At 38.7% G+C, this 57,671-nt stretch carries 55 protein-coding genes (2 of these 55 running past the window's edge); 41 read left to right on the top strand and 14 right to left on the bottom strand.

Annotated elements, in window-relative coordinates; translation table 11 throughout:
- Positions 1 to 377, bottom strand: the beginning of a protein-coding gene (gene fliB, locus E7K77_RS05015) for a flagellin lysine-N-methylase (RefSeq protein WP_077708034.1). 535 nt of this gene lie to the left of the window's left edge; the window shows 377 of its 912 coding nt (coding positions 1-377); its start codon is at positions 375 to 377; its stop codon lies off the left edge, out of view.
- A 160-nt stretch (positions 378 to 537) separates the two neighbouring features.
- On the opposite strand from fliB, the gene E7K77_RS05010 reads away from it, so the two are divergent.
- The 3 genes from E7K77_RS05010 to E7K77_RS05000 all read left to right on the top strand — a co-directional run bounded on the left by E7K77_RS05010 (position 538) and on the right by E7K77_RS05000 (position 2,674).
- Complete coding sequence (locus E7K77_RS05010) at positions 538 to 1,101, top strand: PepSY domain-containing protein (protein ID WP_012863831.1); 564 nt, start codon at positions 538 to 540, stop codon at positions 1,099 to 1,101.
- Positions 1,102 to 1,616: 515 nt separating this feature from the next.
- Complete coding sequence (locus E7K77_RS05005; RefSeq protein WP_004693968.1) at positions 1,617 to 2,237, top strand: hypothetical protein; 621 nt, start codon at positions 1,617 to 1,619, stop codon at positions 2,235 to 2,237.
- A gap of 158 nt (positions 2,238 to 2,395) precedes the next feature.
- Positions 2,396 to 2,674 carry a PepSY domain-containing protein gene (locus E7K77_RS05000; protein WP_325306370.1) on the top strand — a complete coding sequence of 93 codons (279 nt, stop codon included), beginning with the start codon at positions 2,396 to 2,398 and terminating at the stop codon, positions 2,672 to 2,674.
- Between the two features lie 403 nt (positions 2,675 to 3,077).
- On the opposite strand, the gene alr is transcribed toward E7K77_RS05000, so the two are convergent.
- On the bottom strand, positions 3,078 to 4,190 hold the full coding sequence (alr, locus tag E7K77_RS04995; RefSeq protein WP_325306369.1) for an alanine racemase: 1,113 nt from the start codon (positions 4,188 to 4,190) through the stop codon (positions 3,078 to 3,080).
- A gap of 385 nt (positions 4,191 to 4,575) precedes the next feature.
- Between alr and E7K77_RS04990 the strand changes: the two genes are divergently transcribed.
- The 6 genes from E7K77_RS04990 to E7K77_RS04965 all read left to right on the top strand — a co-directional run bounded on the left by E7K77_RS04990 (position 4,576) and on the right by E7K77_RS04965 (position 9,306).
- Complete coding sequence (locus tag E7K77_RS04990) at positions 4,576 to 5,526, top strand: 2-hydroxyacid dehydrogenase (RefSeq protein WP_325306368.1); 951 nt, start codon at positions 4,576 to 4,578, stop codon at positions 5,524 to 5,526.
- Between the two features lie 235 nt (positions 5,527 to 5,761).
- Positions 5,762 to 6,154 (top strand): Hg(II)-responsive transcriptional regulator, encoded by a 393-nt coding sequence (merR, locus tag E7K77_RS04985; RefSeq protein WP_001863748.1) that lies wholly within the window; start codon positions 5,762 to 5,764, stop codon positions 6,152 to 6,154.
- Between the two features lie 28 nt (positions 6,155 to 6,182).
- Positions 6,183 to 7,823, top strand: coding sequence for a mercury(II) reductase (gene merA, locus E7K77_RS04980; protein WP_325306367.1), 1,641 nt, complete (start codon positions 6,183 to 6,185; stop codon positions 7,821 to 7,823).
- A 225-nt stretch (positions 7,824 to 8,048) separates the two neighbouring features.
- Entirely contained in the window at positions 8,049 to 8,249 is a 201-nt protein-coding gene (locus E7K77_RS04975; RefSeq protein ID WP_252306436.1) for a transposase family protein, read from the top strand.
- Between the two features lie 53 nt (positions 8,250 to 8,302).
- Positions 8,303 to 8,713: a transposase gene (locus E7K77_RS04970; RefSeq protein WP_252306437.1), complete on the top strand. Its 411-nt coding sequence runs from the start codon at positions 8,303 to 8,305 to the stop codon at positions 8,711 to 8,713.
- A gap of 8 nt (positions 8,714 to 8,721) precedes the next feature.
- Complete coding sequence (locus E7K77_RS04965) at positions 8,722 to 9,306, top strand: transposase (RefSeq protein WP_252306438.1); 585 nt, start codon at positions 8,722 to 8,724, stop codon at positions 9,304 to 9,306.
- A gap of 33 nt (positions 9,307 to 9,339) precedes the next feature.
- Here E7K77_RS04965 and E7K77_RS04960 read toward each other — a convergent pair whose 3' ends face one another.
- Entirely contained in the window at positions 9,340 to 9,903 is a 564-nt protein-coding gene (locus tag E7K77_RS04960; protein ID WP_004697862.1) for a TetR/AcrR family transcriptional regulator, read from the bottom strand.
- Between the two features lie 200 nt (positions 9,904 to 10,103).
- On the opposite strand from E7K77_RS04960, the gene E7K77_RS04955 reads away from it, so the two are divergent.
- Positions 10,104 to 11,999 (top strand): heavy metal translocating P-type ATPase, encoded by a 1,896-nt coding sequence (locus tag E7K77_RS04955; protein ID WP_325306366.1) that lies wholly within the window; start codon positions 10,104 to 10,106, stop codon positions 11,997 to 11,999.
- A gap of 119 nt (positions 12,000 to 12,118) precedes the next feature.
- Here the strand turns inward: E7K77_RS04955 and pflA are convergent, their stop codons facing one another.
- The 3 genes from pflA to pflB form a co-directional block, all read right to left on the bottom strand.
- Positions 12,119 to 12,895, bottom strand: coding sequence for a pyruvate formate-lyase-activating protein (gene pflA / locus E7K77_RS04950; RefSeq protein ID WP_325306364.1), 777 nt, complete (start codon positions 12,893 to 12,895; stop codon positions 12,119 to 12,121).
- A gap of 12 nt (positions 12,896 to 12,907) precedes the next feature.
- On the bottom strand, positions 12,908 to 13,144 hold the full coding sequence (gene grcA3, locus E7K77_RS04945; protein ID WP_004693956.1) for an autonomous glycyl radical cofactor GrcA3: 237 nt from the start codon (positions 13,142 to 13,144) through the stop codon (positions 12,908 to 12,910).
- A 75-nt stretch (positions 13,145 to 13,219) separates the two neighbouring features.
- On the bottom strand, positions 13,220 to 15,337 hold the full coding sequence (gene pflB / locus E7K77_RS04940; RefSeq protein ID WP_325306363.1) for a formate C-acetyltransferase: 2,118 nt from the start codon (positions 15,335 to 15,337) through the stop codon (positions 13,220 to 13,222).
- Between the two features lie 517 nt (positions 15,338 to 15,854).
- On the opposite strand from pflB, the gene E7K77_RS04935 reads away from it, so the two are divergent.
- The 11 genes from E7K77_RS04935 (at position 15,855) to E7K77_RS04885 (ending at position 27,894) form a co-directional block, all read left to right on the top strand.
- Complete coding sequence (locus tag E7K77_RS04935; RefSeq protein WP_325306362.1) at positions 15,855 to 16,721, top strand: DMT family transporter; 867 nt, start codon at positions 15,855 to 15,857, stop codon at positions 16,719 to 16,721.
- A 264-nt stretch (positions 16,722 to 16,985) separates the two neighbouring features.
- Positions 16,986 to 18,008, top strand: coding sequence for a methionine ABC transporter ATP-binding protein (locus tag E7K77_RS04930; RefSeq protein WP_325306360.1), 1,023 nt, complete (start codon positions 16,986 to 16,988; stop codon positions 18,006 to 18,008).
- A complete protein-coding gene (locus tag E7K77_RS04925) occupies positions 18,008 to 18,679 on the top strand; it encodes a methionine ABC transporter permease (RefSeq protein WP_325306359.1) in 672 nt (223 codons plus the stop codon). The genes E7K77_RS04930 and E7K77_RS04925 overlap by 1 nt, the downstream gene beginning before the upstream one ends.
- Before the next feature lie 53 nt (positions 18,680 to 18,732).
- Positions 18,733 to 19,557 carry a MetQ/NlpA family ABC transporter substrate-binding protein gene (locus E7K77_RS04920; RefSeq protein ID WP_325306357.1) on the top strand — a complete coding sequence of 275 codons (825 nt, stop codon included), beginning with the start codon at positions 18,733 to 18,735 and terminating at the stop codon, positions 19,555 to 19,557.
- A 240-nt stretch (positions 19,558 to 19,797) separates the two neighbouring features.
- Entirely contained in the window at positions 19,798 to 21,264 is a 1,467-nt protein-coding gene (locus E7K77_RS04915; RefSeq protein WP_325306356.1) for a DASS family sodium-coupled anion symporter, read from the top strand.
- Between the two features lie 600 nt (positions 21,265 to 21,864).
- Positions 21,865 to 22,269, top strand: coding sequence for a PACE efflux transporter (locus tag E7K77_RS04910; protein WP_004697727.1), 405 nt, complete (start codon positions 21,865 to 21,867; stop codon positions 22,267 to 22,269).
- Positions 22,270 to 22,327: 58 nt separating this feature from the next.
- Positions 22,328 to 22,831, top strand: coding sequence for an ECF transporter S component (locus tag E7K77_RS04905; RefSeq protein ID WP_004697864.1), 504 nt, complete (start codon positions 22,328 to 22,330; stop codon positions 22,829 to 22,831).
- 152 nt (positions 22,832 to 22,983) lie between these two features.
- Positions 22,984 to 24,117 (top strand): trans-sulfuration enzyme family protein, encoded by a 1,134-nt coding sequence (locus tag E7K77_RS04900; RefSeq protein WP_004697921.1) that lies wholly within the window; start codon positions 22,984 to 22,986, stop codon positions 24,115 to 24,117.
- A 10-nt stretch (positions 24,118 to 24,127) separates the two neighbouring features.
- Positions 24,128 to 25,312, top strand: a complete 1,185-nt coding sequence (locus E7K77_RS04895) for a MalY/PatB family protein (protein ID WP_004697823.1) — start codon at positions 24,128 to 24,130, stop codon at positions 25,310 to 25,312.
- Between the two features lie 61 nt (positions 25,313 to 25,373).
- A complete protein-coding gene (gene metA, locus E7K77_RS04890) occupies positions 25,374 to 26,333 on the top strand; it encodes a homoserine O-acetyltransferase MetA (RefSeq protein ID WP_325306354.1) in 960 nt (319 codons plus the stop codon).
- Between the two features lie 289 nt (positions 26,334 to 26,622).
- Positions 26,623 to 27,894, top strand: a complete 1,272-nt coding sequence (locus E7K77_RS04885; protein WP_278604653.1) for an O-acetylhomoserine aminocarboxypropyltransferase/cysteine synthase family protein — start codon at positions 26,623 to 26,625, stop codon at positions 27,892 to 27,894.
- 481 nt (positions 27,895 to 28,375) lie between these two features.
- Here the strand turns inward: E7K77_RS04885 and E7K77_RS04880 are convergent, their stop codons facing one another.
- Positions 28,376 to 28,963: a PepSY domain-containing protein gene (locus tag E7K77_RS04880; RefSeq protein ID WP_004693923.1), complete on the bottom strand. Its 588-nt coding sequence runs from the start codon at positions 28,961 to 28,963 to the stop codon at positions 28,376 to 28,378.
- A 393-nt stretch (positions 28,964 to 29,356) separates the two neighbouring features.
- Here E7K77_RS04880 and E7K77_RS04875 point away from each other — a divergent pair, with 393 nt between their 5' ends.
- Complete coding sequence (locus E7K77_RS04875; protein ID WP_004693921.1) at positions 29,357 to 29,923, top strand: biotin transporter BioY; 567 nt, start codon at positions 29,357 to 29,359, stop codon at positions 29,921 to 29,923.
- A 180-nt stretch (positions 29,924 to 30,103) separates the two neighbouring features.
- Here E7K77_RS04875 and E7K77_RS04870 read toward each other — a convergent pair whose 3' ends face one another.
- The 4 genes from E7K77_RS04870 to E7K77_RS04855 all read right to left on the bottom strand — a co-directional run bounded on the left by E7K77_RS04870 (position 30,104) and on the right by E7K77_RS04855 (position 35,200).
- Entirely contained in the window at positions 30,104 to 30,868 is a 765-nt protein-coding gene (locus tag E7K77_RS04870) for a TIGR03943 family putative permease subunit (RefSeq protein WP_278466971.1), read from the bottom strand.
- Between the two features lie 58 nt (positions 30,869 to 30,926).
- A complete protein-coding gene (locus E7K77_RS04865) occupies positions 30,927 to 32,462 on the bottom strand; it encodes a permease (RefSeq protein WP_325306351.1) in 1,536 nt (511 codons plus the stop codon).
- A complete protein-coding gene (locus tag E7K77_RS04860) occupies positions 32,459 to 33,328 on the bottom strand; it encodes a CobW family GTP-binding protein (RefSeq protein WP_221741375.1) in 870 nt (289 codons plus the stop codon). Before E7K77_RS04860 ends, E7K77_RS04865 begins: the two co-directional genes overlap by 4 nt.
- Before the next feature lie 423 nt (positions 33,329 to 33,751).
- On the bottom strand, positions 33,752 to 35,200 hold the full coding sequence (locus E7K77_RS04855; protein WP_287531033.1) for an aminoacyl-histidine dipeptidase: 1,449 nt from the start codon (positions 35,198 to 35,200) through the stop codon (positions 33,752 to 33,754).
- Between the two features lie 301 nt (positions 35,201 to 35,501).
- On the opposite strand from E7K77_RS04855, the gene E7K77_RS04850 reads away from it, so the two are divergent.
- The 3 genes from E7K77_RS04850 to E7K77_RS04840 all read left to right on the top strand — a co-directional run bounded on the left by E7K77_RS04850 (position 35,502) and on the right by E7K77_RS04840 (position 38,893).
- Positions 35,502 to 36,953: a nicotinate phosphoribosyltransferase gene (locus tag E7K77_RS04850; protein ID WP_287531032.1), complete on the top strand. Its 1,452-nt coding sequence runs from the start codon at positions 35,502 to 35,504 to the stop codon at positions 36,951 to 36,953.
- Positions 36,954 to 36,961: 8 nt separating this feature from the next.
- Positions 36,962 to 37,729, top strand: a complete 768-nt coding sequence (gene nadE / locus E7K77_RS04845; protein WP_325306350.1) for an NAD(+) synthase — start codon at positions 36,962 to 36,964, stop codon at positions 37,727 to 37,729.
- A 186-nt stretch (positions 37,730 to 37,915) separates the two neighbouring features.
- The gene (locus E7K77_RS04840; protein ID WP_195394469.1) at positions 37,916 to 38,893 is read left to right on the top strand and encodes an asparaginase; all 978 of its coding nucleotides are present in this window, start codon (positions 37,916 to 37,918) and stop codon (positions 38,891 to 38,893) included.
- Between the two features lie 262 nt (positions 38,894 to 39,155).
- Here the strand turns inward: E7K77_RS04840 and E7K77_RS04835 are convergent, their stop codons facing one another.
- The gene (locus E7K77_RS04835) at positions 39,156 to 39,932 is read right to left on the bottom strand and encodes an adenosylcobinamide amidohydrolase (RefSeq protein WP_316105044.1); all 777 of its coding nucleotides are present in this window, start codon (positions 39,930 to 39,932) and stop codon (positions 39,156 to 39,158) included.
- 175 nt (positions 39,933 to 40,107) lie between these two features.
- Here E7K77_RS04835 and E7K77_RS04830 point away from each other — a divergent pair, with 175 nt between their 5' ends.
- From E7K77_RS04830 to yfbR, 3 genes are read left to right on the top strand one after another with little or no spacing between them, the layout of a single operon-like run.
- Positions 40,108 to 41,037, top strand: coding sequence for a mechanosensitive ion channel family protein (locus E7K77_RS04830; RefSeq protein ID WP_316105043.1), 930 nt, complete (start codon positions 40,108 to 40,110; stop codon positions 41,035 to 41,037).
- A gap of 25 nt (positions 41,038 to 41,062) precedes the next feature.
- Positions 41,063 to 41,920, top strand: a complete 858-nt coding sequence (locus E7K77_RS04825) for a D-alanyl-D-alanine carboxypeptidase family protein (RefSeq protein ID WP_315307426.1) — start codon at positions 41,063 to 41,065, stop codon at positions 41,918 to 41,920.
- Positions 41,921 to 41,945: 25 nt separating this feature from the next.
- Positions 41,946 to 42,536, top strand: coding sequence for a 5'-deoxynucleotidase (gene yfbR, locus E7K77_RS04820; protein WP_042466674.1), 591 nt, complete (start codon positions 41,946 to 41,948; stop codon positions 42,534 to 42,536).
- 195 nt (positions 42,537 to 42,731) lie between these two features.
- Here yfbR and E7K77_RS04815 read toward each other — a convergent pair whose 3' ends face one another.
- A complete protein-coding gene (locus E7K77_RS04815; RefSeq protein WP_325306349.1) occupies positions 42,732 to 43,616 on the bottom strand; it encodes an epoxyqueuosine reductase in 885 nt (294 codons plus the stop codon).
- A 155-nt stretch (positions 43,617 to 43,771) separates the two neighbouring features.
- On the opposite strand from E7K77_RS04815, the gene E7K77_RS04810 reads away from it, so the two are divergent.
- From E7K77_RS04810 to E7K77_RS04750, 13 genes are all read left to right on the top strand, one after another.
- Entirely contained in the window at positions 43,772 to 44,554 is a 783-nt protein-coding gene (locus E7K77_RS04810; RefSeq protein ID WP_325306348.1) for an FAD binding domain-containing protein, read from the top strand.
- Complete coding sequence (locus tag E7K77_RS04805) at positions 44,554 to 45,006, top strand: (2Fe-2S)-binding protein (RefSeq protein ID WP_004693892.1); 453 nt, start codon at positions 44,554 to 44,556, stop codon at positions 45,004 to 45,006. The genes E7K77_RS04810 and E7K77_RS04805 overlap by 1 nt, the downstream gene beginning before the upstream one ends.
- A complete protein-coding gene (locus E7K77_RS04800; protein WP_316584270.1) occupies positions 45,006 to 47,303 on the top strand; it encodes a xanthine dehydrogenase family protein molybdopterin-binding subunit in 2,298 nt (765 codons plus the stop codon). The genes E7K77_RS04805 and E7K77_RS04800 overlap by 1 nt, the downstream gene beginning before the upstream one ends.
- Before the next feature lie 41 nt (positions 47,304 to 47,344).
- Positions 47,345 to 48,103: a selenium cofactor biosynthesis protein YqeC gene (gene yqeC / locus E7K77_RS04795; protein ID WP_008715366.1), complete on the top strand. Its 759-nt coding sequence runs from the start codon at positions 47,345 to 47,347 to the stop codon at positions 48,101 to 48,103.
- Between the two features lie 6 nt (positions 48,104 to 48,109).
- Entirely contained in the window at positions 48,110 to 48,832 is a 723-nt protein-coding gene (locus E7K77_RS04790; RefSeq protein ID WP_278456671.1) for a nucleotidyltransferase family protein, read from the top strand.
- A complete protein-coding gene (gene yqeB / locus E7K77_RS04785; protein WP_008602932.1) occupies positions 48,829 to 49,641 on the top strand; it encodes a selenium-dependent molybdenum cofactor biosynthesis protein YqeB in 813 nt (270 codons plus the stop codon). Before E7K77_RS04790 ends, yqeB begins: the two co-directional genes overlap by 4 nt.
- Positions 49,625 to 50,353, top strand: coding sequence for an XdhC family protein (locus tag E7K77_RS04780; protein WP_325306341.1), 729 nt, complete (start codon positions 49,625 to 49,627; stop codon positions 50,351 to 50,353). The genes yqeB and E7K77_RS04780 overlap by 17 nt, the downstream gene beginning before the upstream one ends.
- The gene (locus E7K77_RS04775) at positions 50,343 to 50,657 is read left to right on the top strand and encodes an XdhC family protein (protein WP_004693881.1); all 315 of its coding nucleotides are present in this window, start codon (positions 50,343 to 50,345) and stop codon (positions 50,655 to 50,657) included. The genes E7K77_RS04780 and E7K77_RS04775 overlap by 11 nt, the downstream gene beginning before the upstream one ends.
- A gap of 117 nt (positions 50,658 to 50,774) precedes the next feature.
- Positions 50,775 to 51,587 (top strand): diadenylate cyclase CdaA, encoded by an 813-nt coding sequence (cdaA, locus tag E7K77_RS04770; protein ID WP_004697909.1) that lies wholly within the window; start codon positions 50,775 to 50,777, stop codon positions 51,585 to 51,587.
- Positions 51,584 to 52,510, top strand: coding sequence for a CdaR family protein (locus E7K77_RS04765; protein ID WP_325306339.1), 927 nt, complete (start codon positions 51,584 to 51,586; stop codon positions 52,508 to 52,510). Before cdaA ends, E7K77_RS04765 begins: the two co-directional genes overlap by 4 nt.
- A 216-nt stretch (positions 52,511 to 52,726) precedes the next feature.
- Positions 52,727 to 54,325: an NAD(P)/FAD-dependent oxidoreductase gene (locus tag E7K77_RS04760; RefSeq protein ID WP_325306338.1), complete on the top strand. Its 1,599-nt coding sequence runs from the start codon at positions 52,727 to 52,729 to the stop codon at positions 54,323 to 54,325.
- A gap of 185 nt (positions 54,326 to 54,510) precedes the next feature.
- Positions 54,511 to 55,863, top strand: coding sequence for a phosphoglucosamine mutase (glmM, locus tag E7K77_RS04755; protein WP_325306337.1), 1,353 nt, complete (start codon positions 54,511 to 54,513; stop codon positions 55,861 to 55,863).
- 366 nt (positions 55,864 to 56,229) lie between these two features.
- Positions 56,230 to 57,240, top strand: a complete 1,011-nt coding sequence (locus E7K77_RS04750) for a hypothetical protein (protein ID WP_325306335.1) — start codon at positions 56,230 to 56,232, stop codon at positions 57,238 to 57,240.
- Positions 57,241 to 57,359: 119 nt separating this feature from the next.
- Here E7K77_RS04750 and E7K77_RS04745 read toward each other — a convergent pair whose 3' ends face one another.
- Positions 57,360 to 57,671: the final stretch of a hypothetical protein gene (locus tag E7K77_RS04745; protein WP_325306334.1), read on the bottom strand. Its footprint extends 1,086 nt past the window's final position; 312 of the gene's 1,398 nt are visible here — the last part of the coding sequence; its start codon lies off the right edge, out of view — the gene reads right to left on this strand; its stop codon occupies positions 57,360 to 57,362.

The following is a 57,671-nucleotide window of genomic DNA, read 5'->3' as shown; positions in this document are numbered from 1 at the left end:
GCTAATAGTTCAACCGATGCTTCACAAGATAATCCAACGCCACATAGTTCTAAGTCTTCAATGTATTTATAAAAGCGTGGATGCATATGACAGGTGTCACAAAGTCCTTCTTCTCCTAATTCAAGAACTACTTTGCATAGACCTTTTTCATTGAGTAAGGGACACATAGGTTGTGCTTTAGAAAAGATAAAATGACTGCCTTCATCATCAACAGTGATGGCTTGGCGTAAGCTTTCACCAAGAGAGCCAGTCATAGCATGGTAACGTTTAGCAGTAGGCTCATCTATATCGATGGTCCACAGCTGACAACATGTATTTTCGCATTGATCGGCCTTGCATTGAAATGCGTGATATATAGTGGGGTAAATTGAAATCATAGTTAGCTCACATGTAGTTACAAAAATGAATCTATGTGCATTGTATCATAGGGCGTAGGTACATGCACTAATTATATAAATAAAGATTATAAACCGCGTTGATTTAGTGTATAATTGTATATATATTGTTATGATAACTGTTTGAGATATGGAGGAACCAATGAGATCATTTTTTGTAAAAGGTAGCCTTGTATTGGCCTTGGCAGCGGCATTTGGCATGCCAAATGCAAGTGCAGCCCCTTTAGTAGCTGTAGAGCCAACTGTGGCAGTTGTTGATGGCAACCATGCGGCAATTGTAGGCGCTAATGGTTTATTAAATGCCTTTATTCAAAATCATCCAAATGCTGGAATTACGGAAATCGCCTTTGATGCGGATGGAGGTCAAATTAAGTATGATGTAGAAGGTTTTGATGAAACTGGCAAATATGAGTTAACGTATATCTATGCTACTAATCAAATCTTTGAAAAACGCGAAGGGGACTTCCATAAATCGTTAAAGAAAAAATCGTTTGATCCACGAGAAATTTTACCTCCTGCAGCAGTGGTGAACTTTGCTTATGCCCAAACAAAAGGCAAAGCTGTGAGTCTCAACGAATGGGCTGTGCGCTATGATAAAGGTAAAATCGTGTACAAAGTTAGCTTTGGTACAGAAGATAATAAAGAGGTACATGTACGTATGGATGCAATGAACGGTAAATTGCTATCTGTTAAATTTGATGACTAATATATGATTGACTAGTTATTATATCTTAATAGTGCCTAGTTATTTTATTCTGAATATAATAATTAAATACATTAATACTGTTTTTCTTAAAAAAATAACTAGTATTGAAGTATTTTTTGTGAAAGTTTGCTCATGAATGTGAATTTTTAGATATCAACACGTGTATTTTGAAGCCGTTTATCCCTTATATATGGGGTAAACGGCTTTTGACATGTTATTCATGGAATTTTTAAGTATAAAGTAAATCCCATAGGATTTTATAGGAATTATATATAAATTCATTCTAAACTCACTATAAAATAAGCATTTAATGGTTCTTCTACATTTTGACTTCATAGACTATCGATAGTATGTGTACCAGTCGAAAGACAAACTCAACTATATCTGAAATTTCCAAACTATATATCTACAAGTCCATGCTAGATATATGTTTTGGAACTTACATGATGACATTGAGTTGACTGGAAATATACATGCGTAAAGTTGCATGTATATGAATTAATAAGGAGGACAATATGAAAAAATCTATTTTAAAAAGTAGTATTGCTTTAGCAGTGGCTGGTGTATTTGGTGCCACTGTAGCTGTAACAGCAGCTGAACCAGTAACTCCAATGCCTGTTACGCAAGAAACAGCGAGTACAGCGACTCCAGCACAACCAGTTACTGATCCAGTAGTTCCTACTGTAGCGGTGGCTCCAGATGTGGCTACTACTGCAGTTGCACCTAAAACTCCGGTAGCTCCTGTAGCAGAAGCTAATCAAGTAGGTACAGCAGTTCGTAATACTACACCAGTTCCAACAGCTACACAAGATGTTAAAACACCAGTAGCTCAAGAAACTGTAGTGCCTAGTACAGAAAATCCTGCAGCAGCGGTTCCTTCTATTGAAACTGCATCTGTAGCTAAAGCTCCTAGTGAACCAAGAGTAGTACGCAGTGGTGATAAAAAATCTGATTCTGTAGCGAAGCATGGTAAAGAAGTTAAAAATACTAAAAAAGCTGCAGTAGATAAAGCGCCTAAAGTAAAAGTTGTGAAAGACGAAAAAAAAGCTGATAAAGAAGAGCCTACTAAAGAGGAAAAAAAAACTCTAAAAGTAGAAAATCACAACCTAGCACAACCAACCAGCAAGAAGGCGTAGTAGACCAAAATAGTATTTTCGTAGTTGGTGCTAATTATTTAATTGACCAATTCGAAAGCAAATTTGGAAACTCCAAAATTACAAATGTATCTTTCAAAACTCAAGGTAAAACTGCCATCTATGAAGTAGCTGGTTTTAATACTAGTGGTGCTCATTCTATGACTCTAGATGTGGCTACTGGTAATGTAACGGATGGTACTCCTAAAGCATATGATACATCTATGGAAGCTAGTGCTATTGATGCCGGAACAGTAATACCTCCACATGTGGCAATTAATGCAGCTTTCGTACAGTCTGGCAAGGTAGCGACTGGTATTAATGCGTGGTCTCTTGCTAATCAAAATGGAAAATCACTATATACCATAGAGTTTCATGATGCACAAAATAAACCGATATCCGTTGTATTGGATGCTAAAACAGGGACGGTAGCAAAATAAGTTGATCTCCTATTCTATAGCGCTGTAAAGTAAACCCTTTCAAAAACGAACACTAAGCACTCAAAACTATACACACATAACATAAGTACACTTACACACACATACACAACACATAAAACACACAAAAACACACACAATAAACAACACACACAATAAACAATTACACACAGCCCTCTGGATTGGATAGATAAACATTGACTCTCTCCTATGCCGTCTATCATTCAGAGGGCCCCTTATGAATTGTGGTTCCCTCCGAATCATAAGATTATATACTTGGTATATATACTCTCTCTCACAATAAGAACGTAACTGCTTTACAGCACGCTGGGTATAGGAGAGCAAGAAATCCCGTATCATATGTAGAATTCTACATGTGATACGGGATTTCTTTATTTTACATAGGTTAGATATATTGTCGTGGTACGCGCTCTGAGAATCCACAAAAGATTTCATAAGGTATTGTAGAAGCAAGGGCTGCAATTTCTAGAGCAGAAATGCTTTCATGACCTTGAGACCCTAGAAGTACCACCTTATCGCCAGGCTTTACCGTGATTGTATCTGGAACAGAAACCATGAATTGATCCATACAAATACGACCTACTACGGGACAACGAGTGCCATGAATCAGTACGGTGCCCCGATTGGATAAACTACGAGGATAGCCATCCGCATAGCCTACAGGGATAGTAGCAATTGTCATTGGCTCAGCTGTGATATAAGTAGATCCATATCCAATGCCTTCGCCAGCAGGGATATGTTGTACATGAACAACTTCACTATGGAAAGATAAAACAGGTTTTAAGCCCAATCGATTTGGCACATCAAGAGATGGCATGATACCGTATTGAATAATACCAGGACGAGCATCTGTGAATAGACTATCTTTGACAGATAAAAGACCTGCACTGTTGGCGAGGGAGAAACGGTAATCTGCTTCTGGACGGAATGCCCGTATTTCATCTACCATGCGATGAAATTTTTGCGTTTGGCTATGGGCGTGTGATTGATCCGCCGCATCAGCATTGCTCATGTGGGAGAAGAATCCGTCTATTTCCAAATTTTCGTAGGACTCAATGCGTTTGATAAATTCAATGGCATCCTCAGGCTTGATACCGATGCGATGCATACCTGTATCAACGGCAACAGCAACGCGAATAATCATGTCGTGATTATCGGCTACTTTATCGAGTGCTTCCAAGTCTGTAGATTCACAAACAGCAGGAATGGAATTCGTATCTGCCACAAGCTCAAAAGATTGTGGCCTTGTGAGACCTAATAGATAAATAGGCACCATAATACCTGCGTTGCGAAGAGGTACAGACTCTTCCGGAATAGCAACGGCTAAGGATTCGTAACCTTCCTCCACTGCAATACGGCCCATCATAACGCTGCCGTGGCCGTAGCCATTGGCCTTGATAACAGCTGTAGATGTGCTCCACTCAGGCAAACTATCTTTAATTTTACGCAAATTCTCGCGAACGAGACTTGTATTTATGGTCAAATAGGTGGGTCTCATGGTATTCCTCAATTCTATATAACATTACTCTTATTTTATAACTTTTGGGGAATTACACAATACTTTTGTGAAAGTTTTATACAGAAAAATTAGTTATATTTTTATTTTTATAGCTCTTCTGCATATATTATATACAATAATTGTGAAAGTATACTAATTGATATGAATAGATATGTTACTTACAGTACTAATTCATAGTATTAAATTATATAAAAAATAGTATAATTTATATAGAAGTAGTATTAGATATATTTGAGGCTATTCAATTCATCTGCTATTTGCCTTTACTAGAAAGTAAGAAATAAATTTACAGGCAAAGGGCTGAGAGTTGTTGGCATGTATTAAACAAGACACATGGAATACAACATGTATGTAGGAGGTTCTCATGAGTGAACGTGTAGTAGTTGTAAACGCAAGTAAAATGAATTATGACCATGCATTAGATTTCTCCATATTATCTAATGATGTACAGGTTTATGATAACAGCACAAATACTGAGCTTATCAAACGCATTCAGGGTGCTCGCGTAGTAGTAACAAAAGAGATTTCTGTTACTGCTGAGTTACTTTCACAATTTCCAGATACAGTAAAGCTCATCGTAGAAGCCGGCACAGGCTATAATAATATCGACCTCAATGCAGCAAAGGCAAAGGGTATCACTGTGTGCAACATTCCAGCATACAGTACAGAGCGTGTAGCACATACGGTAATCATGATGATTCTTAATTTTGCGTCCACTATGCAACAACAAATTGGTATGCTTGCTAAAGGTGATCGTAGTAACTTTACAAAATATTTGCAAGTGAGTCATACAGAAGTGAATGGCAAAACATTAGGTGTTGTTGGTGCTGGTCACATCGGAATGGAAGTTATCAAAGTAGCAAAAGCACTTGGCATGAATATCTTGGTTCATACACGTACACCAAAAGCTGATGGGGATGGTATTCGTTATGTAAGTCTTGATGAATTACTTGAAAATAGTGATTATATTACATTGCATTGCCCATTGAATGACCAAACTAAACATCTTATTAATAAAGAAACAATTGGTAAGATGAAGCCTAATGCAGTTATCGTGAATACGGGGCGTGGTCCTCTTATTAATGAAGCAGACCTTTGTAAAGCATTAGCAGCCAAACGCATTGCAGGTGCAGGTCTCGATGTACAAGAGGTAGAACCACCAGTTGAGGATAGCCCTCTTTATACCCTAGATAATGTTATCATTACTCCACACATGGGTTGGAAAGGCCTTGAAACACGTCAACGCTTGGTAGGAATCATTCGTGACAATGTACAAGCCTTCTTTAAGGGTGAACCAATCAATGTTGTATCTTGATAGAATTTTAATAATTATAGGGTCTTCGGAATATATAGTGGAATTACTTTCTTAATAGTTTAAAAACAACTGGTGTTTAAATCGGATTTTCTGGTGGGATGTTAGGATAATCAATAGTATTATATAAAAGTATCAATCACATACGAGTGATACTTTGGGGAAAAAATAAAATAGTCCAATTTACTTGACCGTGTACTATGGTACATGGTTTATAATATTCAGGGGGTGAAATAAGATGATTTATCGCATTAGTGAGTTTGCAGATAAATGTGGAGTTAATAAAGAAACGATCAGATATTACGAGCGAAAAAATTTATTACAAGAACCTCACCGAACGGAAGCTGGTTATCGGATATATTCATATGATGACGTTAAGCGTGTTGGGTTTATTAAACGAATACAGGAACTTGGTTTCTCTTTAAGCGAGATTTATAAATTACTTGGTGTTGTAGATAAAGATGAAGTTCGTTGTCAAGATATGTTCGAATTTGTTTCTAAAAAACAAAAGGAAGTGCAAAAACAAATAGAGGATTTAAAACGAATTGAAACTATGTTAGACGACTTAAAACAACGATGTCCAGATGAAAAGCAATTACATTCGTGTCCAATAATAGAAACATTAACATGAGAGATTAATTAACGAAAGGAGCTTTTTTATGAATAAATTTAAGGTAAACATTTCAGGAATGACTTGTACGGGTTGTGAAAAACACGTAGAATCAGCACTTGAAAAGATAGGTGCTAAAAATATTGAGTCTAGTTATCGTCGTGGTGAAGCAGTATTTGAACTGCCCGATGATATTGAGGTTGAAAGTGCAATAAAGGCGATTGATGAAGCAAATTACCAAGCCGGAGAAATTGAAGAAGTATCATCACTAGAAAACGTGGCGTTAATTAATGAAGACAATTATGACCTTCTTATTATTGGTTCTGGTGCTGCTGCCTTTTCTTCGGCAATTAAAGCTATAGAATACGGTGCAAAAGTTGGAATGATTGAGCGTGGAACGGTTGGGGGAACCTGTGTGAATATTGGCTGTGTTCCGTCAAAAACTCTTCTTAGGGCAGGGGAAATCAATCATTTATCAAAAGACAATCCGTTTATAGGTTTACAAACATCCGCTGGAGAAGTGGATTTAGCTAGTTTAATCACGCAAAAGGATAAATTGGTGAGCGAACTTCGGAATCAAAAATATATGGATTTAATTGATGAATATAATTTTGATTTAATTAAAGGTGAAGCAAAATTCGTTGATGCTAGTACGGTTGAGGTCAATGGGGCAAAGTTATCTGCAAAACGCTTTTTAATTGCAACAGGTGCATCGCCTTCGTTGCCCCAAATTTCAGGACTTGAAAAAATGGACTATTTAACTAGTACAACACTTCTTGAGTTAAAGAAAATACCAAAACGATTAACTGTAATTGGTTCAGGATACATTGGAATGGAGCTTGGACAACTATTTCATCATTTAGGTTCAGAAATAACGCTTATGCAAAGAAGTGAGCGACTTTTAAAGGAGTATGATCCTGAGATTTCAGAGTCAGTTGAAAAAGCGTTAATTGAACAGGGTATAAACCTTGTCAAAGGGGCAACTTTTGAGCGTGTTGAACAAAGTGGAGAGATAAAAAGGGTTTACGCAACAGTAAATGGCAGTAGAGAAGTCATTGAATCAGATCAGTTACTTGTTGCCACTGGAAGAAAACCAAATACGGATTCTTTAAATTTAAGTGCAGCAGGTGTTGAAACTGGAAAAAATAATGAAATCCTGATCAATGATTTTGGTCAAACAAGTAATGAAAAGATTTATGCAGCAGGAGATGTGACTTTAGGACCACAATTTGTATATGTAGCAGCCTATGAAGGTGGAATTATTACTGATAATGCTATTGGTGGATTAAACAAAAAAATAGATTTATCGGTAGTTCCTGCTGTTACGTTTACGAATCCGACGGTTGCAACGGTTGGTTTAACAGAAGAACAAGCAAAAGAGAAAGGGTATGATGTGAAGACATCTGTATTACCTTTAGATGCTGTTCCAAGAGCAATTGTAAACCGTGAAACAACCGGTGTATTTAAACTAGTAGCAGATGCAGAAACACTAAAAGTATTAGGGGTTCATATTGTATCTGAAAATGCAGGAGATGTCATCTATGCAGCATCATTAGCTGTTAAATTTGGCTTAACGATAGAAGATTTAACAGAAACCCTAGCACCATATTTAACAATGGCTGAAGGGCTAAAATTAGTTGCACTTACGTTCGATAAAGATATTTCGAAATTATCTTGTTGTGCAGGCTAAGGGAACTTTTTTATAACTCCCTATTCAAGTGAACCAGCTAATGCTTTAAGGGATTTTCTAAGTGCATTTGTGGTCACAAAAATAATTTAACACTGATGATTTCGACATCAAATCTATAATTGATACCTTAACACCGCTGAGTAATAAAGGATGAATAATATGTCAGACTTATTATCCCTACCAGACATTAAAACAATAGAACCGCCACAAAAAAATGAAACCGATATGACGTTTAAAGTTGAAGCAGTCGGACCACCTGAACGTTGTCCTGAATGTGGTTTTGACAAGTTGTACAAACACAGTTCAAGAAATCAACTAATTATGGATTTGCCCATTCGTTTAAAGCGAGTGGGCTTACAATTGAACCGTAGACGATACAAGTGTCGTAAATGCGGATCTACCTTCTGGGAACGCCTATATCTGTAGATGAAAAGCGTAGTATGACCAAAAGGCTTTTAAAGTCCATTCAAGAGCAATCCATGTCTAAGACCTTTGTAGAAGTCGCAGAAAGCGTTGGTGTTGACGAGAAAACCATTAGGAACGTTTTTAAGGACTATGTGGCACTCAAAGAACGTGAATACCAGTTTGAAACTCCTAAGTGGCTTGGGATAGACGAGATACATATTATCCGTAGACCTCGGCTTGTATTGACTAATATTGAACGCAGGACTATTTATGACATCAAGCCTAACCGTAACAAGGAAACAGTCATCCAACGTCTTTCAGAAATCAGTGACAGGACTTACATTGAGTACGTCACAATGGATATGTGGAAGCCCTACAAAGACGCAGTGAACACTATCCTTCCACACGCTAAAGTTGTCGTAGATAAGTTTCATGTAGTTAGAATGGCTAATCAAGCCTTAGAGATAACGTCAGAAAGTCTTTGAAAGCCCATATGAGCCAAAAAGAAAGACGTACCCTTATGCGTGAAAGGTTTATCCTTCTAAAGCGTAAACACGATCTAAATGAACGTGAATCATTCCTCTTAGATACTTGGTTAGGTAATCTTCCTGCTTTAAAAGAAGCCTATGAACTCAAAGAAGAGTTTTACTGGATATGGGATACTCCTGATCCAGATGAAGGTCATCTTCGTTATAGTCAATGGAGACACCGTTGTATGTCCAGCAACTCTAAAGACGCATATAAAGACCTCGTGAGAGCCGTAGACAACTGGCATGTTGAAATATTCAACTACTTTGATAAAAGGCTCACTAATGCTTATACGGAGTCAATTAACAGCATTATTAGGCAGGTAGAGCGAATGGGTAGAGGTTACTCGTTTGATGCCTTACGAGCCAAAATCCTTTTCAATGAGAAGCTCCATAAAAAGCGTAAGCCACGATTTAATTCAAGTGCTTTCAATAAAGCTATGTTATACGATACTTTCAATTGGTATGAAGTGAATGATCACGACATTACAGACAACTTAGGTGTCGATTTTTCCACACTTATTAAGAATTTGGAGAAGGGTGATTTATAAGCCCTTTTCCACCATAAAATCCGAATACCCTAATTATATAATAGGTTCTATAACGGCATGAAAGTAATTGTCTAATTTTGTAGGTGATTCTTTCATGCCGTTTTTTACCCACCATAACACCATTTCGACAAAACTACCTGAAATATGATTGATAATAAAGTCATCCGGTAGATTTGTATTTGCTTTACGGTCTTGATTGATGAAATATCCTTGCACCAACTCATTTAGATGATCTCTAAAATAGCGCAAAAAGATTTCGTTATTATCACTAGCTAGTAGTTCGAGGATTTTATTTTCATTTTGCTGTAAATGTTGTAATAAATGACCAAATACTGAGACGGGGTAAACACTTTGTTGATAAAGACCATGAGCATGAGGTAAATGATTAATACTATCTTTTATATGTAAAAACAAGTCTTCGCAGAGGGCTTCTAGTAATGCCTCTTTTGTGTCGAAATGAGCATAAAATGTGGTGCGTCCAATATCTGCAGCACTAATGATTTCCTGAACGGTGATTTTGTCATATGCCTTATTAGATAATAAGTCGTTAAAAGCTATAAATATGGCTTTACGAGTCCTTTTCTGTCTACGATCCATATTAACTCCTGTCATACTTTTAGTACAAAACATCATATATGTTCCGTAATGAACATATATGATGTTTTATATATTGTATTAAAACCATAGGTTGATACAATTAAAGTGAACAAAGTGTTCGCTATCGTAATTATTGTACTGTAAGTATAGTTATAATTCAATTCATATTGATAGTGAAAGTCTGATAAGGGGATTGCTGTATGGTACATCGAATACATGATATATTATCTGGTTTATATATGACGATTTTAGCAGGGCTATTTTTACTGCTTGATGGGATTCCGCATTTGATAGAGGAGTTTGGTGGACAGAGTCCGTTTCAAAATATATTCCCTTTTGAGCCTTCTTGGGTTACCGTTATTATTTGTGGTTTTCCTCTTGTGTATTTATCTATTCGAAGGATCGTATATAATAAGGGAATTAGTAAAATCTCATCAGCTCTATTGATTTCCATGGCTATGTTTGCAGCCGTTGCCATCGGAGATATATTTGCGGCTGGTGAGGTAGCGTTTATTATGGCTTTAGGCGCTCTCCTTGAAGAATCAACTACCGAGCGAGCAAAAAAAGGGTTAAAAAAGTTAATTTCGTTAGCACCTGTTAAGGGTCGTAAAATACAAGATAACAAAGAAATAATGATTTCCATAGAGTCTATACAAAGTGGTGATTACTTGCGAATCCTTCCGGGCGAAACAATACCTGTAGATGGTCGAATCATTAAAGGTGAAACAACGGTAGACCAATCCATTATGACAGGAGAGTCTATACCTGTTGATAAAACAATTGATGATGATGTATTTGGTGGAACTATTAATTGTTTTGGTGCCATAGATATTATAGCTACTAAAGTGGGCGAAGATAGTTCTATTCAAAAAATGATTCAGCTTATTAGAAATGCGGAACAGAAACAGGCTCCGATTCAGCGCATAGCTGATACTGTTGCTAGTCGATTGGTTCCTATTGCATTGATGATTGCTTGCATAGGCTATCTAGTAACTGGAAATATTATCGTCGGTGTTACTGTGTTGGTAGTATTTTGTCCTTGTGCATTGGTGCTTGCTACACCTACTGCGGTTATGGCCGCTATTGGTCAAGCTACTAAACATGGCGTTATTATTAAATCTGGTGAAATTCTTGAAACTATGGGAAAAGTGGATACCATGGCATTTGATAAAACCGGCACATTAACACGTGGCCAGTTATCGGTTCAATCTATTTTGGTCGTTGATACAGATTATAGTGAGGTCGATATTCTTCAATTAGCTGCATCTGCAGAGGCTAAGAGCGAGCATCCTATTGGCAAGGCTATCGTTTCTCATGCCATACATCAAGATTTAGAAATACTTGATACTACTTCGTTTACGATGTCCGTAGGAAGGGGCGTTATTGCCATAATAAACGGTGTTACATTATATTGTGGTCATGAACGTTTTCTTGAGGAACATAATATTATTGTTGATGAAAGGGTTCAACAAAACGTTAATACATATCGAAGTGAAGGAAAGGTATCTATCATTATTGCAGATAAAGATCATATTATAGGTATTATTACTTTATCTGATACAATGCGACGAGATACGGCAGATATGTTGTCTGCAATCTCTAGTCTAGCTATAAAAACAGTACTTCTTACGGGGGATAGTAAAGAAACGGCTACATATATTGGCAAAAAAGCAGGTATTTCTGAAATACATGCGGAGCTTTTACCTGGAGAAAAAGTGAGTATTATTGAAGAGTTGCAAGGAAAACACCACAAGGTTTGTATGGTTGGTGATGGAATTAATGATGCACCAGCTATGAAGACTTCCGATGTGAGTATTGCAATGGGGAGTATCGGTAGTGATATTGCCATAGAAACAGCTGATATTGCATTGATGAGTGAAGATCTTAGCAAAATTCCTTATATTAAGCGACTATCAGATGCTACGATTAGAACTATTAAATTTAGTATTGCTTTATCAATGGCCATTAACTGTATCGCTATTATTCTCTCATTACTTGAGGTTTTGACACCTACTACCGGTGCGTTAGTTCATAATGTGGGGTCCTGTTTGGTTGTCCTCATTGCAGCCCGTTTGTATGATAGAAAGTTTATTTAAATGCAATAAGAGCCGTCCCCGGTTGTATGGGGGCGGCTCTATTGATTAGGGCTATCATAGATCAAGTCTTGGTATATATATTTATATATATCAAGGGAGGTAGTTATCCTCAAACTTGATTATGATTGATGTTGTGTTTTGATGGGACTCCACCAATGGCGTCTATAGGCCTTGATGCCTTCCACCACGGTTCTTGTCGCTTTGGCTGCAATATCTTTCGTTGCAGCGGGGATGCCCTCTAGGCGATAGGGAATACCTAACTCCTTATATTTGGCGGTACCCATAACGTGATATGGTAAGCAGTCAACGGCTTGTAAATTTTTCAGAGATCCTAGGAAAAAGCCTAGACGATAGTGACGATCGGCATTATCTGTAATCGTAGGGACTACTACGTGACGAACCCAAATCGGAACTTCCACGTCTGCCGTTAATCGAGCAAACCCGAGAATGGGTTCTAACGGTTTACCCGTTAACCATAAATGCTTGGCTGGATCGATTTCCTTAATATCTAGGATGACGAGACTAGTTACACTGAGTAATTTACGGTATGCCACCTCTTGGTGGGGGTCAAAACAAATTCCACTTGTATCTAAACAGGTATGGACGTTTCTTTCACGGAAATATGTGAAAAGCTCAATAACAAAGTCGATTTGCATAAGAGCTTCCCCACCTGTGACGGTGATACCACCATTAGTATAAAATTGGCGGTTACGTTCGTACTGGTCCCATAATTCCTTTACGGTCATGAATTTAGCATTATCGCTAGCTTCATCCCATGTATCAGGATTATGGCAATAAGCACAGCGCATGGGGCATCCTTGAAGAAATACCACCATGCGCATGCCTGGACCATCAACCGTACCCATCGTTTCAACCGAATGAATACGTCCAGTCATAGGAAACCTCGATTAGATACGTTGATGGAATGTACGGGAAATAACTTCGTCCTGTTGTTGTTTTGTCAATTTGTTGAAGTGCACCGCATAACCGGATACACGAATCGTCAATTGAGGGTACAACTCAGGATGTTTTTGAGCGTCTAACAATGTTTCACGAGTAAACACGTTAACGTTCAAATGATGGCCGCCCTTTTGGGAATAACCATCCAATAACTCTACCAAGTTATCAACTTGTTGGTTGCTCATGGGTATAACCTCCTTTCAACCAAGACTAACACGCGTATCGATGCCGGTGAAAGCAGTTCGATACTGTGGAAGATTTTACTTATCTTCCTCTATAGTAACATTTGGTTCGCTGCATGCGAAGTTTGTATTGCTGTTAGGCAATTGAGAAGGGTCTAACTCAATATCAAAATCGCTAACGGAAACAAATGTTTCACCAGATTTACCTAATGCGTCCGGAATGATAGAGAAGGTATTAGAAATACCATCGGAGCAATCACGCCATGGCATTTTAGCTACGGATGCCAATGAAGATACGGCACCGTGAGAATCACGACCGTGCATTGGGTTCGCGCCAGGAGCGAAAGCTTCGCCAGCTTTACGGCCGTCTGGAGTAGAACCTGTAGCAGTACCATATACTACGTTGGAAGTAATTGTTAACAAGCTCATAGTAGGAACGGATTGACGATATGTAGGATGTTTACGAATTTTGTTCATAAATGTGGAAACAACTTTTGCTGCCAAGCCATCTACACGGTCATCATCGTTACCATATTTAGGGAAGTCGCCTTCGATTTCGAAATCAACAGCGATGCCATTTTCATCACGAATAGGTTTTACTTTAGCATATTTAATAGCGGATAAGGAGTCTGCTACTACGGATAAACCAGCGATACCAGTTGCAAACCAACGAGTTACCTTACGGTCATGCAAGGCCATTTCTAGTTTTTCATAAGCATATTTATCGTGCATGTAATGAATGATGTTCAATGCATTTACATATACGCCTGCCAACCATTCCATCATGTCGTCGAATTTTTCCCATACTTCGTCAAATTCTAAGTATTCGGAAGTGATAGGGCGGTATTTAGGCCCAATTTGTTTCTTCAACTTTTCGTCAACGCCACCGTTGATAGCGTAAAGCAAGCATTTAGCCAAGTTGGAACGAGCACCGAAGAATTGCATTTCTTTACCAATACGCATTGGTGATACGCAACATGCGATGGCGTAGTCATCACCAGAGTTAGGACGCATCAATTCGTCATTTTCGTATTGAATGGAAGATGTTTCAATGGATAATTTCGCACAGAAACGGCGGAAGCCGATAGGCATACGAGGGGACCACAATACAGTGAGGTTTGGTTCTGGAGCAGGACCAAGGTTAGTCAATGTATGTAGGTAACGGAAGGACATCTTGGAAACCAATGTACGGCCGTCAGTACCCATACCACCGATGGATTCAGTGGTCCAAACAGGGTCACCTGTGAACAAATTGTTGTATTCGTGGATACGTGCGAAGCGAACCATGCGCAATTTCATAATGAAATGGTCTACGAATTCTTGGATTTGTTCCTCTGTGTATGTGCCGTTGCGAAGGTCTCGTTCCGCATAGATATCGAGAAATGTGGAGTTACGACCAATGGACATAGCAGCACCGTTTTGCTCTTTAATGGCACCAAGATAGCCGAAGTAAATCCATTGCATAGCTTCACGAACATCCTTAGCTGGTTTGGAAATATCATAGCCATAGGACGCTGCCATCTCTTTCAATTCTTTCAAAGAACGGATTTGATCTTGAATTTCTTCGCGGTCGCGAATGACATCTTCAAGCATATCGCCCATAGTGATGTTAAATTGTTCTTTTTTATCTTCTATGAGGTAATCAACACCATATAAAGCGATACGACGGTAGTCACCGATGATACGGCCACGGCTGTACGCATCTGGCAAACCAGTTACGATATGAGCTGTACGAGCTGCACGCATTTCTGGAGTATACACGTCGAATACGCCATCGTTGTGTGTTTTACGGTGTTTTTTGAAGAAGTCTTCGGTTTGAGAATCCATTTTGAAGCCGTATTCTTCAATAGCGGATTTCGCTGTACGCAAGCCACCATAAGGGAACATAGCGCGTTTTAAAGGTTTGTCAGTTTGCAAACCAACGATCGTTTCAAGGTCTTTGTCGATATATCCTGGCGCATGTGCAGTAATGTGTGTGGCCACGGAAGTATCAGCATCAAGCATGCCGCCTTTTTCACGTTCTTCTTCGTAAAGCTTCATTACTTGGTTCCACAATTTTGTCGTTCTTTCTGTAGGACCAGCAAGGAAGGAATCGTCCCCTTCATAAGGGATATAGTTTCTTTGAATAAAGTCGCGTACATCAACGGCTTTATCCCACACACCTGTGTTAAAATCTTTCCATGCAGTATGTTGCATTTTGCACCTCCATAAAAGGATATAACTATAGATTTCTATGCCTATAGTGTACAATGTTTGTAACAATTCTACAATGAATAGATGATATAGATTTTCAATACATACTATGCGATTTTGTGAAGTATCTCATAAACTTTCATAAGCTAAATTGTTGGGATTTGCTTTTATATAGCGGCTTATATGAGCTTTTGCTTTTTGTGATCTCACTTGATGCATATATAATAATATGAAATTGCATATCAATATTGTTAAGAAACCTTGAATTCCGATTTTTCAATAATATTGGATAGTTTATATTTGTGTATAGTTCAAGCGGTGAAAAAAGGTATGATTTAATTTTTTGTAGTTTCAGTGGTATATTATGGTACTATTTAGATAGTGTTGTTAAGATATAATACATATAGATAACATTATCTTGGTAGAATTAATCAAGATAGAAATAATCTGGATAGAATATACGTGGATCAAAATTGATTATAAGATTGTATATGCGAATACTGTTGAAAGGTGGATGCTAATGACAAATCGAATGAAAGCTATTTTGGGTGCATCTGCCACGATTGCTGTATGGGCTACTGCATTTCCTTTCAGTAAAATAGCATTACAATCCGTAGATTCATTAACACTTTCTGTGGCAAGGGTTATGGGTGGGGCCTTACTTATGCTGGTAATCGGTGTTGTAAAAGGCTTACACATACCGACAACATGGCGTGAGTGGGGACTATATATTCTGTTAGGCGCCACAGGGAATTTTGTTTACCAAGTTGTTTTTAATGAAGGTTTGCGCACAATTCCGGCGGCCACATCCAGTATTATTATGGCCTTGACTCCGATGACGACGGCACTGATGGCCATGATTGTTTATAAAGATGACATACGCCCCATAGGCTGGTTATTTACAATAACAGCTTTTATAGGTGTAGCCATAATTATTCTTTGGAATTCAACCCTTACAATTCCTACAGGTGCATTATGGACTTTGCTAGGGATGACACTCTTTGCAGTTTATAATATCCTTAATCGTGGTCTTAGTTTAAAAGGATATAAGCCTGTTGCTATCGCCATGTGGTCTATGTTTACAGGTGCCATTATGGCTTTGCCTTTTGCAGAACATGCCATTGAAATGATTGTTGTGGCACCGATTAGTGCAAAATTTGCCATGGCCTATTTAGCATTTCTTTCTAGTGCGTTAGGCTTTGTTTTCTGGAGTTTTGCTTTGGAACATGCGGAAAAGGTGTCTGATGTAACTAACTTTATGTATATTTCGCCAATCGTGGCAGCTATAGTAGCGGGCTTTCTGTTGGGGGAAATACCAAATATGGGGCTCTATATTGGGGCACCAATCATACTAGGATCATTATTCTTATTTAATCGATATAGATAAGTTGAATTTTTTAGGGGTTGAATCGTTTTGATTTGATGTAGATTTGATATGTAAGATATAAAATTAGATATGTAGGAATGTAAATCCTTATAATTTAGAAGCTGTATAAACAAAGAACCTCTACCTTTTAATTGGTGAGGTTCTTTGTTTGTTTGACAGTCCTTATAAATTGTAGTAATCTAAGAATATAGTTAAAACATACCTATGAGATATGTTTTAAATGAAGATTAATTCCTATTACAATAAAAGGAAAGAGGTGGTACAGTGATTGCTATACGCAATGTAACGAAAACATTTGACGTTAATAAGCAAAAGGTTACTGCATTATCTGATGTAAACTTTACCATAGAAAAAGGCGATATATTTGGCATTATTGGCTTCAGTGGAGCTGGTAAATCTACACTGTTGCGGATGATTAATGCTCTAGAGGTACCTACCTCTGGTCATGTTGAAATAGATGGTGTGAATATCAATGGCTTAAGTTTTAGCGAGCTCAGAAAGGTTCGTAAGCGCATCGGCATGGTGTTTCAACAGTTTAATTTATTGAATGCTAAATCTGTGTATGATAATGTGGCTATCCCGCTAATTCTTAATAGGTTACCAAAATCCGACATTGATAAAAAGGTTAAAACCTTATTAGACTTTGTTGATTTAGGCGATAAAGCAAATGCATATCCTGGAGAATTATCTGGTGGTCAAAAACAACGCGTTGGTATTGCCCGTGCATTAGCTACAGATCCATCCATATTGCTTTGTGATGAAGCAACCAGCGCTCTAGATCCTGATACAACAGAATCTATATTACAATTACTAGAACGTGTTAATCGTGAACTAGGAGTAACAGTAGTTATCGTAACTCATGAGATCGATGTAATTCAGAAAATATGTAATCGAGTTGTAGTTATGGAGCATGGAAAGCTCATAGAGAGCGGATCTGTACTTGAGGTGTTTAGTAAACCTAAACACGAAACAACAAAGCGATTTGTTAGAACTGTAATTCCTGATGAAATTCCATCAACAGTGAAACATACATTAGCTTGTGATAAAAGGCCATACACAATTCTTAAGATGCATTTCTTAGGAAATAATACGACAGATAATGTTCTATATCATATTAATAAAACCTTTGATTTAGAAACGAGTGTATTATTTGCTACGGTAACAGAGTTAGAACATACTGCACTTGGTATATTCATTGTTCAGTTTATTGGCGATGATCTTGAGGTGGGCAAGGTAAAAGAGTATCTTATTGCTCAAGGTATTGAATGGCAGGAGGTGACACTATAATGGATTTCTTCATGCAAGAACTTGGTGTTCCAGGATCGCAGTTATTATTAGCCGCAGAACAGACATTATATATGGTGTTCCTATCTCTATTTATTGGTACAGTACTAGGTCTAATTATCGCAGTCACACTGGTAGTAACAAATCCTAATGGTATCGTTAAAAATAGTATTGTTTATACCATTACCAATACAATTGTTAATATTGTACGTTCCGTACCATTTATCATTTTGATGGTGTTTATATTACCGTTAACTAAGATGATTGTAGGTACTCGCGTTGGTACAACAGCGGCTATTGTACCACTTGTTATATTCATTGCACCTTATCTTGCTCGACTCTTTGAAAACTCTATTTTAGAGGTCAATAAAGGCATTATTGAGGCTGCACAGTCTATGGGGGCCTCTCATTTTGAGGTGATTTGGCATTTCCTTTTACCAGAGGCAAAGGGTTCGCTTATTCTATCTATTACAACAGGTACCATAGGTCTTATCGGTGCTACTGCTATGGCTGGTGCCATTGGTGCTGGTGGTGTAGGTGATTTGGCCCTTACCTATGGTTATGAACGGTTGAACTTTCCATTGATGTTATTTACCGTTGTTATTTTAATTATTTTTGTTCAAATTATTCAAACCATAGGTAACTACTTTGCACGTCGTGCGCGTCGTTTCTAATTTGATGAAATAGATTTTAGTTATATCGATTGTGAAATATAGGAGAAAATACTATGAAATTTAAAAAGCTTCTTGCCCTTGGTGCAGCATTAGTATTCAGCGTAGCTTTTATCGCAGGCTGCAGTTCTAATAATAGCGATAATGGTGCTAAAAAAGAATTAACCTACAGTAAATCTCAGGGTCCTTACTCTGAATTGTTTGAAAAAGGTGTAAAACCAATTTTGGAGAAACAAGGCTATACCTTTAAAGGCGTAGATATGTCTGATTTGGTACAAGCTGACCAAGTGTTAAGTGATGGTGAGGTTGACTTTAACGTTGAACAACATACAGCATACATGAAAAACTTTAACGAAAAACAAAATGGTCATCTTGTAGCATTAACACCAATTCCAACAGTACCAGCAGGTATCTTTAGTGGTTCTAAAACATCTTTAGATCAAGTAGCAGATGGCGACACTATTGCTGTACCTAATGATGCATCCAACATGGCTCGTGCTTATGCGTTATTGCAAAAAATCGGTTGGATTAAGCTTGATCCTAACAAAGATTTGGCAACAGTAACTCAAGCAGATATTATTGAAAATCCTAAACATCTTAAATTTACAGAAATGAAATCTCTTACAATTCCTTCTGTACGTACTGATTTCGATTATATTGTCATTACGGGTGCGATTATCTATAATGCAAAAATTGATCCTAAATCTGCATTGGCAAATGAAGACGTATTGCCACAATGGTTATTACAATTCGTAGTTAATGAGAAAAACAAAGATGCACAATGGGCAAAAGACATCGTAGCAGCTTACCACTCTCAAGAATTCAAAGACTACATGGAAAAAAATAACAATGGCCTATGGTTTGTTCCAAAAGGTGAATAATATAATTTAGTAAGCTAATTACAATTGAAATATTTTTACAAAATAGATAGCGATACCAATTAGATTCAATTCTTTACTTCTAAGGGGTATCGCTTTTTATTGTTATAAAAGCTATTACTAAAAGTTTATTATCAATTAATAAGTATTATGATTGAGTTTATATCATCTTATTAAAATATTTGATATACTATATAGGCAATTTTTGCAATTTTTGTTTTGACGTAGTAAGGAGAGTTTCTAATGAAGTTGAATTGGAAATTATTCGCACCGCTTGTAGTAGCTATTCTTGTATGGCTCATCGGTGCTCCTGAAGGCCTTAGCGCAAATTCTTGGATTTACGTAAGTATTTTCGCTGGCCTCGTGGTAGGGTTGATTTTAGAACCAATGCCACCAGCTTTCATCGGTATCATTGCTGTTACCGTGTCTATGTTGTTTAAGGTTGGTCCTGCTCCTGTTGTAGATAAAGCAACTGGTGTAGCAAAGGCGATTACTGATGCACAAGCTATCAGTTGGGGTCTTAGCGGTTTCTCTAATGCCATCGTGTGGTTGATCTTCGCAGCCTTCATGATTGGTATCGGTTATGAAAACTCTGGCCTTGGCCGCCGTATTGCCTTGTTCCTCGTAGCAAAGCTTGGCAAGTCCTCTTTAGGTCTTGGTTATGCCATCGCTATTACGGACCTTGTATTGGCGCCGTTCATCCCAAGTAATGCGGCTCGTTCTGGTGGTACGATTTACCCAATCGTATCTAGTATTTGTCCAATGTTTGACTCCTATCCAGATAAGAATCCTCGTAAAATCGGTTCCTATTTGAACTGGGTAGCGTTGGCAACTACATGTGTATCTAGCTCCATCTTCTTGACTGGTCAAGCGCCAAACCCATTGGCTCTTGAATTGTCTGCTAAGTCTGGTATCGTAGCGGCAAACTGGGGGACATGGTTCTTAGCTTTCTTACCAGTAGGTCTTATTTTGTTTATCATCACTCCATTGTTGACTTATGTATTCTGCAAACCAGAGGTAAAAGGTTCCCCTGAAATTGCGGCGTGGGCGAAAGATGAGTATAAGAAATTAGGCTCCATGACGCGCAGTGAAATTTTCATGGCCTTGATTTCCGTGTTGGCTCTTGTATTGTGGATTGGTGCTTCTACATTTAAAGTAAACCCAACTACAACAGCTTTGATTGTTATTATCTTGATGATTTTCACTAAGATTATGACATGGCAAGACTTCCTTGCTAACAAACCAGCATGGAATGTTTTGACTTGGTTCGCTACACTCGTACCTATGGCTGCGGGTCTTAAAAATGTAGGTTTCTTGGACTGGCTTGCTAAATCTGCAGGTGGTTCTTTAGTGTCTCTAGATCCAACTATGGCTGTTCTAGGTTTGTTGTTAGCATTCTGCTTGCTTCGTTACTTCTTTGCATCTGGTACTGCTTATGTAACGGCTATGGTAGGCTTATTTGCTACTCTAATTCTTCAAATTCCTGGCGTTGACCCAGCTCAAGTTATGTTAATTCTTTTAGTACCAATGGGTATTATGGGTATCCTTACACCATATGGTACTGGTCACAGTCCAATCTGGTTTGCTAGTGGCTATAACAAAGGGCCTGAATTCTGGAAATTAGGCGCTATCTTTGGGATTATCTACCTTGCGATATTTATCGTGGTGGGGATTCCATGGATTCAGTTCGTAATGCCACTTTTAGGATAAAGTGCTCCGCCGCATTGTATCTCCTTGCGCTCCATTCGCTGCAAGTCGCTTAGTAGATACAATGCGGCTTCTTTTTATCCTAAAATGGCAATACTCACTTTGGGAAAAGCAAGTCGAGCTTACAGAACGCTACGAGGGGCTTTCCTTATATCCGAAAATGGCATAACTCACTTCGGGAGGGCAAGTCGCTGGACAGACATATGGCGGCTTCTTTTATCCTGAAATGGCAATACTCACTTTGGGAAAAGCAAGTCGAGTTTAAAGAACGCTACGAGGGGCTTCCTTTATATCCGAAAATGGCATAGCTCACTTCGGGAGGGCAAGTCGCTGGACAGACATATGGCGGCTTCTTTTATCCTGAAATGGCAATACTCACTTTGGGAAAAGCAAGTCGAGCTTAAAGAACACTACGAGGGGCTTTCTTTATATCCGAAAATGGCATAACTCACTTCGAGGGGCAAGTCGCTTAGTAGATACAACGCGGCTTTTTTTATTTTAAAATGGCAATATTCGACAAATCTAAGAAAATAAATATAATATAATATTGATATGATAGTAAATATCTTTTTTTGGGTTTTCTGATGGAGGTGGTTTATTATTATGTCTGCTACAGAGCGTGTTGTACAGTCGATTTTATATGAGCTAGGCTGTGTTTTGATTGGCTGTTTGGTGATGCAGTTTGTTCCGCATGAGGGGCAGCCTTTGGTCTTGATGGTTATTTTTTCCTTGTTGGCGATGGTTTGGAATTTTGTGTTTAACTGGATTTTTGATAAACTAGTACCAGGTGATCGATTAGCACGAGGCCCAATCATTCGCACGGTTCATGCAGTGTTGTTTGAAGGTTTGTTTATGCTTGCCACAGTGCCTATTATTATGTACATGATGCATATGAGTTTTTGGATGGCCTTTGCTACAGATATAACGATGACATTAGTCATATTAGGTTATACTTATATTTATAATTGGGTATATGATCGAGCACGTCTATATTTTGTAGAGGCTTAATTTTAAATGTGAGGTAGGTACCTCTTGTAAAATCTATATCGTATAGTAGGAGGTTCTTATGTCTACAAAGTCTATTACGGGCACAGGCCTATTGTTGGCCGTTGCCTTATTGGCGCAAAGCTTGCGCCTCATTTTCCCCTTTATTCCTAATCAGGTGAGCATGTTCCTCATCGGTTCCATTACATCTGCTACATTTGTTTTGGCGACGTGGCGCTATGGTTGGAAAAATGGTCTAGTCATTGCTTGGATTGCACCAGTGGTGGCGCATTTACAAGGCATGTTACCATTACCGCCGTTCATTTTGATTACGGCTCTTGGCACGACAGCGTATGTATTTGTGGCACATTGGTTACAACATAAGCCAAAGCTTTTACTTATTATTGTGGCGGCTTTGGTAAAAGCCGGCGTACTCTTTGGGGGATATTCCTTGTTCTTCTCTTTGTTCGAATTTCCACCAAAGATTGTAAATACCATGCTTTTTGTATCTAGTTGGCCTCAATTGGTAACATCTTCTTTAGGTATTATTTTGGCATTACTTATTACAAAACGTACTAAAAATTAGTCTAACTTAACTTAGAGTTATGACAACCCATTCAAAATAGATATGACTTTTTCGGGGCACTCAGGATGTATGAGTGCCCCTTTTTATTGACCTTAGTCATTGTCTACTCTTATAATTAACATATTGTATACAAATATGAGGAGTTGAATGGAATGAAATTTAATACAAAATGTGTTCACGGCAGTGGCAAGCCAGATAGTACTGGTGCAATTTCCCCTGCAATTTATATGTCTAGTACATTTTCTCACTCGCAGTTGGGTGATACCACAGGTTACCAATATACGCGTGAGTCTAATCCGACGCGGGACCGTTTGGAACAATTGATAGCAGATCTTGAAGAAGGTACAGATGCATTAGCATTCTCTTCTGGTATGGCCGCAGTGGACGCAGTATTCCATCTATTCTCCCCTGGAGACCATATCATCTTAGGTGATGACTTATATGGTGGTTCTATCCGTATGTTCACCAATATTTATGAAAAAAACGGCATAGAATTTACATATGTTGGTACTTCTGATCTTGATGCGGTGAAAGCAGCTTTCAAACCAAATACTAAGGCTGTTTATATTGAAACACCGACAAATCCTATGATGGAGATTACCGATATTCGTGCACTCTGTGCATTGGCGCATGCACGTAATGCGCTAGTGATTATCGACAATACTTTCCTAAGTCCATATTTCCAAAAGCCATTGACTTTGGGTGCTGATATTGTCGTTCATAGTGGTACCAAATTCATTGGTGGTCATCACGATGTAATTTCTGGTTTTACTATTGTAAAAGACGAAGAAATCGCCGCAAAATTGCGTTTAACGTACAAAACCGTAGGTGCATGTTTATCTGCTATGGATAGCTGGCTCGTTATTCGCGGCGTAAAAACATTGGCTCTACGCATGGAGCAACATCAAAAGAATGCCATTGCTCTTGCCGAATGGTTAAAAAAACAACCAAAAGTAACTAAAGTTTTGTTCCCAGGCCTTCCTGAACATCCAGGTTATGAAATCAATAGAGCCCAAACAACAGGCTTTGGCGGCATGTTATCCTTCGAAGTAGATAACGAAGAAACGGCTAAACAAGTATTAGAAGGTATTGAGCTTATTCAATTCGCTGAAAGCCTTGGTGGTACAGAATCCTTGTTGACGTATCCTGTGACGCAAACACATCCTGACTTGAAACCTGAAGATGCAGAACGCAAAGGTATTACACGTCGTTTGTTACGTTTATCTGTAGGTATTGAAGATACAGAAGACTTGATTGCGGACTTGGAACAGGCTTTTAATAAATAAAGGAGTTCCTATGGGACAATATAATTTTGATCAAATAGTAGATAGAACTCATACAAAATCATTGAAATACGACTTTGCTGTAAAGCGCGGTAAACCTGCGGATGTGTTGCCATTCTGGGTAGCGGATATGGATTTTGAAATTTCCCCTGAGTTAAAACAAATCTTATTGGATCGTGTTAAGCATGGTGTTTTCGGCTATACAGAGTCTGACGATGAATACTTTGAAGTGTTGAAGAATTGGTTTGCTACGCGTTTTAACTGGACGCCAGAACAAAAATGGCTTGTTAAAACGCCTGGTATCGTATTTGCTTTAGCGATGGCGGTTCGTGCTTTTACCGAGGTTGGCGAAGGGGTGCTCATTAATCAACCTGTGTATTACCCATTTAGTATGGTTATTGACGATAACGATCGTTGTCTTATCAATGTGCCGCTCATCAAAGGCGACGAAAAATACACTATCGACTTTGAAGGCATCGAGCGTGCAATTATTGAGGAGAATGTAACATTATTCCTCTTGTGTAATCCGCACAATCCAGTAGGGCGCGTGTGGACTGAGGACGAGTTGAAACGCCTCGGCGACATTTGTATTAAACACAATGTGCTCATCGTGAGTGACGAAATCCATGCTGACTTTGTTTGGGAGGGGCATACGCACAAGGTCTTTGCCGACCTTGGTGAAAGCTATGCAGAACACTGCGTTGTATGTACAGCGCCTAGCAAGACTTTTAACATTGCAGGCTTACAAGTAAGTAATATCTTTATTCCAAATGACTCCTTACGTCGTCGTTTTATAAAAGAAATTGACCGTGCTGGTTATAGCCAATTGAACACGATGGGGATTGTGGGCTGTGAAGGAGCCTACAAAGTCGGGGCTCCTTGGCTTGATGAATTGAAAGAATATATTCAAGACAATATTCAATTCACCATCGACTATGTAGCAAAATATATGCCAAAGATTCATGCATATCGTCCTGAAGGGACCTATCTCATGTGGCTGGACTGCTCTCAATTGCCGCTTAGCCCTAAAGAGCGAGATGAATGGATCATCAATGATGCTAAGCTATGGCTCGATACGGGTTCTATGTTTGGTGTCGATGGGGAAGACTTTGAACGTATTAATGTCGCTTGCCCTCGTAAGGTATTAGAAGAAGGGCTCGAAGCTTGGAGACGTGCTTACGAGGCTAAAGGCTTTTAATTAGCTTATTTAAATTGTTTAGATTAGGTTATCAAATTGTAGAATATGTAGAGGTGACACTATGCCTATTAAAGTAATAAAAAATTTACCGGCCATAACGAAATTAGCTCAAGAGAATATTTTCGTTATGGATACTGAGCGGGCGGAAAATCAACAAATCCGACCTTTGCAAATTTTGCTTGTCAATTTGATGCCTACTAAAGAAGTGACGGAAACTCAAATCTTGCGTGCTCTCAGTAATAGCCCATTGCAAGTTAATTTAACATTATTACATACCGCATCTCGTAAGGCTAAAAATACAGATGAACAATATTTAGAAACTTTCTATCGCACTTTTGATGAGGTAAAAGACCAGTTCTTTGACGGTATGATTATTACCGGTGCTCCTGTAGAGTTAATGCCTTTTGAAGAGGTAGACTATTGGTCTGAACTCGTAGAAATCATGAACTGGGGCGAAGAACATGTATATTCGACCTTCTATATATGTTGGGGAGCTCAAGCTGGTTTATATCATCACTTTGGTATTAACAAATCTATTATGGATGAGAAATTATTCGGTGTTTATGAACACGATATTTATAATGATCGACCAGTGCTCATGCGTGGATTTGATGAAAAGTTTTGGATGCCACATTCTCGTCACACTACAGTTTCTTTGCAACAAATTAAGGAAAATCGTGACTTGGAACTTTTGGCTGGGTCTGAACCAACAGGTGCTGCTATCGTTCGTAGTTTAGATAATAAGCATATCTTTGTATTTGGTCATGCCGAATACGATTGGGACACACTTAACCGTGAGTACGTGCGGGATATCAAAAAAGGTATGGATATTGCAGTTCCTGAAAACTACTTCCCGGATAATGATCCAAAACAACGTCCCATCGTGCGCTGGCGCTCTGTAAGTACACTATTATTTACAAACTGGTTGAACTACTATGTATACCAAGAAACACCGTACATCATTGAACAAATCCAAAGAATGAAATTTGAACGGGATAAAAATTTAGGCGCTTACATCTAAATGTAAGTACTTATTTCTAATCTATTGATAGTAATATGTACCCCTAATTACTTCTAACATTTCTCAAGGGAGCTAGTTCTTTGCAAGTAATTAGGGGATTTTATTTCTCATAAATGACTTAGTTCGCTTTAGCGGTTTTGGTAAAAGCTTTTATCCTCCTTTGTCCACCATAGTTTAAAGTTATGGAGAAAAGAATATAAAAAATAGTAGACATAACTTTTAAAGCATAGTAATATACTAGGCATAAAGAACGAACTTAAAATATAGTTAATATAAAGGAGTTATTATAATGAGTAAACAATACAGATTTGAAACATTACAATTACACGCTGGTCATACGGTGGATCCAACAGGTTCTCGTGCAGTACCGATTTATCAAACTACATCTTTCGTATTTAAAGATGCTGAGGAAGCAGCGGGTCGTTTTGCATTGACTAATCCTGGTGGTATTTACTCTCGCCTTGGTAATCCTACTACAGATGTGTTGGATGCTCGTGTGGCAGAACTTGAAGGCGGTGCTGCTGGTATTGCAGTAGCATCTGGTTCTGCAGCGGTTACGTACTCTATTTTAAATGTAGCAGATGCTGGTGATAATATTGTTGCTGCATCCACATTGTATGGTGGTACTTATAATTTGTTTACTGCTACATTGCCTCGTTTGGGGATTCAAACTAAATTCGTAAATCCGGATCATTTGGAAGAATTTGAAGCAGCTATCGATGAAAAGACTAAAGCCGTTTATATCGAATCTATTGGTAACCCTGGTATTAATCTTATCGATGTACAAGCCATAGCTGATATTGCACATAAACACAATATCATCTTGATTGTAGACAATACATTTGCATCTCCATACTTATTCCGTCCATTAGAACATGGTGCTGACGTAGTTGTACACTCTGCTACTAAATACCTTGGTGGTCACGGTACAACATTGGCTGGCGTAGTTGTAGAATCTGGTAAATTCGACTATAAAGGTTCTGGTAAATACCCTGGCTTCTCCGAAGGTGACGAACACTACAATGGATTAGTATTTGGTGATTTGCCAATCCCATTCACTGTAAAAATTCGTGCTCAATTACTTCGCGATACTGGTGCATGCATTACACCGCTTGCATCTTGGCAAATCTTGCAAGGTATCGAAACATTGTCTTTGCGCGTAGAACGTCACGTTGAAAATACTCGTAAAGTAGTAGATTTCTTAAGCAAACATCCTAAGGTAGCATGGGTAAGCTATCCAGAATTAGAAGACAGCAAATACAAAGCATTAGCTGATAAATACTTCCCTAAAGGTGTTGGTGCTGTATTCACATTCGGCGTAAAAGGTGGTAAAGAAGCAGGTATTAAACTTGTTGACTCCTTGGAAATCTTCTCCAACCTTGCCAACGTAGCAGATGCTAAATCTCTTGTTATCCATCCTGCATCCACAACACATGCACAACTTAACGAAGAACAACAAAAATCTGCTGGCGTAACACCAGACATGATTCGTTTGTCTATCGGTCTTGAAAATGTAGATGACATCATCGAAGACTTAGCACAAGCTTTAGATAAAGCTTAATCTTTCACACCTTTAGTTTGAAAACTATAGATCAAACTTTCAGAACTTACAAATGACATCCTTAAGCTGAACTTTGCTTAAGAAATAGAACACATAACTATCAAACCTATAAAACTTATACAAAAGACCTCCCGTTGGGAGGTCTTTTTGTAAGTATGTGCTAATTTTATAAGAATAAAAAGTTGTATAGGTGTAATACAACCTTGATAGAATGGATATATAAAAAGACCTTGGATTCAATGATCCAAGGTCTTTAAGGGAGTATAGTGTGTGTAACGTTTGGTCTGTGGTGTGTGAGCACAGACCGTTTTCCTATTGTGTGAGATAGGATTTTAGGGAACCCGTGGTTAGTGTTACGGGCTCTCTGAGAGTGTGTTAGAGAGTGTATCCAAAGGATACAGTGTGTATAGTATGTGTGTTATATGTGTAGTGTGTCATCTAAGTGGGTTAGGATAGGGTTTCACTTGATGAAAGAAAAATCTTAGTATTTTGTGTTTTTAACTTTAGCGCTAATAACTTTACCGGATGTAGCGTCTACTTTTACTTCAGCATTTTTACCGCCGCCAGTTGTCATATCGAATTCATATACAACTCTGCCGTTTTCACGTTCAACAGTCCAATCCATAGTTTGGAAATCAGAACCAACTTTTTCCATAGCTTTTGTTTCAGCTACTTCAGGAATGATGATGTTTTGAACGTTAATTGTTTTAGAAGCTTTGGAGTAACCTTTTACTTCTTTACCAACGATTTGACCAGATGCTTCGTCTACTTTAATTTCTACTTCACGATTGCCATAATAACCTTCTACTTCATAGTAAGGATTGTGTTTTGCGTCATAGGAAATAGATTTTACAGTAGCGCCAGGGAATTGTTGTTGGAATACTGTAATAGCGCCCATATAATCAACAGAATAGTTAGCTTGTGCGGATGGAACAACGCTACCAACACCATTCCAGTTGCTATGGTTGTTGTAACCATGGTTGCTAGCTGCACCAACTACACCTGCTAATAATACTGTACTAACGCCAAATGCACATAGTACTTTGGATACTTTCTTAACATTTTTCATAAGCAATGCCTCCTGATACCAAATTATAATTTTCGTTTAGTTACGATTTTGTGAAAGTAGATTTCACTCAATCTACTTACGTATAATTTAATCTTGTTATATGAAAATAAGATGAAATTAAATGATTTCTGTATGAAGATGAGTATATCTTTTAGTTATTATGAACTATTGATAATAACTATTAGCTATAGTCAAAATTAAAAAGTACAAAAAACATAGTATATATAATATTAGACTATATAGTAAACTAAAAGTCAATCGTTATAGTTGACAATTAAAAATACAAGTGCTTTAATTTAGATAGTTAGTAGTTTGTTTTCGTGTTATCTTGGATTTTTATTCTCCATTGATAGCACAAATTCCTGCTTAGTCTGTTATGAATGGAGGTATACCATGAGCTCTACTGTATCAAAACAAACTCACATTACCACCCGTCAGTTAACGATGACAGCACTTTTTGTGGCGCTAATCGCCGTTGGTGCTTTCATACGGGTCCCATTACCGAATTGTCCGTTTACATTGCAAATCTTATTTACTACATTAGCGGGCATGGTTTTAGGTAGTCGTTTAGGTGCCGCTAGTGTTGGCATTTATATTATATTAGGTCTTGTTGGGGTTCCTATTTTTACGTCCGGTGGTGGTCCTAGTTATATTTTGCAACCTACCTTTGGTTATTTAATTGGCTTTATGGTTGGTGCGTATGCAGTAGGACGCATTGCAGAGACAATGGATACATTATCGTTTAAACGTTTGCTAGCTGGATCCATATTAAATCTATTTATTGTATATGGTCTTGGCATGGTGTACCTATACTTTATTATGAATCTGTATTTAGGTAAGCCTATTGGTGTCGAAGCTGTTATTATTACATGCTTCCTAATTCCCGTTGGCCCAGATATTTTCTTGTGCGCTGTAGCAGCATCTCTTGGTAAGAGAATTATTAAAGAATTACAGCACTAATAGAACGTTTTAATAATTATTATAATTATAATAACAAGAATAAATATAATAACTATTATAAGGCATCAATCTTTTGTAGATTCATATAGACATTGAACTATGAAATATACGTTATTATTTTATTCAACAGAATCATTCCTATTAAAAACGAGGCGTTAAGCCTCGTTTTTTATGTAATTCTTAAGGGTACACATAGCCTAATATAGGTTCTGCAGATTTGATTTTTGTAATTTCTATATATGGTTGTTTACGACCGTGGAAGTCTCGCGTAGAAACCTTACCTTCAATCGATACCCATTGTTCATTTTGTAAGCTATCACCATCTGTTTTATATGCTGTCATGCCAATAGGGGCAACGTCAGCAATACAACAAGCCATAGCCATACGAGAAATAGTAAATTCGTTAGATTTTAATGTATTATCATCGCGGTTTACATAGCCTGTCATATAAACTGTGTAGTCTTTATATTGATCAACATTAGATCCAACCTTTACAATGGTTTGATAGAAATTATCTGAGTTCAAAACGATTTCTTTTTTGTCCTTGGAAATCCCTGGCTCTTTACTTTCACTGTTAACGGTGACAACCTCTCCAATAGCATCGTTTGTAAAGTCGAAATTGTTAGTATCATCGTTTACGCGAACGGCACCATGAACGCCTGTTGATGGTACAAGAACGGGAGGAATGATGAGCAACATAATGGGAATAATAATCGGAACGATAGACTTCCAGTTATGCTTGTAGTATTTTGAAGGCGCCCAAATGATCGTCGCTAGACCTCCTAAAATAAGGGCAACGCCACTAATACCTAGTAAAAGTTCATAACGTGGTGCAATATAGTTCAAATAACGACCTGTCACAATGAGGTAAATACAGCAGATACCTAAGGTGAGATACAATAGACCTTTCACGATAGAAAAGCGATCTTTCAGTCCTAATGTCATGAAATCATCTCCTTTTAATTAATTAAGAACTGAGATAATGATTATAAAAATTTGTAAATTAGCTAAGAAAAAATTTGAATACTAATGCTGCTATGTAGGACATAACGGCAATTGTTATACTTAATCGTATGATGAATGAGGCAGGCATATATTGTTTTAATATATATACATTTTTGATATCTAGCATCGGACCCAAGATGAGGAAGCCCATTACGGAGCTAATAGGAAATAAAGTGCTCAAGGATTTACCGATGATAGCATCTGATGTAGAGCAGACTGAGAAGAAGAATGCTAACATCAGCAAAATTGGAATGGCTGTAAATTCTGGCAAGGTTAATCCTGCATTGAGAAGCCAAGGTTTGCCATACACTTGAACTATAGATAGTACAGTTGCCGCCATGGAGAAATAGAATAAGAGTTGAGAAAACTCTTGTTCCATATGGATTAACAATCTTTTTTTATCAATATATTTAGTTTTAGTTGTTTCTAAAACGATTTCTTCGTAGCTAAGATTCTGTGGTGCTCTTGCTTTCAATATAGATGTGGCTGGAGGCCAGAATCGGAACGATAGGGCTACTAACAAGGCAACACCTAATCCTAAAACGATACGCCATACGGAGAGCATAGGATTGTCTGGAAATGCATACCAAGTAGAAAGAATGGTGATAGGGTTTATAATCGGACTAGCGAGCATAAATAAAAGGGCTACCGATAAAGGGATACCTCTGTCTATTAGTGCCTTGAATAAGGGGATGATAGCACAGTCACAAATTGGCAAGGCAAAGCCACTGACCATAGCAGCCCCATAACTTTTCCAAGAATGGTCGCCTAACAGTTTTAGTAGCACTCGTTGTGGTACGAAATAGCGAATAATCGTTGAGCCTACCGTGCCTAGCAATAGGAATGGGATGGCTTCGATGATGAGACCCGTGATTATAGCAAAGCATTGGTGGATGGAATAGGGGATATCATGGCGAAAAGCTGTGACCAACAGTATATAAGTTGTAACACCAATAACTAATAGATTGGGAATGAGTCCCCATGTAGAATTTCGGCACAGCTGCTCCACTTTTTCAGGGGTGGGAGTGGTTACAATTTTAGCCTCTCCGTTGTAGGTGCGCAATAAAGTGTGATGTGTATCGGACTCTGTTATGATACAATCTGCGCTGTATAATTGACTCATTACATCATTACCTAAACCAGGGAGTATGGTTGAAACAAATTGATCGGTACAAATATATAATACCTTTTCTATTTGTACTAGGTGTCTTAACATATCGCTATATAGTAAGGCTTCTAGTTGATGAAAGCTTACCATGCCATTCCACTCAATCCATAGCTCTTTTGGCTGTACTTGTTTTAAATAATCCCCGATTTTACAGGATATCAACTCGTAAGACTTGATATCGCTAGGAACGATAGCACTGAGTTCATCCGCATTGAGTTGTAAGGGCTCTTTGATAAGAGGCTCACTGCCTTCTTCGGCGCTGATTATTGCGGTACCGCCTAGCTTTTTTCGGTATTGTAATTGTTTGTTTATGAATGTGCTTTTACCGGATCCAATAAACCCTGTAACGATATAAACAGGAATCATGATTGACACACTTCGTTATGTACCATTGGTACATTAAAATCTGTTCCGATAACGACTAAACTATAGTCATTAGTTTCACTAGGTGAAAGCGAACAATAATGTGTGCCGTACTGGAGTTCGTGTGGGCCTTCTGTAGTAGGTACAATCCCTTTGGCACGAAGCACTGTATCAGGCATGCCTTCTAAAATGGTTTTCCACTGTGCGAGACTGAGAGTACGTAAATCCTTAAAGGTATGACTCATAAATAAATGTTCATCGTGCAAACAGTGATCATCATGACAATGATACAGACGCTTGATGTAATCACGCAAACTGATGGTATCCCATGCTTCTTCATGGATTGGTGTATGTGGCGCGAGGTCGCGAATCATACGTTTCGTAATGCTTGTTTGTTGAATATCTTCTGTATGGCTCAAAAAAATCGCATCACTATGAGTGATTTGATCCTTGAAGAAAAGTCCAAAATTTTTGATAAACATTGGTGCTTGCATAGCATCGACAGTCGTTATCGATGCGTGAACGTAAGCAGATTTTGCAATGTCCTCGTCGTTACAAGTATGGATGATTTCACTAAGCTTGCTAACACCTGATGGCTCGATGTAGATCATATCGATTTTGTAATTTTGGAGAATATCAAGTAGTGCCTGTTGGAAATTTCCTTGTAAGCTACAGCAAATACAGCCAGATGTTACTTCACGGACTGTGGCCCCTGTTTTTGCAAGATTAGCAGCATCGAGGCTAGTTTCACCAAAATCGTTTTCTATAATAAGAATTTTATCTTTCGATGTATGTTCTTTTAGTATATGTTGTAAGAATGTTGTTTTTCCAGAACCTAGAAATCCGGATATGATAACTATTGGAATCATATATACCTCCTGCATAATGTAAACACAGTATACACCTATAAGATAACACAGAAAATACTCTATGGGGTATATGGAGACTAGTGAATGAGTCAGAGTTTAACAGACTTTTTTGAAATTTATAGATTATATACTATATATGAGTATACTGGCACATGTAGTTGATATTCATAATTATTTATAAATAAAACGATGCATTCCATGTTGTTCATATATGAAAGGATACTCCTGTATGAATAAATATTTATTTATATAGTTGAGGAATTTTTATGAAAAAAATCCCTCCTACAAGTAATTCAGTTGGAGAGATGGCTGAATTACTTGTAGGAGGGTTGGAGAGTCACTATTACATGAGTCTCGTAACTTGATGTGTTATTTGCTTATAGTATAGCAAATTATACATCAAAAATATAGTAATTATTTATTTTATTGTAATTTTGCTAATAATGCTTTGAGGTACACATATACATTTTCAACAGAAGGTAAATGAACGCGTTCTGATGGTGTATGAGGACTTACGATAGTAGGCCCAAAGCTAATCATCTGTGTATTTGGCAATACGCCTTTTAATAAACCACATTCGAGGCCTGCGTGAATGGCATTTACATTAGCTGGTGTATCGAACATTTCGTTATGCAGCGAAATCGCTTGTTCTTCCAATTTTGAGCCTTTGTCGTATTCCCATGCTGGATATCCACCTGTACGCTCTGCAGCTACGCCGAGTGCTTTTGCAAGAAGCATCATTTTTTTCGTTAAGAATTCAAGACTATTGCTATTGGAACTACGAATAGAAATGAGTATTTCAATGGTATGTTGATTTTCACGTACGATAGCAATATTATTAGATGTTTCTACAAGGTTTGGAATAGACTTACTTACAGAATGAACCCCATCTTGTGCAAGATAGATATATGTAATAAGTGCTTCTGTTGTGTCTTCTGCATATACTATTTCAGGAGTAGGAACATCTTCAACTACAAATGTAAGGCCTGGATCCTGTACGCTATATTCGTGTTGGTATTGTTTTTCTTGGTATGCGAGCAATGTTTTAATGGCTGCCACATCTTCAGAGCGTACGGATAGTACAGCTACTGCTTTAGACGGGATTGCATTATGTTTTACGCCACCTTCAAAAGACGCTAAGCTAATAGGATATTGTTGTTGAATATCATAGAGTACACGGGTTAACACTTGGTTTGCATTGGCTCGTTGCTCGTTGATTTCGATGCCGGAGTGTCCCCCTTTGAGGCCAGTTACTGTAATGGATAAGCCCGCATCATAGCCTGGTTGATTGTTATCGCGTAACAATGGAATTTTTACATGTACGTGGCAACCGCCAGCACAACTAACGGTGAAGTCATGTTCTACCTCTGTATCCAGGTTGAGTAAGTAGTCACCAGTTACTTGACCTTCTTTAATGGCAAAGGCACCATCCATACCAGTTTCTTCGTTGGTAGTGAATAATAATTGCATAGGTCCATGTTGTTGGCTTTCATCTTCAAGGAGAGCAAGCATCATAGCAGCACCCATGCCATTATCGGCACCTAATGTTGTATGGTCTGCGTGCATCCAATCGCCTTCGATGATATTGGCGATTGGATCTTTAGAGAAGTCGTGGTTAGAGTCATGGTCTTTAACACAAACCATATCAATATGACCTTGTAAAATGATGGATGGACGGTTTTCATAACCTGGAGATGCAGCTTTTTTGATAATTACATTAAAGATTTCGTCTTGATGAACTTCAAGACCTAAATTTTTAGCAAAGTTCACGATGTAATCGCTGATGCCTTTTTCATTGCCGGACTCACGAGGAATTTGGCTCATTTCTTTAAAAATTTCTAATACGCGTTTTGCTTGAACGATTGTTTCCATAATGGTACCTTTCATTCTCATGTAAAATAGACATGTATGTATTATTGAAAGCTTTTAAAACAATATAAAATGAAATACTTTATCGTAATGGTCGCTTGTTTTACAACCTATAGTAGGTTCTTTCATACATACGAACTATATAAATTATTATTGTATATATATAGTTATATCACAATAAAGATTATTAGGATAGCTTATGCTAGGTGCTAGCTATATAGGAATAATATTGTATAATGAGGGTATACGAATAACGAATAACAATTAACTAAATTTCTATAGATCTTAGAAGGTTGGTGAACTAATGCAACATGAAAGCCGCAATATTAGCATGCTTATGGATTTTTATGAGATGACTATGGCACATGGCTACTTTACAAAATTAAAAAATGTGGATCGCGTCGCATTTGATGTTTTCTTTAGACGTAATCCAGACAAGGGCGGTTTTGCTATTTTTGGTGGTCTCGAACAAATCGTTGAGTACATTTTAAATTTACACTTTGATGAAAGTGATATCTCTTATTTACGGAGTCAGGGTATTTTTAGTGAAGAATTTTTAGAATATCTAGAAGATTTCTCTTTCACCGGTGATGTATATGCCTTCCCAGAAGGTTCTATCATCTATCCTAATGAACCTGTAATTACAATTGTGGCGCCTCTCATAGATGCACAAATCATAGAAACTGCAGTACTTACTATGATGAACCATCAATCTCTTATCGCTACAAAAGCTAATCGCATTGTTCGCGCTGCGGATGGGCGTATTGTGGCTGACTTTGGTGCTCGTCGTGCACATAATGTAGATGCTGCTGTATACGGTGCAAGAGCTGCTTATATTGGTGGTGTTCAGTCCACTGCAACTGTTTTAGCAGGGCAACAATTTGGTATTCCTGTCAGTGGGACCATGGCACATAGCTGGGTTATGTACTATGGCTCTGAATATGATGCTTTCAAAGCTTATGCCGAAGTGTATCCAGATAATCCAGTATTCCTCGTTGATACTTATGATGTGTTAAATTCTGGCGTGCCTAATGCTATTAAGGTAGCAAAGGATGTATTGGAGCCAATGGGTAAACGCTTAAAAGGAATTCGCCTAGATTCTGGTGACCTTGCGTATTTGGCTAAAAAAGCACGGCGCATGCTAGATGATGCAGGCTTAGAGGATTGTAAAATCATGGCATCTAATAGTCTAGATGAGTATACAATCACATCTTTGCTAATACAAGGTGGGCCTATTGATATTTTTGGTGTAGGGGAACGCCTCATTACCTCTAAGAGTGACCCCGTATTTGGTGCGGTATATAAGATTGCTAGCATCGAGAAAGATGGTATGTGGGAACCGCGTATCAAGATTTCTGAAAGTGTTGAAAAAATTACTAATCCAGGTTTAAAAAAGGTATATCGTGTTTATAATGATAAAGGACGTGCGATTGCAGATCTATTAACATTATTGAGAGAGGTGCCCGATACAGAGGAACCATATCGTTATATCGATCCTGAGCAACCTTGGCGTGAATTATATTTTGAAAATTGTACTTTTAAAGAGATGAAGCAGCTTATTATCAAGGATGGTAAATTAGTTGTGGACTTACCAACACTAGAGGAAATTCGAGCATATGTGCAAGATCAATTAGCTAATGAAATTTGGCCTGAAGAGCAACGCTTTGAAAATCCACATCGTCACTACCTTGATATGAGTCCTAGCTACTATCAATTGAAGATGGATTTATTGAACCGTATTTATCGGAAAAAGTAGGAGGGCCTATGTTAGAAAATCCACAAGCTACAAAAGATGCTCTCGTTCAATGGATTCGAGATTATTTTGGTGAAAATGGTCCTAACTGTAGTGCTGTAGTTGGCATTTCAGGTGGTAAGGACTCTACTATCGTGGCGGCTCTTTGCAAAGAAGCTCTCGGTGCAGATCGCGTAGTTGGTGTTCTTATGCCAAATGGAGTGCAAGCGGATATTGATGATGCTCAGGCAGTGGTAAATCATTTAGGAATTCCGCACATGACGGTCAATATTGGTGCTGCCTATGAGGCGCTAACTCATGCTATTGTTCAAGCTAAGGGGTATGATGTTGTAACGGGGAGAACCGATTTATCTAATGATGCTGCCATTAATACGCCGCCTCGTCTCCGGATGGCAACTCTCTATGCAGTAGGACAAAATTTACCAAATGGTGCTCGTGTAGCCAATACTTGTAATGGTTCTGAAGACTACGTAGGATATTCTACAAAATACGGAGATAGTGCAGGTGATTTTAGCCCTCTCGCTCAACTCGTGGTAGAAGAGGTTCGTCAAATAGGAAAACTTCTTGATATTCCATTGCACCTAGTTGATAAGGTGCCAAGTGATGGTCTCAGCGGTCAGTCCGATGAGGATAAATTAGGATTTACCTATGCTGTATTGGATCATTATATTAGAACTGGGGAAATTGAAGATCAAGCAACAAAAGAGCGAATCGACCATCTGAATCGAATTAATAAGCATAAATTAGAGTTGATGCCGTCATTTGACCCAAAGCTTTAATTGATAAGGCAGAAATCTCGATTTATAGAGATGAATCCATGAATCTATAGGGGCGAAGCCATAAAATAAGATAAAATAATTTTTTAGAATATAATAAGGCTGGCAATTATTGACCAGCCTTATTGAATCGTACTTAGTTTAAATTTAATAACAATAATTATTTTATAGTTTTATAGTGGAGGTAATATGGATACAAAAATCGCTTTGATTGGTACTGGAGGAACTATTGCAGGAAAAGGTACTTCAAATACTGATTTAACAGGCTATACGGCAGGGGTGTTAGGACTTGACGAAATCTTAGCCTCCGTACCTGGTACAAAACCGTATGGTCCTTATACATATACTCAGTTTAGTAATATTGAAAGCTCCGATATTACCGTAAATCACTGGTTAGAACTTTCTAAGTTGGTGCAAAAATTGGTTAATCGAGATGATATCGGTGGTGTTGTTATTACTCATGGCACAGATAGCATGGAGGAGACGGCATATTTTCTGAATCTGACAGTTCATACAGACAAGCCAATTGTTATTACTGGATCTATGAGACCCGCAGGTGCTATTAGTGCAGATGGGCCAATTAATTTATTGCAAGCTATCCAAGTAGCGAGAACACCATCGTCTGTAGGTAAAGGTGTGATAGTCGTATTAAATGGCTACATTGATGGGGCAAGGGATGTATCTAAATGCAACACTACTAATGTAGCGACTTTTGATAGTCCATTAGTGGGGCATCTTGGTATTGTACAAGATGGTTTTGCCCACTATTATAAAGTGTCTACTCGACGTCATACTCAAGACTCTGTATTTGATGTGAGTAAATTGTCTGAGTTACCTCGTGTAGTTATAATGACCTGCTATGGTGGTATGGATGATATGGTGCCTATGAGTGTAGTTGCTACAAATCCTGACGGTTTAATCTTAACAGGTCTTGGTCATGGTACAATCCCACAAAACGTACGTCAAATCACACAGAATACAAAGTTTCCAACGGTACGTGCTTCTCGTACCGGTAGTGGTATGGTATCTGCAGTGCCACAAGATGCACTGGCAAACTATCTAGTATGTGATACTTTAAGTCCACAAAAAGCGCGTATTTTATTGATGCTAGGGCTTACAAAAACTAAAAATCTTAAAAAGTTACAACAATTCTTCTATGATTATTAAAAGCACATAATATTCATGGAACATAATGATTCTTTGATCTAATAATTAATTTAATAAAAGTTGAGAAAATATCTCAAAATTTAATTTGATATTCATTTTCAAGAATTATACTACATGTAACAGTTTTATATGCAATAAACCGCACATTCCGATCGCCTAGGATGTGCGGTTTTTCATTTGTATTATATTTTTCATATATGAGTGGGGTGTTGAATGATAATTTGGGGACATTCTAGATGTTTTTGGATATCACAAGATAGGATTATTCAGCTCCAATAGCATTTTCTAGTGCTCTTTGTACGCCTACATAGACGGCCTTGGCTAAAGTGTCTCCAAATAGTGAGAAGGAGCCAGCATCGGTTAAGATATCTCCATTTGTATCGATGGTGAGAACGATACCATCTGTAGAGGTACCTGTGGCAGATGTTTTGCGTTCTTTCGTAATTGCGTCAGGAATGTCTTCGTTAATAAACGGATGGAGGCGTACACTTTCAACATTCCAATCTTGTAGGGCTGCGGTTTTAGCCTCGGTAATCGTCATGATAGCTTTTACCATAGCGCTATCTGTTAAAGCTTTATTTGTAAATACGAGGATATTAATTGTGCCTGGTACTATGAAGTTTCCATCACGCTCTTCATAACAATAACCTGTACCTGCGCGATGTGCCGTTTTTTCATAGCCTGCAGTCACAATAGTTTCTACGATAGTATCATGTTCTTCGACTTTGGCATAGGCGTGTAGATGCATTGTGGCAGACGTGAGGAGGGCTGTACTAAAATGAACAGGTGTATCAATGTGCTCAAATTCTTGAGCTAAATAATCGGCTACAGAGCCACCGGGTAAATCTTTTTCTGTTTCGATTTGATATGTTAGCTGTTGATTACGTACGGCTAGAGTATGGTGATAGCCACCATTTAATTGTCCGCTCGAAAGAGAATAGTGGATATCGTCAAAGTGTACCGTGACGGAGTGTAACTCTCTAGTTACATAGCCTCCAGTAGCGAGTTCTTGGGGTGCTTCGTATAGATTTTTGAACATGTAAGTCTCCCTAGTTTTATGATTGTTATATATGGAATATAACGATATAATATCTTTATTATCGTATTGCGAATGCATATGTAAAATTATAGCATATATGTTTACTGTTATTATATTTACATTATGTTGAGACGTATATTTGTTATTGTATAGATTTATATTATGGATGGTTATTATGGCTAATTTCTTAAGTGCTGTTTCTGAATTTCTTTTTAAAGACGCTAATATATTAATTCAAATAAGAGACTGGTTCTTTGCACAAGCTGGAAATATCTTATTAGCGTTAATTTTATTTTGGATAGGGCGATATGCTATTAAATGGGTAAAAGCTTTTGCAGTTCGCATTATGACAAAAGCTTCCTATGACTCAGCAGCAATGAGCTTTATCACTCAAATTATTAATTACGCCTTGCTAGTAGGGTTAGTATTGATTTGCTTAAACCAAATCGGTGTTCCTACAACATCTTTTATAGCTGCTTTTGGTGCTTTTGGTTTAGGTATTGGTCTCGCCTTACAGAATAACCTTTCTAATTTAGCATCTGGTTTATTAATTCTTATTTTCAAGCCTTTTAGAGCGGGTCACGTTATTCAGGTGGGTGATGTAGTCGGCAGTGTTAAATCAATCCAATTTATGTATACAGTTATTACTACAAAAGATCAAAAGAATGTATACATACCTAACTCTCTTCTTACATCACAAGCTGTAACTAACATTGTTTATACTACAGAACGGGTTATCCCATTTACGTTTGACATTGGTTATAATAATGATCATCATGAGGCAATAAAAATCTTAAAAAATATTTTTGCAGCAGATAAACGTGTCCTTAATCCGAAGAATATGGAAATAGGTATTTCTGAATTTGGAGATAATTCTGTACGAATTGCTGCTTATGCTCGTGTTAAGTCGAACGATTTCCTGGATGTTCAATACAGCATTATGTCTGATGTAAAAGATGCCTTTGATAAATATGGCATCGACATTCCATATCCTCAACGTGTAGTATATATTCAAAATGTAGATACATCGACAGGTGAAATTAAAGGAACAAAGAAAAAAGCAACTACTACAAATGTAGAAATAGATAATAGTCTTGAAAGTTAGGATACTGGAAGGTAGAACGAGAGTGATGACACTTTTAACGACGAATATTCATATGTTTTATAAGAAATTAGTATTGGCCATAACTTTTATAGGAATCGTATTTATAGGTGCTGGTGTTGCTCAAGCTGCATACATTACACCTCCTTCTACTGTTGGTGAGGCCGTAGTCCTTATTGATGCAGATACAAAAGAAATTTTATTTGCAAAGAATCCAGATAAGTGGATGCATCCAGCTAGTACTACGAAAATGGTTACCTTGTTAACTGCTTTAGAACTAAAGGGCACACAGCTTGATGAATTAGCTACGATAAGTAGCTATGCAACGAGCATGGAAGAATCAAACCTTGGGGTTCGCGTAGGCGATCAGATTACATTGGAAGGTGTTCTTGAAGGTATGATGGTTGCTAGTGGCAATGATGCGGCCGTTGTAGTAGCCGAAAATGTAAGTGGTTCTGTAGATAAATTTGCTAAGGATATGACTCGCATTGCTGCAAAAGCGGGTGCAAAGAATAGTGTGTTCTTGAACCCTCATGGATTAACACAAAAGGGTCACCATTCTACGGCTCGTGATTTAGCGATGATTGCAGCGTACGGCATGAAATACCAAATGTTCCGTGACAAGGTTGCTAATGATTATTACAAGGTGCCGTATCAAAACCGTGCACCAGAAACAATTCGTACTACAAACCATTTTATTCGCAATAAATATCCAGGTGCGAATGGCTTGAAAACAGGTTTTACAAATGCAGCAGGAGAATGTTTGATTGCGTCTGCCACACGGAAGGGCCATACTATGATTGTAGTTATGCTTAATGATGATAATCGTTGGGAAGAAGCTGTACAATTCCTTGATTATGGATTTAAACTCCGTGGGGTAATTTAAGGACCTATTGTGTAATGGGGGACATATGAGTTCATTTTTTGCATTTTTAAAACGCATGCGCTTTATCAATCGATGGAGCCTCATGCGAAATACGGAAATAGAAAATATTCAAGAACATAGCCTTGAAGTGGCTATGGTAGCACACAACTTGGGAGCTATAAAAAATGAATACTTTGGAGGAAATGTAGATATTAATAAGGTAGCTGTCATAGCCATGTATCATGAGGTGAGCGAAATCTTTACAGGAGATATGCCGACACCAATCAAGTATTTTGATCCAAAGTTGCGTGAACTGTATGGTGAGGTTGAAACTTTGGCGCAAGAAAAAATGCTATCAACCTTGCCAGATCGGTTACAATCTGTTTATAAGCCTATACTTGTTGATGCAGAGGCTAGTCCAGAATGGCCTCTCGTTAAGGCTGCCGATATAATTTCAGCCTATATGAAATGCGTCAAAGAGCTCAAGGCAGGGAATGATGAGTTTAAAGAGGCACATGACTCTATCTTAGCTAAGTTGAAAAATCTAAATATGCCTGAGGTAGATATGTTTCTTGAAATATATATCCCTGCTCTTGGTAAGAGTTTGGATGAGTTGAACTATTACGAAATTAAATAATTACTAAAAGAGACGACTTCTTGAACTGTACCCCCAAAATTGGACACAATTTTGGGGGTGCAGTTCATTTTGGCCGTCTCTTTTTGATTCTAAAAATTTGTAGATTATTTTGCTAATGCTTTATCAAATTTTTGTTAGTTTGCTTAATAAAAATTATTATAAGTGTATTTGTTAATTATTATGTCTTATTGAGTGTTATAGTTTACTTTTTCTATCTATAATCTCTTGATTTCTCATTAGTATTTTTTTACCTCGCCACGAGAAGGCTCGATGGCCATATTTTGCTTTGAATTCTTTGTTCGTTAGTGCTTCTAGTTCGTCTATATTGACATACGGCTCAATCTGTTGAAATTCAGGGATAGGCGTAGTTGGAATATCTTTATTGTGAGGACACACCTCTTGGCATACATCACAACCAAATACGAGTGGAGTTTTAGCGAGAATATGTTCCTCTTCATCAGTGAGCTCTCCTTTTTTCTGCGTCAAGAAGCTTTTACAAGTGTTGTATTTAAAATCGTCATGGCCTAAACATTGACCTAAGCACGCTGTAATACAACGATTGCATCCCATGCAGGACTGCTCAAGGGGGGCATTTTGCTCAAGCTCTAGTGTTGTTAAAATCGTACCAATAACGACATAAGAACCCCACTTAGGACTGATAAAACAGTTGTTCTTTCCATAAAAGCCGAGACCTGCCAAGTAGGCCATGTACCGATCGGCTAAAGGAGAGGTATCGCAATGAATGGAGAACTGAGCCGAGTCATCAATTATTTGTAATCTTTCAATAAGACGTTCTAAATATTCATTAATGACCAGGTGATAATCTGTTGACCATGTATAGCGCGATAGATTGGATCGGCCTTTGTGTTCTACATGGTACGGGAATAGACAAACGATGGCACTTTTGGGCATAAACCGAGTCGTTCCTAGTAGTCTTGCCTCTACATCTGCCGTAGTAAAGGGGCATGGGTTGCTTTCAAATAAAATAGTTTTGGCCTGTTCAGGTAGTGGCCATGAGGCAATTCCAAATTCATAAATATGTAATTCTTTGCAAATTTCCTGTAAATTTATATCTTTCATCGTAGATTTAGTGGTAAATAATTGGTAAAATAAAAGTATAAGAAATGCACGAGATTCTATAGTTTTTTGTTAAGTTTGTAGTTTGGTGAGAACTGTATTTTTATAGTTAGCACCGTAATTCTGTTAGTATTAGTATACCATTGAGAGGACAGATTATGTTAGCATTTATGAAAGTATTACAACCGAAGACGGTGGAAGAGGCTTATGAATTAGCCACAAAGAACAAAACTGCTCCTATGCTAGCGGGAGGCTGTTGGCTGCGTCTAGGACGACGTACTTGGCCATCAGTGATTGATATGGCGAGTCTTGATTTGCGTTATGTTCGTGAAGAAGATAAGGAGTTTGTAATTGGCGCTATGGCGACACAAGGAGATGTGGAACGTTTTGAGCCTTTACAACAATTCTGCGGCGGTGTCGTAGTTAAAGGTGTTAAGGAGATTCTTGGCGTTCAATTTAGAAATATTGCTACCATGGGCGGTTCTGTAGCAAGTAAATTTGGCTTCTCTGATATCATTCCTGCGCTATTGGCCGTGCATGCAGACATCGTTACCTTTAAAGGTGGTCGTATGTCCATGCAAGACTATATGACATATAGAGAACGTGATATTCTCGTGGAGATTCGCATCCCTAAAGTAGATGTACCTGTAGCTGTTGAAGCCCTTCGCATCTCTCGTGGTGATTTCCCGTTATTGACAGGTGCTCTTCGCCATGATGAAAAAGGCGTTGAATTGTATATCGGTACAAGACCTGGTGTACCTCAATTAGCTGTTAAAGCAAGTGCTTTGCTTTCAGAAAAAGGATTATCTGCCGCAAAAGAGGCAGGTCAATTGGCATCTGAAGAACTAGTGTATCAATCTAACTCTCATGCGTCCAAAGAATATCGCATGGAGATGGTAAAAGCAATGGTTCAACGCTTAGCTAAGGAGGTGGCACAATAATGGAACTCGTACTTAATATTAATAACAAAAATGTAACTGTTAATGTGCCAACTGATGAGATGTTGCTAGACACATTGCGTAATCTTGGCTATTACAGTGTCCGCTGTGGCTGTGATACCACAAACTGTGGCCTTTGTACTGTATGGGTGGATGACGAAATTATTTTGTCCTGTGCTTATCCTACATTTCGTGCGCCAGGCCATAAGATTACTACATTAGAAGGTTTACAAGAGGAAGCTGAATTATTGGCGGCTTGTATCGCAAGTGAAGGCGCAGATCAGTGTGGTTTTTGTACAACTGGCATGATGATGAGTGCTATCAATTTGAAACGCAAAAATCCAAAGGCTAGCGATGATGAAATTCGCGAATACCTTATAGGTAACTTGTGCCGCTGTACTGGTTATGAATCACAACTTCGAGGAGTTCGTAAATTCTTAGAAGGAGGCCTATAATGATGAACAAGCATATTGGTAAGTCTTATGACAAAGTTGACTCAAAAGGTATTTTGTCTGGTAAACCGTCTTATACTGGCGATTTTGTTCCCAAAGATGCGCTTGTTATTAAGGTTCTTCGTAGCCCTCATGCTCAAGCGCGCATCAAATCTATTGATACATCTAAAGCTAAATTGATCCCTGGCATAGAAGCTATTTTTACTTATGAAGATGTGCCTAATACGCGATTCACATTAGCAGGTCAAACATATCCAGAGCCATCCGCTTATGATGCGCTCATCTTAGACCCTGTAGTTCGTTATGTTGGAGACGAAGTAGCTCTCATCGTAGCAAAAGATGAAGCTACAGCGCTAAAAGCTATGCCTCTTATCAAGGTTGAGTACGAAGTACAGAAACCTGTGCTTGATATGCACACTGCTATCGACCATGAAACTATAGTACATCCTGAAGATGATATTCACAATAATATCCCTGTAGGACAAGATTACAAACGCAATATTTGCGTATCCTATCACAAACGGGTAGGAGATGTGGAAGCAGAACTTGCTAAATGTGATTACGTGGCAGAAGGCACATACTTTGACCAGGCCACACGCCAAACAGCGATGGAACCATTCCAAAGCTTTGGATATATAGATGCGCTAGGTCGTGTAGTTATCGTATCCTCGACGCAAATCGTATTCCATGTACGCCGTCACATCGCTCGTGCACTCGGTATTCCGGCCACAAAAGTCCGTGTTATTAAGCCTCGTATCGGCGGCGGTTTCGGCTCTAAACAAACGGCTTGTACAGAAATTATGACGGCCTTTGTAGCGTGGACATTGAAAAAACCTTGTTATCTCTTATACGATCGTACAGAAGCACAAACGTGCTCTACTACACGTCATGCTCGTGAATGGAAAATCCGCGTAGGTGCTACAAAAGATGGCATTATTAAAGTTATTGATATGGACTCCATCACAGCCGCTGGTGCACATGCAACTCATTGCTTCACTACTACAACGGCTGGCGAACATAAATCTGTACCTTTGTACAACAAAGCGACTGCTGTTCATTATGGTACAGAAGGTGTGTATACTAATCAAACTCCGGGTGGTGCTTTCCGTGGATATGGTGCAACAGAAGCATTGTGGCCATTAGAATGTGCAGTAAACCAGTTAGCTGATAAGATGGGGATTGATCCAGCTGAATTACGTCAGAAGAACTTAATAGCGGAAGGTGAACAAAGCTTAGTATATGCTCCAGATGAATATCTTGATTCTGGTCTTTTCCAAGATACTGTAAATCGCGTAAAAGAAATGGCTCGTTGGGATGAACGCCCTCATTCTTGGGATATCGATGAGCGCTACCGCGGTGGACTTGGCATGGCTTTAGCATTACAAGGCTCTGGTGTCGCAAATATCGATGTGGCATCTGTTGAAATTCGCCTTGGTGACGATGGTAATTATACATTGTATACTGGGTCTTCTGATATGGGCATGGGGTCTAATACCGTATTGACTCAAATGGCCTGTGAAGTAATCGGCTGTCCTATGGAATATATGACTGTTATTGAATCAGATACAGATATCGTACCATTCGATCCAGGGTCTTACGCATCTAGTACAACCTATGTAACAGGTACTGCTGCTAAGATGGCGGCAGAAGAATTGCGCACTAAGATTATTGCTAAATTCGCTCAATTCTTTGAAACTGACGTTGAAAACGTTGACTTTGACGGCGTTGTAGCTACCACAAAAGATGGTGCTAAAACAATGGATATCCATCAATTGGCACCAAAATTATTAGTTGGTGTTAATGCGGAGCAATTGTCTGGTTTTGCTACATGGGGGAGTCATACATCCCCACCTCCATTTATGGCATCTATTGCTGAGGTGAAGGTAGATAAACAAACAGGTAAGGTTATTCCTCTTCATTTCTATTCTTGCGTTGATTGTGGTACTGTTATCAATCCTAAATTGGCTCGCGTTCAAGTTGAGGGTGGTGTAGTACAAGCTATCGGCATGGCTTTATATGAAGATGTACGCTATTCCAACAATGGTCGTTTGGAAACAAACAATCTTATGACTTATAAAATCCCAACCCGTCAGGATATTGGTGAATTACATACAGACTTTGTAGAATCTTACGAGCCTACAGGTGGCTTCGGAGCTAAATCTATTGGTGAGGTTGTCATCAATACGGGGTGCCCTGCTATCCAACATGCCATTAAAAATGCAGTTGGTGCGGATATTCGTACATTACCTATGACACCTGAGAAGGTATTTATGGCTATGGACGAGAAATATAAAGTATAGAGATTTCTAGTTCTTTTTACTTTCTAAGGAGGCCTGGTTCTATGACATCACAAACATCCTATTGGAATCGATTGATTCAGCCGGGAATCGTTGCCCTTGTTGGGGCAGGCGGTAAAACGACTGTGCTTTCAAAACTAGTAGAATATGGACGGCTGAAAGGTCAGCCCATCGTAGTTACGACTACGACTCGACTTTATGAGTCTCAGGTGGCTCATTATGAACCGATTTATACTCGTAATATTAATGAAGCTGATGAGTATTGTACTGACCGACTTTTACGTGGCTATTGTGGTGCGTGGTTCGCTGGAATTACAGGAACAAAAGTAGACTCTTTAGATTGTGATCTCATCGATGGTTTATCCAAGTTACATCCCAATTGGCAAATTGTTGTAGAAGCAGATGGGGCGAAGGAAAAATGGCTCAAGGCACCTAAGATGACCGAACCTGTCATTCCATCTCTTACAAAGACTACGATTGGCCTCGTGAATCTACAAATGCTAGGGGCCCCGTTAGATGATGAGCACGTACATAATATCGAGCTTGTTCAAGATATTGTAAAACGCGATATGGGGGCTATTGTAACTCCTCGTATGTTGGCTGATCTTGTTTTGCATAGGCAAGGTTTATTCCAATACAGTAAAGGTAAGAAAATATTATTCTGTACTGGTTATGAAACAGTGCAACATCGCATTATCGATGATTTTATTGATCATATTGTTGATAGTGATATTACGGCTATCATTTTGGCTGATGGATATAAAGCAAGTTGTGAAATCCGTCGCATTATTCAATGTCGGTAGGTACTCATGACTATTATGAAAGCAAATTGTAACACCGCTTTTAGTCCCATGAGAGACCCCATAGACCGTCATCCTTTGCATATTGGCATTGTCCTCCTTGTGGGAGGACAATCCAAGCGTATGGGATGTAATAAGCAACTCTTGCCCTGGCGTGGTAAGACTGTTCTAGATGCGGTCTGTGGGGCTCTTCAAGGTGGATGGGGTGGACAGGTGGCTTCTACTGTATCGTGTAGGCTACCTTTTGTGGCGGTTACTGGTGATGATCATGAGAAATTAGAACCAATTGTCACAAACTATGGTTTTGAAGCCATTCGAAATGACCATCCTGAACTAGGGCAAGGCGTATCCATAGCGATGGGAGTACGTCATTTGATGAATACGTCATCCATACCGCTAGACGGTATTCTCTGTTCAGTAGGAGATCAACCACTTCTGACGAGTGCTGTTGTACACGAGGTCATTCGTGCGTTTAATGAAAACTTTCATCCGAAAACTATCGTCGTTCCACATTATGGGGCAAATTATCACTCGGGAAATCCCGTTCTCTTTGGTTCTCATTGGTTTGATTATTTACAACAGATTCAAGGGGATCAAGGGGGGAAGACCATTATTCATGGTGATGGTAAAGCCCATGTCGTGAAATTATGGATTAGTGATGATATTGGCGACGATATCGATACACCCGATGATTTTGAGCGTTTGAAACATCGTGAAAGTGAGGCATTATGAAACCATTGGTACTCATGCGTGGAGGCGGAGACATTGCTTCCGGCGCTGTATATAGATTGAGACGGGCGGGCTATCCCGTTGTAATTAGTGAAATAGCGATTCCTACCATGATTCGCCGCGAAGTATGTTACGGTAATGCGGTTCATCGTGGAGAAATGATTTTGGAACGTTTTGTTGCTCGTCATGTGTCTCTTAGTGAAGTGAAGGATACATTGGCACAGGAAATCATCCCCGTTGTCACTAGCTCATATGAGGAATTATTGGACACTTTAAAACCAGAGATTGTAGTCGATGCTATTTTGAGTAAAAAGAATCTTGGTACAAAACGGGATGATGCAGATCTCGTTATCGGTGTGGGCCCTGGATTTATTGCTGGAGAAGATGTAGATGTAGTCATTGAAACGATGCGTGGTCATTCATTAGGTCGCTGTATCTATGATGGACCAGCTCAACCTAATACGGGTATCCCTGGAAATGTAGGTGGCTACACTCATGAGCGTGTTATTCATTCTCCAAAGGCTGGACTATTTACAGCAAAACGTCATATTGGAGATTCTGTACAAGCTAATGAAGTAATTGGTTATGTTGATGAAGAACCAGTAAGAGCGAAAATTACAGGTATTCTACGAGGCATTTTAAAAAGTGGGCTCATCGTATCAGATCATTTTAAGTTGGCTGATGTGGATGCTCGTTGTGAAGAGTCTCATTGCTATAGTATTTCAGATAAATCCCTTGCTGTCGGTGGAGGTGTATTAGAGGCTGTTACCGCTTGGGATTATGAAAGGAATCTAGATGGAAACAATTTATGATGTGATGAAAGATCGTCTACAGGTTGCTGAAACTACTGTGATGGTTACTGTTCTATCCGGTCCTCGTCAAGGGGATAAGACTATTTATGCTGAAGATGGAAGGGTTCTATACGGAACTCCTATTGAAGGGTTTACTGTAGATAAAGCAAAGCTAAATTCTCTATGCATGGTAGGCGAAATGGAGTGTTTCGTACAACCTGTAGAAAATGATCCGTCAGTTCTCGTATTAGGCGCAGGTCATGTTAGCCGAGCGATTACAGATTTGCTGTTGTTTATTGGATGTCGTGTTACAGTCGTAGATGATCGTCCAGAATATGTAGTTCCTGAATTCTTTGATGAACGTGTCATACGTAAATGCTTACCTTTAGAAAACTTCAAGAACGATTTACCTCTTGATGAATATACTGGTTTTATCATTGTGACACGTGCTCATGAGTACGATAATATATGCTTAGAACAATTACGAGGGTACTTGCCTACCTATATGGGCGTTATGGGCAGCCAAAAACGCATCCATCACGCTTTTGAAGTGTTGCGTGAGCAGGGATGGACTCAAGATGAGTTAGATATGGTATATGCGCCTATTGGTCTAGATTTAGGAGCTCAAACGCCTGAGGAAATTGCATTATCTATCGTTAGTGAATATTTGGCAGTGGTGCGTGGTAAAAAAGGCGGCTCATTGCGGAAAGGTAGAGTGATCCATGAATCGTGAGTTTATTGAATACCTTAGTGAACGTAAAAACGAAACCTTAGCAGTAGCCACTATTTTATATACCTGTGGATCCACACCTCGTAAAGCTGGTACATCTATGGTTGTATTTCCTGATGGATCTATTTTTGGTACTATCGGCGGCGGCCGTGCGGAAAATGAAATCCGCCTAAGTGCGGTGGACTCTTTGAATAAAAAAGAAGCTCACCGTCGTATCGATGTTCATCTCGATGATGACGTAGCTGTTAAAGAAGGCATGGTTTGTGGGGGCCAAATGGATGTTTGGATTGAAACACAAAACATCTAATAAAAATCTCATTCAGCGTTTGTTTATAAATTTACAGTACTCTCAAAATGAGTTAAAATATAAGGTACAGTCAAAGAATTGATTGTACCTTATTATTTTGTATAAGGAGCTATTTTTATGCATATTGACGCACTTATACATACCTTTAGGCTTCTTGATATCGTTGATATCATAATCGTTGCTATTGGTATTTACTATTTATATAAATTGCTTAAAGATACACGGGCCGTTTCTCTTTTAAAAGGTCTCGTTATGTTGGCAATTTTAAATTTATTGAGTCATCTGTTAAATCTATACGTTATCAACTGGATTTTGCAACAAAGTATGACCGTTCTTCTTTTTGCGTTACCCGTTGTATTCCAACCTGAATTGCGTCGTGCTCTAGAACAATTGGGGCGTGGCCGAATTTTCAGCAAGGCACAAAATGTAAACGAAGAAGAAATGGATATGGCCATTAATGAAGTGATGGCTGCGGCTCGCGTTATGTCTCGCGAACATACGGGGGCACTTATCGTTTTTGAACGTGAAGTAGGTCTCAATGACTTTGTAGATACTGGTATTCTTATCGATGCTGTATTGAGTCGCGAGTTGATTAAAAATATCTTTGTTCCTAGTACACCGCTTCATGATGGGGCCTTGATTATTCGTGATGGGCGAATCCGTGCAGCGGGCTGCTTGTTGCCGTTGACTGAGGACCGCACATTGAGTACTGAACTAGGTACACGTCACCGTGCAGCTATTGGCTTATCTGAGCAAACAGACGCTGTCGTAGTCGTTGTCAGTGAGGAAACAGGGACCATCTCTTATACATATGGGGGTCATATTTATCGCCATTTACCAGAGGATCAAATTAAAGAGGCATTGCGCACCTTTATGGAACGCCCTCGTCAAACCATTACTAGTATGTGGAAATGGAGGGCAAATAAATGATGATTCATTTGAAACGCAATTGGCCTGCTAAATTATTATCCTTGCTAGCGGCTATCGTCATGTGGTTCTTTATTATGCGCGATCAGAACCCTGTGATGGAAGTAACCTATACAATACCTGTTCAGGTTCAAAATCTCAATTCTGGCTATATCATAGAAGATGCACCAGATGTGGTCCGTGTTGTTCTGGCTGGTCCACGTGATACCATTATGTCTATGAAATCAGATAATTTACGGGCTTATATTGATGCATCTGGTGTAAAACCAGGTCAAAATAATGTAACTATTAATTTTACGCCTCCGGCAGGGATGAATCTTGTGGAGGTTAAACCAGATAACATCATCATCAATGTTGATGAATATGCAGAGAAAACGATTCCTGTTGAAATAGTTCCAATCGGCAAGTTCTCTGATGATATTGCTTTGAAATCGGTAACGATTGTGCCGAAAGAGGTAACTATTTCTGGTCGTAAGCAACAAGTTAATGCAGTGAGCAAGGTTGTGATGAAAGTCAATGTGGCTGGTCAAACGAAGAACTTTAGCGCTGTTAGTACTTTAGAAGCTTGGGATACGGCAGGTAATGTACTGGATGTACATATTAATCCAAACCAAGGCCAAGCACAATACGAACTCAACTTATTACGTAAAGAAAAGGCGGTTCCTATTACTGTTCCGACTGTTGGTACAGTAGCAGAAGGTTATGAAGTTAAATCCACGTCTGCTACACCAACGCAATTAACAGTTACAGGTCGTGAAGAAATGATTAATTCCGTTACAGAAATACAAACGGAACCTATCGATGTATCGGGTGCTACTGAAACTGTACAGGGTAACTATAATTTAGTATTACCGAATGGGGTTAATAGCAATACCACAACGGTACGGGTGAAAGTAGAAATACAAAAGAAAGTACTTAATGGATGATAAGTTTTTTGTGAGGCTTTGAAATCTTGCAACAAAGACCCTAATAGAGTGAATATTTCTCTATTAGGGCCTTTTTATGATTTATATATTAGCTTTTATAGGAGTGTTGTATAATAAAGATGTATGACTATTTTTTTACTGGTCAAGTGGTAAAGAATTTTGGTCAAAGATTAAAGAAGTAGGCTCACCTAAAAGGGAGGCTTTAATAGGAAAGATATGATTAGAATAATAAATCTCCGCGTGGCTGTTACGGTTAAGTCGGATATCAAAAGTATTGTAGAAAAGAAATATCCCCCGTTGCGTGGCGCTATCGAAACGATTCATGTTGTTCGACGAGCCGTAGATGCCCGTAAGAAGCCAAACATTGTTTTTGTATATACCCTATTCATTGAGGTTCATAATGAAGCTCAAGTCATGAGAAAGCTTGGTAAAGAAAAGGATGTATCTGTATTTGCTGCAGAAGATCCAGAACCTATCGTTTTGGGGGCTGTACCATTAGCACATCGTCCTGTAGTTATGGGCTTTGGCCCTGCGGGGATGCTGGCAGCCTTTTACTTAGCTCGTGAAGGCTATCGCCCAATCGTACTTGAACGCGGTCAAGATGTAGATACACGTAGTCATGATGTAGAGACATTTTGGAAAAAGGGCATATTTAAGCCTGAGTCCAACGTACAGTTTGGGGAAGGCGGCGCAGGAACTTTTTCCGATGGTAAGTTAACAACTCGCATTACCCATCCGCGGTTACATGAAATATCTAAATACTTTGTAGAGTTTGGCGCGCCTGAAGAAATCTTATATAAACATAAACCTCATGTAGGTACTGATAAATTGCGTACCATGGTAAAAGCTATGCGTGAGCGCATCATCGAATGGGGCGGTGAAGTTCGCTTTGGTTCTAAGGTAACGGATTTATTTATTGAAAATGACCGTATCGTAGGCGTTGAAGTTAATGGTAGTGAGCGTATTGATACGACTGTTGTTTTGTCTGGTGTAGGCCATAGTGCACGTGACACATATGAAATGCTTTATAAACGCAATGTGGAAATGACGGCAAAACCATTTGCTATCGGTGTTCGTATTGAGCATGATCAGGCTGTAATTGATGAGTCTCAATATGGTGTAGATCCATCTAGTTTGGGCCTTGGTGCAGCGGAATATTCTCTCGTATACCACGATAAAGAATCAGGTCGTACTGCATATAGCTTCTGTATGTGCCCAGGAGGTCAAGTAGTAGCATCTGCCTCTGAAGATGGTGGCGTTGTCGTAAATGGCATGAGTTTATACGCTCGGGATAGCGGTGTTGCTAATAGTGCTATCGTAGTCAACGTAGGTCCAGATGACTTTGGTACTCATCCATTAGATGGCGTCGCATTTCAACGAGAATGGGAACGCAAGGCCTATGAGTTGGGCGGTTCTAACTTCCATGCGCCTGCACAAACTGTAGGACAGTTTTTAGGACTTTCACAAGCACCTAGTGTACAAAATAGTATATATAGTTACGAGCCAGGTGTTGTAAATTGCGATTTACATGATTGCTTGCCATTATTCGTTACATCCGTATTAGAGCGTGCCTTGCCATACTGGGGGCGTCGCATCCGAGGGTTTGATGATCCTGCGGTGTGTATGACAGGCGTTGAAACACGTACCTCTGCGCCGCTCCGTATGGGACGCAATGAAGAACGCATTTCTCCTACTGTAGGAGGTTTCTATCCTATGGGTGAGGGGGCTGGCTATGCAGGGGGAATTATGAGTGCTGCCCTTGATGGCGCGGAAACGGCCATTTTATGTATGGCAAAATACGCAAAACCTAATTAGTGGGAATTATACTGATGAATTGAATTACAGTATAGATTCATACTATTTATGTAATATAGATGTGACTTTATAGTAGGTATGCTTTCTATATTATGATATAATACACAACAGTAATTATTGAAAAGATACACACGGTAGATATATAGACTTGTGAAACTTTCACAAATCCTTAGAGGAGGATAATTATGGCTCGTTTATTTGGTACAGATGGTGTACGTGGTGTTGTTAATGAGTTTTTAACGCCGGAATTAGCCTATCATTTAGGTCGTGCGGCAGGAACGCATTTTGGTAAGAAAAAGGATCACCCTACGTTCTTGATTGGTCGCGATACGCGAATTTCTGGTTCTATGCTTGAAAGTGCATTAGCGGCGGGCATTTGCTCTGTTGGTGGTAATGTAGTAATTGCAGGCGTTATCCCAACTCCAGCAGTAGCGTACCTTGTACGTCAACAAGGTTTTGATGCAGGTGCTGTTATTTCTGCATCTCACAATCCATATCCAGATAATGGCATTAAATTCTTTGATGGTAATGGCTATAAATTACCTGATGAAGTGGAAGATGAATTGGAAAAATATGTTCGTCAAAGTGCAGATAATGAATTGGTACGTCCTACTGGTGATGGTATTGGTAAAATTGAGTTCAATAGTAACTTGGCTCATTTATATGCTCATTTTGTACGTCACACAATCGATACGTCCCTTGAAGGTTTGACTATCGTTTATGATGGTGCTAATGGCGCAGCGTCCAGTGTAGGTCCGGAAATTTTGTCTGGACTAGGGGCTAAAGTCATCAATATTAATGTGAATCCAGATGGGTTGAATATCAATCATCATTGTGGTTCCACACACATTGAAGGCTTACAAGTAGCCGTACAACAACATAATGCAGACCTTGGTATTGCTAATGATGGCGATGCTGACCGCTGTTTATTGGTTGATGAAAAAGGTCAAGTCCTCGATGGTGATCAAATCATGTTGCTATGTGCACTTAAGTTGAAAGAAGAAGGCAAACTTAAAGGGGATACCATAGTTGGTACCGTTATGAGTAATATTGGATTCCATAAAGCAGCAGAAGAACTTGGTATGAAAACAGTTTCCACTGCTGTTGGTGATCGATATGTATTGGAATACATGCGTGAACATAATCTTTCCGTTGGTGGTGAACAATCTGGTCACGTAATCTTTTTAGATCACAACACCACTGGTGACGGCATGTTAACAGCTGTTCAAGTGGCGGCTCTTATGAAGGAGAAAAAGCAACCTCTTTCTGAATTGGCTGGCATTATGACAAAATACCCACAAGTTCTTGTAAATGTTCGTGTAGCTACAAAAACTGGCTGGGAAGACAATGACCTCATCAAAGCTGCTATCGTAACAGCTGAAGGAGAACTTGGTGACGAAGGTCGCGTTTTAGTACGTGCATCAGGGACCGAACCACTTATTCGCGTCATGGCTGAAGGTCCTAACCAAGAAGAACTACAATCCCTATGCCAAGAAATTGCTGATATTATCGGTAGAGAACAAGGGTTAGCTGAATAACTCTTGATGAGTAGTTTGATACCATTCCGTTTGGTTCCATTCTACAACTTTTATATTAAAGGTATACCCTCCTATATATGTCCCTTTGCTCCGTCCTACGTAAAGTCGCTGCAGGAACATATATAGGAGGGTATTTATTTTATATTTATTTAGGATGATTACCGAATGGAACCGTCACTATTGCACGGTCATTTCTACTCATAAGAGTTATTTCGGGTATGGAGAGGCCGATAGCAGAGATGATGTAATTCATCTCTTAGATAGTTAAGAGATGGGATGGTGCTTTGCAAATACGTACATAGGGCATGATTTATGTTATTATAGCTATATAGTTTAATTGTATTGGTTTAATAGTTAAGGTGTAATATGAAAAATATAAATCAAGGGGAGGCTGAGATTCTCCTTAATGAGTGCCCGAATAGTGTTGATTCTGCTTGTGAGCTTGCAGATGCTGAGTCACAAGCATGGAGAGAGAAAAATTCACAGCTTATCTTGGAGGAGTTCTTAGCAAAATATAGCGATGAATTAAATGATGTTGAAAAAGCTAAAGTTTATACTAATTTGGCATTTTATTATAATGATGAGGGCAATATAAAAGAATATGAGTATCTATCTGCAGCGGTAAAGCTAAACTCTCCATATATAGAGACCTACCGAGGGGTGGCTTTATATCATTTTACATCTTATGCAGAAAAGGGCTCAGTAGAGGAATTGGAGAGAAGCTTACTGACTTATGAAAAGGGACGAAGCATATTAGATAATTATGAAATGAACTTTGGCTATGCGGTATGTTTATTTGAACTCAAAGAATATGAAAAAGCAAAGACCATTTTTGTGCAGTTACTTGAAAACTGTCCAAATAGAATGCGATTACTTCTTTGTATAGCTTATTGTGATGTGTATTTAGGAAATAAAATCCAATCCCTTGATTATTTGAAGAAAATTAAGATTGGTGGAGATCCTGCATATCAGCGAGATGATGAAATTTGGGAGTTTGATATCTTTAATGCCTATTATGTATTAGATGAGTACAAATTATTCTTAGAAGAATGTGAAAAGGCTAAAAGCTCTTGTGACCTAAATTACGGCCCTTATTATTTTGGCCTTTGGACTATGAACCAATATGACCAATACCATCTAGAAGTGGACAAGCAACGAACAGAAATATTGGCATGCATTGAAGATGCAAAAATGGACGAAGACTTTGATAGTGAAGAAGAAAAGCAGGAATATATCAAAAGTTGGGAAGATGATTTAGAAAATCTAAATTTGTTGGAACATAAAATTAAAGATGAAAACTTTAAACCTACAGTTGAACTAAAACTATGGCCAATATATGGTTGCTATTTAATAGACTGTTTAACTCATAATTTTTAATCTGCTTATTGGTAGATTTATATAAAGATGATTTATATATTTAAACTGATATAGAAGTAAGTTTAACAAATTAAAAGCACTACTTTGAATTGCAATTATTCAGAGTAGTGCTTTTGATATTATTTATCAGCCACAACAAGTTTATATCCATTCAATTGAATGTTACTGCCGGTTGTGTCTTCGTTGCTCAAGGATTTTACATAGCTGTCGCCTGTGAGTATCCAATTGGAGTCTTTGCTGAGTTTCACTGTTACTTCTTTAGCCGTATTGTCTGTGTTTACAGCACCTACAAGGCTAGATCCATTTGTCATGTCAAGAGCGATGGTACTGATTGAATCGGCCATAATATTACCGCTTAGTTCTTGATTAGATGTGCGGAGTGTGAGGTGACCGCCGTTCTCACCAGTTTTTCCCCAACGGGAGTCAGCAGC

Origin of the sequence: Veillonella parvula (assembly GCF_032577575.1) — a bacterium.
Classification (GTDB): domain Bacteria; phylum Bacillota; class Negativicutes; order Veillonellales; family Veillonellaceae; genus Veillonella.
Note: the sequence above shows the minus strand (reverse complement) of the source record. Positions and strands in the feature narration are given on the sequence as shown.

Bases quoted from the DNA above. Each gene is read 5' to 3' on its own strand.
- E7K77_RS04920 (WP_325306357.1), top strand. From the start codon at position 18,733: ATGAAATTTAAAAAGCTTCTTGCCCTTGGTGCAGCATTAGTATTCAGC.
- E7K77_RS04870 (WP_278466971.1), bottom strand. From the start codon at position 30,868: ATGACATTAGGACTGAAAGATCGCTTTTCTATCGTGAAAGGTCTATTG.
- metA (WP_325306354.1), top strand. From the start codon at position 25,374: ATGCCTATTAAAGTAATAAAAAATTTACCGGCCATAACGAAATTAGCT.
- E7K77_RS04765 (WP_325306339.1), top strand. From the start codon at position 51,584: ATGATGATTCATTTGAAACGCAATTGGCCTGCTAAATTATTATCCTTG.
- E7K77_RS04790 (WP_278456671.1), top strand. From the start codon at position 48,110: ATGACTATTATGAAAGCAAATTGTAACACCGCTTTTAGTCCCATGAGA.
- E7K77_RS04915 (WP_325306356.1), top strand. From the start codon at position 19,798: ATGAAGTTGAATTGGAAATTATTCGCACCGCTTGTAGTAGCTATTCTT.
- E7K77_RS04780 (WP_325306341.1), top strand. From the start codon at position 49,625: ATGGAAACAATTTATGATGTGATGAAAGATCGTCTACAGGTTGCTGAA.
- E7K77_RS05010 (WP_012863831.1), top strand. From the start codon at position 538: ATGAGATCATTTTTTGTAAAAGGTAGCCTTGTATTGGCCTTGGCAGCG.
- yfbR (WP_042466674.1), top strand. From the start codon at position 41,946: ATGAGTTCATTTTTTGCATTTTTAAAACGCATGCGCTTTATCAATCGA.
- E7K77_RS04855 (WP_287531033.1), bottom strand. From the start codon at position 35,200: ATGGAAACAATCGTTCAAGCAAAACGCGTATTAGAAATTTTTAAAGAA.
- E7K77_RS04910 (WP_004697727.1), top strand. From the start codon at position 21,865: ATGTCTGCTACAGAGCGTGTTGTACAGTCGATTTTATATGAGCTAGGC.
- E7K77_RS04860 (WP_221741375.1), bottom strand. From the start codon at position 33,328: ATGATTCCAATAGTTATCATATCCGGATTTCTAGGTTCTGGAAAAACA.
- E7K77_RS04775 (WP_004693881.1), top strand. From the start codon at position 50,343: ATGAATCGTGAGTTTATTGAATACCTTAGTGAACGTAAAAACGAAACC.
- E7K77_RS04895 (WP_004697823.1), top strand. From the start codon at position 24,128: ATGGGACAATATAATTTTGATCAAATAGTAGATAGAACTCATACAAAA.
- alr (WP_325306369.1), bottom strand. From the start codon at position 4,190: ATGAGACCCACCTATTTGACCATAAATACAAGTCTCGTTCGCGAGAAT.
- E7K77_RS04815 (WP_325306349.1), bottom strand. From the start codon at position 43,616: ATGAAAGATATAAATTTACAGGAAATTTGCAAAGAATTACATATTTAT.
- E7K77_RS04885 (WP_278604653.1), top strand. From the start codon at position 26,623: ATGAGTAAACAATACAGATTTGAAACATTACAATTACACGCTGGTCAT.
- E7K77_RS04960 (WP_004697862.1), bottom strand. From the start codon at position 9,903: ATGGATCGTAGACAGAAAAGGACTCGTAAAGCCATATTTATAGCTTTT.
- glmM (WP_325306337.1), top strand. From the start codon at position 54,511: ATGGCTCGTTTATTTGGTACAGATGGTGTACGTGGTGTTGTTAATGAG.
- E7K77_RS04825 (WP_315307426.1), top strand. From the start codon at position 41,063: ATGACACTTTTAACGACGAATATTCATATGTTTTATAAGAAATTAGTA.
- E7K77_RS04975 (WP_252306436.1), top strand. From the start codon at position 8,049: ATGACGTTTAAAGTTGAAGCAGTCGGACCACCTGAACGTTGTCCTGAA.
- E7K77_RS04875 (WP_004693921.1), top strand. From the start codon at position 29,357: ATGAGCTCTACTGTATCAAAACAAACTCACATTACCACCCGTCAGTTA.
- E7K77_RS04880 (WP_004693923.1), bottom strand. From the start codon at position 28,963: ATGAAAAATGTTAAGAAAGTATCCAAAGTACTATGTGCATTTGGCGTT.
- E7K77_RS04955 (WP_325306366.1), top strand. From the start codon at position 10,104: ATGGTACATCGAATACATGATATATTATCTGGTTTATATATGACGATT.
- E7K77_RS04850 (WP_287531032.1), top strand. From the start codon at position 35,502: ATGCAACATGAAAGCCGCAATATTAGCATGCTTATGGATTTTTATGAG.
- E7K77_RS04865 (WP_325306351.1), bottom strand. From the start codon at position 32,462: ATGATTCCTGTTTATATCGTTACAGGGTTTATTGGATCCGGTAAAAGC.
- E7K77_RS04760 (WP_325306338.1), top strand. From the start codon at position 52,727: ATGATTAGAATAATAAATCTCCGCGTGGCTGTTACGGTTAAGTCGGAT.
- E7K77_RS05005 (WP_004693968.1), top strand. From the start codon at position 1,617: ATGAAAAAATCTATTTTAAAAAGTAGTATTGCTTTAGCAGTGGCTGGT.
- cdaA (WP_004697909.1), top strand. From the start codon at position 50,775: ATGCATATTGACGCACTTATACATACCTTTAGGCTTCTTGATATCGTT.
- E7K77_RS04905 (WP_004697864.1), top strand. From the start codon at position 22,328: ATGTCTACAAAGTCTATTACGGGCACAGGCCTATTGTTGGCCGTTGCC.
- E7K77_RS04835 (WP_316105044.1), bottom strand. From the start codon at position 39,932: ATGTTCAAAAATCTATACGAAGCACCCCAAGAACTCGCTACTGGAGGC.
- E7K77_RS04935 (WP_325306362.1), top strand. From the start codon at position 15,855: ATGACAAATCGAATGAAAGCTATTTTGGGTGCATCTGCCACGATTGCT.
- E7K77_RS04970 (WP_252306437.1), top strand. From the start codon at position 8,303: ATGTCTAAGACCTTTGTAGAAGTCGCAGAAAGCGTTGGTGTTGACGAG.
- E7K77_RS04800 (WP_316584270.1), top strand. From the start codon at position 45,006: ATGATGAACAAGCATATTGGTAAGTCTTATGACAAAGTTGACTCAAAA.
- yqeC (WP_008715366.1), top strand. From the start codon at position 47,345: ATGACATCACAAACATCCTATTGGAATCGATTGATTCAGCCGGGAATC.
- E7K77_RS04805 (WP_004693892.1), top strand. From the start codon at position 44,554: ATGGAACTCGTACTTAATATTAATAACAAAAATGTAACTGTTAATGTG.
- E7K77_RS04900 (WP_004697921.1), top strand. From the start codon at position 22,984: ATGAAATTTAATACAAAATGTGTTCACGGCAGTGGCAAGCCAGATAGT.
- E7K77_RS04965 (WP_252306438.1), top strand. From the start codon at position 8,722: ATGAGCCAAAAAGAAAGACGTACCCTTATGCGTGAAAGGTTTATCCTT.
- E7K77_RS04810 (WP_325306348.1), top strand. From the start codon at position 43,772: ATGTTAGCATTTATGAAAGTATTACAACCGAAGACGGTGGAAGAGGCT.
- E7K77_RS04750 (WP_325306335.1), top strand. From the start codon at position 56,230: ATGAAAAATATAAATCAAGGGGAGGCTGAGATTCTCCTTAATGAGTGC.
- grcA3 (WP_004693956.1), bottom strand. From the start codon at position 13,144: ATGAGCAACCAACAAGTTGATAACTTGGTAGAGTTATTGGATGGTTAT.
- merR (WP_001863748.1), top strand. From the start codon at position 5,762: ATGATTTATCGCATTAGTGAGTTTGCAGATAAATGTGGAGTTAATAAA.
- nadE (WP_325306350.1), top strand. From the start codon at position 36,962: ATGTTAGAAAATCCACAAGCTACAAAAGATGCTCTCGTTCAATGGATT.
- E7K77_RS04990 (WP_325306368.1), top strand. From the start codon at position 4,576: ATGAGTGAACGTGTAGTAGTTGTAAACGCAAGTAAAATGAATTATGAC.
- E7K77_RS05000 (WP_325306370.1), top strand. From the start codon at position 2,396: ATGACTCTAGATGTGGCTACTGGTAATGTAACGGATGGTACTCCTAAA.
- E7K77_RS04925 (WP_325306359.1), top strand. From the start codon at position 18,008: ATGGATTTCTTCATGCAAGAACTTGGTGTTCCAGGATCGCAGTTATTA.
- E7K77_RS04840 (WP_195394469.1), top strand. From the start codon at position 37,916: ATGGATACAAAAATCGCTTTGATTGGTACTGGAGGAACTATTGCAGGA.
- merA (WP_325306367.1), top strand. From the start codon at position 6,183: ATGAATAAATTTAAGGTAAACATTTCAGGAATGACTTGTACGGGTTGT.
- pflB (WP_325306363.1), bottom strand. From the start codon at position 15,337: ATGCAACATACTGCATGGAAAGATTTTAACACAGGTGTGTGGGATAAA.
- E7K77_RS04830 (WP_316105043.1), top strand. From the start codon at position 40,108: ATGGCTAATTTCTTAAGTGCTGTTTCTGAATTTCTTTTTAAAGACGCT.
- pflA (WP_325306364.1), bottom strand. From the start codon at position 12,895: ATGACTGGACGTATTCATTCGGTTGAAACGATGGGTACGGTTGATGGT.
- yqeB (WP_008602932.1), top strand. From the start codon at position 48,829: ATGAAACCATTGGTACTCATGCGTGGAGGCGGAGACATTGCTTCCGGC.